The organism is Streptomyces sp. NPDC040718 (genome assembly GCF_055593565.1).
Genome location: NZ_JBVIXO010000002.1, coordinates 112,388 through 166,912, shown reverse-complemented (window position 1 = coordinate 166,912; position 54,525 = coordinate 112,388). Strand labels below are relative to the sequence as shown.

55 protein-coding genes and 1 tRNA gene (1 of these 56 running past the window's edge) are annotated in these 54,525 nt (G+C 72.4%); 29 read left to right on the top strand and 27 right to left on the bottom strand.

Going from position 1 to position 54,525, the window contains the following annotated elements; translation table 11 throughout:
• On the bottom strand, positions 1–595 hold the 5' portion of the coding sequence (locus ACZ597_RS06040; protein WP_471325567.1) for an alpha/beta hydrolase. The gene continues 335 nt to the left of window position 1, outside the view; only the first 595 of its 930 coding nucleotides appear in the window; it begins with the start codon at positions 593–595; its stop codon lies off the left edge, out of view.
• A 218-nt stretch (positions 596–813) separates the two neighbouring features.
• On the opposite strand from ACZ597_RS06040, the gene ACZ597_RS06035 reads away from it, so the two are divergent.
• Positions 814–1,293 carry an HIT family protein gene (locus ACZ597_RS06035; protein WP_471325564.1) on the top strand — a complete coding sequence of 160 codons (480 nt, stop codon included), beginning with the start codon at positions 814–816 and terminating at the stop codon, positions 1,291–1,293.
• A 28-nt stretch (positions 1,294–1,321) separates the two neighbouring features.
• Here the strand turns inward: ACZ597_RS06035 and ACZ597_RS06030 are convergent, their stop codons facing one another.
• The 4 genes from ACZ597_RS06030 to ACZ597_RS06015 form a co-directional block, all read right to left on the bottom strand.
• On the bottom strand, positions 1,322–1,969 hold the full coding sequence (locus ACZ597_RS06030; protein ID WP_471325561.1) for a LysE family translocator: 648 nt from the start codon (positions 1,967–1,969) through the stop codon (positions 1,322–1,324).
• Positions 1,970–2,063: 94 nt separating this feature from the next.
• Positions 2,064–3,686 carry a serine/threonine-protein kinase gene (locus ACZ597_RS06025; RefSeq protein ID WP_471325558.1) on the bottom strand — a complete coding sequence of 541 codons (1,623 nt, stop codon included), beginning with the start codon at positions 3,684–3,686 and terminating at the stop codon, positions 2,064–2,066.
• 139 nt (positions 3,687–3,825) lie between these two features.
• Complete coding sequence (locus ACZ597_RS06020) at positions 3,826–4,302, bottom strand: MarR family winged helix-turn-helix transcriptional regulator (protein WP_471325556.1); 477 nt, start codon at positions 4,300–4,302, stop codon at positions 3,826–3,828.
• Positions 4,295–4,924: a DJ-1/PfpI family protein gene (locus tag ACZ597_RS06015; protein ID WP_471325554.1), complete on the bottom strand. Its 630-nt coding sequence runs from the start codon at positions 4,922–4,924 to the stop codon at positions 4,295–4,297. The genes ACZ597_RS06020 and ACZ597_RS06015 overlap by 8 nt, the downstream gene beginning before the upstream one ends.
• Positions 4,925–5,088: 164 nt before the next feature.
• On the opposite strand from ACZ597_RS06015, the gene ACZ597_RS06010 reads away from it, so the two are divergent.
• The 3 genes from ACZ597_RS06010 to ACZ597_RS06000 all read left to right on the top strand — a co-directional run bounded on the left by ACZ597_RS06010 (position 5,089) and on the right by ACZ597_RS06000 (position 7,972).
• Entirely contained in the window at positions 5,089–6,441 is a 1,353-nt protein-coding gene (locus tag ACZ597_RS06010) for an aminotransferase class III-fold pyridoxal phosphate-dependent enzyme (protein ID WP_471325551.1), read from the top strand.
• Positions 6,442–6,549: 108 nt separating this feature from the next.
• On the top strand, positions 6,550–7,221 hold the full coding sequence (locus ACZ597_RS06005; protein WP_471325548.1) for a GntR family transcriptional regulator: 672 nt from the start codon (positions 6,550–6,552) through the stop codon (positions 7,219–7,221).
• Positions 7,222–7,321: 100 nt separating this feature from the next.
• Positions 7,322–7,972, top strand: coding sequence for a hypothetical protein (locus ACZ597_RS06000; RefSeq protein ID WP_405979981.1), 651 nt, complete (start codon positions 7,322–7,324; stop codon positions 7,970–7,972).
• Between the two features lie 69 nt (positions 7,973–8,041).
• Here the strand turns inward: ACZ597_RS06000 and ACZ597_RS05995 are convergent, their stop codons facing one another.
• Positions 8,042–8,767, bottom strand: coding sequence for an SLATT domain-containing protein (locus ACZ597_RS05995; protein ID WP_471325545.1), 726 nt, complete (start codon positions 8,765–8,767; stop codon positions 8,042–8,044).
• Between the two features lie 274 nt (positions 8,768–9,041).
• Between ACZ597_RS05995 and ACZ597_RS05990 the strand changes: the two genes are divergently transcribed.
• The 7 genes from ACZ597_RS05990 to ACZ597_RS05960 all read left to right on the top strand — a co-directional run bounded on the left by ACZ597_RS05990 (position 9,042) and on the right by ACZ597_RS05960 (position 15,411).
• Positions 9,042–9,386, top strand: coding sequence for a YbaB/EbfC family nucleoid-associated protein (locus ACZ597_RS05990; protein ID WP_388933403.1), 345 nt, complete (start codon positions 9,042–9,044; stop codon positions 9,384–9,386).
• 66 nt (positions 9,387–9,452) lie between these two features.
• Entirely contained in the window at positions 9,453–10,052 is a 600-nt protein-coding gene (gene recR / locus ACZ597_RS05985; RefSeq protein ID WP_401250629.1) for a recombination mediator RecR, read from the top strand.
• Entirely contained in the window at positions 10,045–10,692 is a 648-nt protein-coding gene (locus ACZ597_RS05980) for a DUF5063 domain-containing protein (RefSeq protein WP_471325542.1), read from the top strand. Before recR ends, ACZ597_RS05980 begins: the two co-directional genes overlap by 8 nt.
• 175 nt (positions 10,693–10,867) lie before the next feature.
• Positions 10,868–12,148 (top strand): aspartate kinase, encoded by a 1,281-nt coding sequence (locus tag ACZ597_RS05975; RefSeq protein WP_007264986.1) that lies wholly within the window; start codon positions 10,868–10,870, stop codon positions 12,146–12,148.
• Complete coding sequence (locus ACZ597_RS05970) at positions 12,145–13,221, top strand: aspartate-semialdehyde dehydrogenase (RefSeq protein ID WP_471325540.1); 1,077 nt, start codon at positions 12,145–12,147, stop codon at positions 13,219–13,221. Before ACZ597_RS05975 ends, ACZ597_RS05970 begins: the two co-directional genes overlap by 4 nt.
• Positions 13,222–13,696: 475 nt before the next feature.
• Entirely contained in the window at positions 13,697–14,248 is a 552-nt protein-coding gene (locus tag ACZ597_RS05965; RefSeq protein ID WP_471326760.1) for a SigE family RNA polymerase sigma factor, read from the top strand.
• Complete coding sequence (locus tag ACZ597_RS05960) at positions 14,245–15,411, top strand: hypothetical protein (RefSeq protein ID WP_471325537.1); 1,167 nt, start codon at positions 14,245–14,247, stop codon at positions 15,409–15,411. Before ACZ597_RS05965 ends, ACZ597_RS05960 begins: the two co-directional genes overlap by 4 nt.
• Here the strand turns inward: ACZ597_RS05960 and ACZ597_RS05955 are convergent.
• Both ACZ597_RS05955 and ACZ597_RS05950 read right to left on the bottom strand, forming a co-directional pair.
• Positions 15,389–16,222, bottom strand: coding sequence for an SURF1 family protein (locus ACZ597_RS05955; protein WP_471325534.1), 834 nt, complete (start codon positions 16,220–16,222; stop codon positions 15,389–15,391). The genes ACZ597_RS05960 and ACZ597_RS05955 overlap by 23 nt on opposite strands.
• Positions 16,223–16,265: 43 nt before the next feature.
• On the bottom strand, positions 16,266–18,110 hold the full coding sequence (locus ACZ597_RS05950) for a S9 family peptidase (protein WP_471325531.1): 1,845 nt from the start codon (positions 18,108–18,110) through the stop codon (positions 16,266–16,268).
• 100 nt (positions 18,111–18,210) lie between these two features.
• Between ACZ597_RS05950 and ACZ597_RS05945 the strand changes: the two genes are divergently transcribed.
• From ACZ597_RS05945 to ACZ597_RS05935, 3 genes are all read left to right on the top strand, one after another.
• Positions 18,211–18,378: a hypothetical protein gene (locus tag ACZ597_RS05945; RefSeq protein ID WP_164720908.1), complete on the top strand. Its 168-nt coding sequence runs from the start codon at positions 18,211–18,213 to the stop codon at positions 18,376–18,378.
• A 72-nt stretch (positions 18,379–18,450) separates the two neighbouring features.
• Complete coding sequence (gene codA, locus ACZ597_RS05940; protein ID WP_471325528.1) at positions 18,451–19,752, top strand: cytosine deaminase; 1,302 nt, start codon at positions 18,451–18,453, stop codon at positions 19,750–19,752.
• A 21-nt stretch (positions 19,753–19,773) separates the two neighbouring features.
• Positions 19,774–20,367: an HD domain-containing protein gene (locus ACZ597_RS05935; protein WP_471325525.1), complete on the top strand. Its 594-nt coding sequence runs from the start codon at positions 19,774–19,776 to the stop codon at positions 20,365–20,367.
• A gap of 52 nt (positions 20,368–20,419) precedes the next feature.
• Here ACZ597_RS05935 and ACZ597_RS05930 read toward each other — a convergent pair whose 3' ends face one another.
• A complete protein-coding gene (locus tag ACZ597_RS05930) occupies positions 20,420–21,070 on the bottom strand; it encodes a TetR/AcrR family transcriptional regulator (RefSeq protein ID WP_471325522.1) in 651 nt (216 codons plus the stop codon).
• A gap of 101 nt (positions 21,071–21,171) precedes the next feature.
• Here ACZ597_RS05930 and ACZ597_RS05925 point away from each other — a divergent pair, with 101 nt between their 5' ends.
• Positions 21,172–21,984, top strand: a complete 813-nt coding sequence (locus ACZ597_RS05925) for an alpha/beta fold hydrolase (RefSeq protein ID WP_471325519.1) — start codon at positions 21,172–21,174, stop codon at positions 21,982–21,984.
• Here the strand turns inward: ACZ597_RS05925 and ACZ597_RS05920 are convergent.
• Complete coding sequence (locus ACZ597_RS05920; protein ID WP_471325516.1) at positions 21,976–23,289, bottom strand: chloride channel protein; 1,314 nt, start codon at positions 23,287–23,289, stop codon at positions 21,976–21,978. The two genes, ACZ597_RS05925 and ACZ597_RS05920, sit on opposite strands and share 9 nt — an antisense overlap.
• On the bottom strand, positions 23,286–23,810 hold the full coding sequence (locus ACZ597_RS05915) for a potassium channel family protein (RefSeq protein ID WP_471325513.1): 525 nt from the start codon (positions 23,808–23,810) through the stop codon (positions 23,286–23,288). The genes ACZ597_RS05920 and ACZ597_RS05915 overlap by 4 nt, the downstream gene beginning before the upstream one ends.
• Before the next feature lie 230 nt (positions 23,811–24,040).
• Here ACZ597_RS05915 and ACZ597_RS05910 point away from each other — a divergent pair, with 230 nt between their 5' ends.
• On the top strand, positions 24,041–24,505 hold the full coding sequence (locus ACZ597_RS05910; protein WP_471325509.1) for a hypothetical protein: 465 nt from the start codon (positions 24,041–24,043) through the stop codon (positions 24,503–24,505).
• Between the two features lie 7 nt (positions 24,506–24,512).
• Positions 24,513–24,743, top strand: a complete 231-nt coding sequence (locus ACZ597_RS05905) for a hypothetical protein (protein ID WP_471325506.1) — start codon at positions 24,513–24,515, stop codon at positions 24,741–24,743.
• A 93-nt stretch (positions 24,744–24,836) separates the two neighbouring features.
• Here the strand turns inward: ACZ597_RS05905 and ACZ597_RS05900 are convergent, their stop codons facing one another.
• The 3 genes from ACZ597_RS05900 to ACZ597_RS05890 form a co-directional block, all read right to left on the bottom strand.
• Positions 24,837–25,280 carry a luciferase domain-containing protein gene (locus ACZ597_RS05900; protein WP_471325503.1) on the bottom strand — a complete coding sequence of 148 codons (444 nt, stop codon included), beginning with the start codon at positions 25,278–25,280 and terminating at the stop codon, positions 24,837–24,839.
• Positions 25,281–25,474: 194 nt separating this feature from the next.
• Positions 25,475–25,548: transfer RNA gene (locus tag ACZ597_RS05895), tRNA-Pro, on the bottom strand.
• Positions 25,549–25,649: 101 nt separating this feature from the next.
• Positions 25,650–26,588: a metallophosphoesterase gene (locus ACZ597_RS05890; RefSeq protein WP_471325500.1), complete on the bottom strand. Its 939-nt coding sequence runs from the start codon at positions 26,586–26,588 to the stop codon at positions 25,650–25,652.
• Positions 26,589–26,656: 68 nt separating this feature from the next.
• Between ACZ597_RS05890 and ACZ597_RS05885 the strand changes: the two genes are divergently transcribed.
• The gene (locus ACZ597_RS05885; protein ID WP_125603877.1) at positions 26,657–27,118 is read left to right on the top strand and encodes a GatB/YqeY domain-containing protein; all 462 of its coding nucleotides are present in this window, start codon (positions 26,657–26,659) and stop codon (positions 27,116–27,118) included.
• An 80-nt stretch (positions 27,119–27,198) separates the two neighbouring features.
• Here ACZ597_RS05885 and ACZ597_RS05880 read toward each other — a convergent pair whose 3' ends face one another.
• Positions 27,199–29,565 (bottom strand): transglycosylase domain-containing protein, encoded by a 2,367-nt coding sequence (locus ACZ597_RS05880; RefSeq protein WP_471325497.1) that lies wholly within the window; start codon positions 29,563–29,565, stop codon positions 27,199–27,201.
• Between the two features lie 397 nt (positions 29,566–29,962).
• Here ACZ597_RS05880 and ACZ597_RS05875 point away from each other — a divergent pair, with 397 nt between their 5' ends.
• Complete coding sequence (locus ACZ597_RS05875; RefSeq protein ID WP_030228569.1) at positions 29,963–30,313, top strand: WhiB family transcriptional regulator; 351 nt, start codon at positions 29,963–29,965, stop codon at positions 30,311–30,313.
• Between the two features lie 38 nt (positions 30,314–30,351).
• Here the strand turns inward: ACZ597_RS05875 and ACZ597_RS05870 are convergent, their stop codons facing one another.
• Both ACZ597_RS05870 and bagA read right to left on the bottom strand, forming a co-directional pair.
• Entirely contained in the window at positions 30,352–31,713 is a 1,362-nt protein-coding gene (locus ACZ597_RS05870; protein WP_471326757.1) for an ArsA family ATPase, read from the bottom strand.
• 17 nt (positions 31,714–31,730) lie between these two features.
• Positions 31,731–32,717 carry an ATPase BagA gene (bagA, locus tag ACZ597_RS05865; RefSeq protein ID WP_471325494.1) on the bottom strand — a complete coding sequence of 329 codons (987 nt, stop codon included), beginning with the start codon at positions 32,715–32,717 and terminating at the stop codon, positions 31,731–31,733.
• Between the two features lie 46 nt (positions 32,718–32,763).
• On the opposite strand from bagA, the gene ACZ597_RS05860 reads away from it, so the two are divergent.
• From ACZ597_RS05860 to ACZ597_RS05840, 5 genes are all read left to right on the top strand, one after another.
• Positions 32,764–32,925 (top strand): DUF4177 domain-containing protein, encoded by a 162-nt coding sequence (locus ACZ597_RS05860; protein WP_007264966.1) that lies wholly within the window; start codon positions 32,764–32,766, stop codon positions 32,923–32,925.
• Entirely contained in the window at positions 32,922–33,392 is a 471-nt protein-coding gene (locus ACZ597_RS05855) for a RidA family protein (protein ID WP_471325491.1), read from the top strand. The genes ACZ597_RS05860 and ACZ597_RS05855 overlap by 4 nt, the downstream gene beginning before the upstream one ends.
• A gap of 756 nt (positions 33,393–34,148) precedes the next feature.
• Entirely contained in the window at positions 34,149–35,057 is a 909-nt protein-coding gene (locus ACZ597_RS05850; RefSeq protein ID WP_471325488.1) for an NUDIX hydrolase, read from the top strand.
• Complete coding sequence (locus tag ACZ597_RS05845) at positions 35,054–35,899, top strand: MBL fold metallo-hydrolase (RefSeq protein ID WP_471325485.1); 846 nt, start codon at positions 35,054–35,056, stop codon at positions 35,897–35,899. Before ACZ597_RS05850 ends, ACZ597_RS05845 begins: the two co-directional genes overlap by 4 nt.
• The gene (locus ACZ597_RS05840) at positions 35,896–36,201 is read left to right on the top strand and encodes a hypothetical protein (protein ID WP_471325482.1); all 306 of its coding nucleotides are present in this window, start codon (positions 35,896–35,898) and stop codon (positions 36,199–36,201) included. Before ACZ597_RS05845 ends, ACZ597_RS05840 begins: the two co-directional genes overlap by 4 nt.
• Here the strand turns inward: ACZ597_RS05840 and ACZ597_RS05835 are convergent.
• Together ACZ597_RS05835 and ACZ597_RS05830 are read right to left on the bottom strand one after the other, a co-directional pair.
• Complete coding sequence (locus tag ACZ597_RS05835; RefSeq protein WP_471325479.1) at positions 36,198–37,001, bottom strand: nucleotidyltransferase domain-containing protein; 804 nt, start codon at positions 36,999–37,001, stop codon at positions 36,198–36,200. The two genes, ACZ597_RS05840 and ACZ597_RS05835, sit on opposite strands and share 4 nt — an antisense overlap.
• Before the next feature lie 169 nt (positions 37,002–37,170).
• Positions 37,171–37,845: a Crp/Fnr family transcriptional regulator gene (locus ACZ597_RS05830; protein WP_007264960.1), complete on the bottom strand. Its 675-nt coding sequence runs from the start codon at positions 37,843–37,845 to the stop codon at positions 37,171–37,173.
• Positions 37,846–38,203: 358 nt separating this feature from the next.
• On the opposite strand from ACZ597_RS05830, the gene nth reads away from it, so the two are divergent.
• The 3 genes from nth to ACZ597_RS05815 all read left to right on the top strand — a co-directional run bounded on the left by nth (position 38,204) and on the right by ACZ597_RS05815 (position 41,046).
• On the top strand, positions 38,204–38,959 hold the full coding sequence (nth, locus tag ACZ597_RS05825) for an endonuclease III (RefSeq protein WP_471326754.1): 756 nt from the start codon (positions 38,204–38,206) through the stop codon (positions 38,957–38,959).
• Positions 38,960–39,113: 154 nt separating this feature from the next.
• Positions 39,114–39,830 carry an NUDIX hydrolase gene (locus ACZ597_RS05820; protein ID WP_471325476.1) on the top strand — a complete coding sequence of 239 codons (717 nt, stop codon included), beginning with the start codon at positions 39,114–39,116 and terminating at the stop codon, positions 39,828–39,830.
• A gap of 13 nt (positions 39,831–39,843) precedes the next feature.
• Complete coding sequence (locus ACZ597_RS05815; RefSeq protein WP_471326751.1) at positions 39,844–41,046, top strand: MarP family serine protease; 1,203 nt, start codon at positions 39,844–39,846, stop codon at positions 41,044–41,046.
• Between the two features lie 61 nt (positions 41,047–41,107).
• Here ACZ597_RS05815 and ACZ597_RS05810 read toward each other — a convergent pair whose 3' ends face one another.
• The 6 genes from ACZ597_RS05810 to ACZ597_RS05785 all read right to left on the bottom strand — a co-directional run bounded on the left by ACZ597_RS05810 (position 41,108) and on the right by ACZ597_RS05785 (position 49,503).
• Positions 41,108–41,281 carry a hypothetical protein gene (locus ACZ597_RS05810; protein WP_471325473.1) on the bottom strand — a complete coding sequence of 58 codons (174 nt, stop codon included), beginning with the start codon at positions 41,279–41,281 and terminating at the stop codon, positions 41,108–41,110.
• A gap of 241 nt (positions 41,282–41,522) precedes the next feature.
• The gene (locus ACZ597_RS05805) at positions 41,523–42,482 is read right to left on the bottom strand and encodes an alpha/beta fold hydrolase (protein ID WP_471325472.1); all 960 of its coding nucleotides are present in this window, start codon (positions 42,480–42,482) and stop codon (positions 41,523–41,525) included.
• Positions 42,479–42,937 (bottom strand): phage holin family protein, encoded by a 459-nt coding sequence (locus ACZ597_RS05800; protein ID WP_471325469.1) that lies wholly within the window; start codon positions 42,935–42,937, stop codon positions 42,479–42,481. The genes ACZ597_RS05805 and ACZ597_RS05800 overlap by 4 nt, the downstream gene beginning before the upstream one ends.
• A gap of 54 nt (positions 42,938–42,991) precedes the next feature.
• Positions 42,992–44,437 (bottom strand): Na+/H+ antiporter NhaA, encoded by a 1,446-nt coding sequence (gene nhaA / locus ACZ597_RS05795; protein WP_471325466.1) that lies wholly within the window; start codon positions 44,435–44,437, stop codon positions 42,992–42,994.
• A gap of 229 nt (positions 44,438–44,666) precedes the next feature.
• Positions 44,667–46,622, bottom strand: coding sequence for an acetate--CoA ligase (acs, locus tag ACZ597_RS05790; RefSeq protein WP_471325463.1), 1,956 nt, complete (start codon positions 46,620–46,622; stop codon positions 44,667–44,669).
• A 277-nt stretch (positions 46,623–46,899) separates the two neighbouring features.
• Complete coding sequence (locus ACZ597_RS05785; protein WP_471325460.1) at positions 46,900–49,503, bottom strand: SulP family inorganic anion transporter; 2,604 nt, start codon at positions 49,501–49,503, stop codon at positions 46,900–46,902.
• Between the two features lie 235 nt (positions 49,504–49,738).
• On the opposite strand from ACZ597_RS05785, the gene ACZ597_RS05780 reads away from it, so the two are divergent.
• On the top strand, positions 49,739–51,052 hold the full coding sequence (locus ACZ597_RS05780; protein WP_471325458.1) for a polysaccharide deacetylase family protein: 1,314 nt from the start codon (positions 49,739–49,741) through the stop codon (positions 51,050–51,052).
• Here ACZ597_RS05780 and ACZ597_RS05775 read toward each other — a convergent pair.
• Positions 51,009–52,022 carry an ATP-binding protein gene (locus ACZ597_RS05775; RefSeq protein ID WP_471325456.1) on the bottom strand — a complete coding sequence of 338 codons (1,014 nt, stop codon included), beginning with the start codon at positions 52,020–52,022 and terminating at the stop codon, positions 51,009–51,011. The genes ACZ597_RS05780 and ACZ597_RS05775 overlap by 44 nt on opposite strands.
• Positions 52,023–52,131: 109 nt before the next feature.
• Here ACZ597_RS05775 and ACZ597_RS05770 point away from each other — a divergent pair, with 109 nt between their 5' ends.
• Complete coding sequence (locus ACZ597_RS05770; RefSeq protein WP_471325454.1) at positions 52,132–52,968, top strand: Fic family protein; 837 nt, start codon at positions 52,132–52,134, stop codon at positions 52,966–52,968.
• Between the two features lie 494 nt (positions 52,969–53,462).
• Here ACZ597_RS05770 and ACZ597_RS05765 read toward each other — a convergent pair whose 3' ends face one another.
• Entirely contained in the window at positions 53,463–54,329 is an 867-nt protein-coding gene (locus ACZ597_RS05765; RefSeq protein ID WP_471325451.1) for an HAD-IB family hydrolase, read from the bottom strand.
• Between the last annotated feature and the right edge of the window lie 196 nt (positions 54,330–54,525).

Here is a 54,525-nt window from a genome sequence, read left to right as displayed (position 1 = left end):
AGTGGCAGAGCAGGGAGATCCGGGCGCCGGCCGGGGTGAGCTTGCGCAACCCGGAGAGGAACGGGCCGAGTTCGGCCGCGGCCCGGTCGGCGCGGTCGGCGGTCAGGACGGTGGTGCTGACCGTGCCGGGGGTGTCGTAGCCGAGCCAGGCGACCACCGCGGAGCGGGGATGTGCCGCCTGGAGCCGCTGCTGGAGGGAGAGCGCCCCCTCCCGGAAGCGCCGGTAGGTGTCGAGGTTCGTGTCCGATCCCGGCACCAGGACCGCGATCCGGTCCGCGCCGCCGAGATCGCCGAACACCTCTACGGCGCGGCCCTGGCCGCGCCCGTCGAAGGCGAGGAACCGGGCTCCGGGCCCCGCCATCGTCCGCAGCTTCGCGGCCCGGCCGGCGTGGCCCGAATCCTCGGCCGTCCTGGCCGCCCCGGCGATGTCGGAGAGGGCGGCGGCGTACCGGCTGTCCAGAGTGGCGGACTCGGAGACGGCCGCCGGGGCCGGAGCCGGGATCCGCGGGGACGCGGCGGCGGACACGGGGAGCACGACGGCCGCGGCGACGAGGCCGGCCAGCAGAGTGCGGCGGAGGCGGCTGCCAGTGCTCATGTCGGGTTCCTCTTCCTGTCCTTCGGTCCGTCGGGCAGGCGCCCGCTCTGGTAACGAAGTTAGGAATCGGCACCGCTGGTCGGCGTCACGCTGCGGAGCGGGCTTCCGAAGTAGCTCTCAGGTATGACCACCGCTACCTGAGAGCCAGCCGGCAGTGCGTCCACGCCCGGCCGGACATCGGCAAACCGGCCCCCGCCACGGCCCGTTAGGGTCCGGGGATGAACGAGATCGACTGGCGACACGACCGCATCGGCAGCGCGCACCGGGGGCAGAACCCCACCGTCCTGCGCCGCCTCGACTCCGGATTCGCGGCCATCGGGGACCGGCAGTTCCTGCCCGGGTACTCGGTGCTGCTGACCGACGACCCCGCCGTGACCCGGCTCTCCGACCTGCCCCCGGCGCGCCGGATCGCGTACCTCACCGACCTGGAGCGGCTCGCCGAGGCCGTCGAGCGGGCCTGCGCGCGGCTCGACCCGGCCTTCCGCCGCGTGAACATCGAGATCCTCGGCAACACCGACCCGTACCTGCACGCCCACATCTGGCCCCGCTACGACTGGGAGCCCGAGGACCTCGTCCGGATGCCGGTCTGGCTCTACGAGGACGAGGAGTGCTGGCGCGGCGAACGCCACGCGCTCGCGCCGCGCCACGACGGGATACGGGCCGCCCTCACCGAGGAGCTCGACCGCCTCCTCGCGTAGCCGGGCGGCCCCGCCCCCTACCCGGGGGCTACGTCGCGGACGTGGCCACCCGCACTCCGAAGCCGATCAGGACGATGCCCGTCACCCGGTCCATCGTCCGGCGGACGCGCGGCCACGTGAAGAAGCGCCGGGCGCGCGACAGGACGTACACGTACGTGCTCAGCCAGGCCAGCGTCAGCAGTACGTGGACCAGTACGAGGAGGGCCATCCCCGCCGCCGGGCGCAGGCCCGGCGGCGCGAGGCTGGGCAGCAGGCCGGTGTAGAACACGGCGATCTTGGGGTTGAGGGCGTTGGCGACCAGTCCGGTGCGCCAGCCGCTGCCGCTGCCGCTGCTGCGGCCGGGCGCGGGGCGGCCGTCCGGATCGCCGGCGGCCGTGTCCAGGGCGGTCCCGGTGCCCGGGCGGCACAGGGCCTGCGCGCCGAGGAAACAGAGGTACGCCGCCCCCGCGAGCTTGACCAGGAAGTACACCCCGGCCGAGGCGGCGAGCAGCGCCGCGAGCCCGGCCACCGTCAGCGCGCCCCACAGCAGCAGCCCGACGGCGATCCCGCCGACGGTGCGCAGCCCGTCGGCCCGTCCCCGTGAGACGGCCCGCCGGGTCACGATGGCCATGTCGGGGCCGGGTACGAGGGTCAGCAGGGCCAGGACGCCGGTCGCCGCGGCGAGTTGCGTGAGCACACGGCTCAGTCTGCCACCGGGGGTTCGACGTAAACGGCTCTCCAGCGGGGCGCGGGGTCCTGTCCAGGGCTTGTCCAGTACTGCCGGGCGCCGACTACTCCCTGTAGTACGTGAGAGGGGGAGCGGACCCCCCGCTCAGCTCGCGGAGCAGGCTGCCGTCCGGTAGCAGCCGCAGCCGGCTCCAACCGCCCGGGGTGCAGGTGGGAGGGGCTCCGGAGGTGACGGTGGAGGCGTCGAGTTCCACCGGGTCGGGGGCGCTGCGCAGGGAGGCCCGCCAGGAGCAGGAGTAGCCCGGGTGCTCGACGCGCAGGGTCATGACGGAGTCGCCGACGGCTCCGGGCGTGAGGGTCAGGCGCCAGTCCGCGGAACCGGAGGAGGCCCGCCAGGTGCCGGCGTAGGACTGGGGGAGCCGGCCCGTCCGGGTTCCGCCCCCGGGGCTCCCGGCGGCGGAACCCGAAGCGGAGCCGGATCCGGAACCCGGTGCGGAGGGGCCCGTGAGGGAGGGGCCGGGGGCCGTGACCGGGGGCCGGGCCGCGGAGTCACCGCTCATCACCGCGTACACCGTGCCGCCCGCCGCTGCCGCGACGACGAAGGCAACCGCGACGAGCAACGCCGTCGACACGGTGCCCGGGCGGGCCGGGGGGACCGCGGGCGGCGGCGCGTACGCGTGGACGGGCACCGGGGGGCCGGCGGCGGCCGCGAGGGTGGCGGGGACGGTGCGCGGTGCGGGCGGTGCGGCCGGTGCGGGCGGCATCCGGGAGGGCGGGGTCGCCGGCCCGGGGGTGCCCGCGGGGCCGGAGTCCTCGCGGTCGAGGAGTTGCGCGGCCCGCCGGCCCAGCTGGGCCACGAGCGGTGCCGGGAGCCAGGGTTCCAGGGCCCGGCCGTCGGCCACCGTGTCGCCCGCCCCCACCCGGGCCAGGACGGCCCCCGGGTCCGGCCGGGCGGCGGGATCCTTGTGCAGGCAGTCCGCGACGAGCCCGCGCAGTTCGGCCGGTACGCCGCCCAGGTCGGGTTCGGCTTCGACGATGCGCAGCAGCAGCCCGGCGGTCCCGCCGGGGTGTTCCGCGTCGCCGAACGGCAGCCGCCCGGTGGCCGCGTAGGCGAGGACGGCGCCGAGGCAGAAGACGTCGCAGGCCGGGGTGACCGGTCCGCCGCGTACCTGCTCGGGGGCCATGAAGCCGGGGGAGCCGACCAGTTGCCCGGTCCGGGTCAGCCCGCCGTCGGGCTCCTCCAGGGGGCGGGCGATGCCGAAGTCGATGACGCGGGGGCCGTCGATGGTGAGCAGCACGTTGGAGGGCTTCAGGTCGCGGTGGATCAGGCCGGCGCGGTGGATGTCCTGGAGGGCGTACGCGAGTCCGGCCGCGAGGATCCGTACCGTGCGGGCGGGCAGCGGGCCGAAGTCGTGGGCGACGACCTGGCGCAGGCTCGGCCCGGCGACGTAGCCGGTGGCGAACCAGGGGGTCGCCGCCTCGGTGTCGGCGTCGAGGACGGGAGCGGTCCAGGCGCCGCCGACGCGCCGGGCGGCGTCGACCTCCTGGCGGAACCTGGAGCGGAACTCCTCGCGGAGGGCCAGGCCGGGGTGGACGAGCTTGACCGCGACGGCCCGGCCGCGGTCGGAGCGGGCCAGGTAGACCTGGCCCATGCCGCCGGCCCCCAGGCGGGACAGGAGCCGGTACGGGCCGACGTGGTGCGGGTCGGTGGGGTGGAGCTGCTCCATCGCCGGGTGGTCCCTTCCCCCTGGGCTGGCCGGACGGGGCGAGCGTAGTGCGGTGCGCTCCGCGGGGGGAGGGGACGGGGAGACCCCTGGCCCTGGCCGGGCGGATTCCGTGGGGCGGTCCGGCCTCGGCGCCTCCGCCTCAGGTCGTACCTCCGGACTCCGATGTGATGGCCGCCAGCGCCGCCGAGAGACGGTCCAGGACCACGACCGTCTCGGCGAAGCCCGCTTCGCCCAGGGCCTCGGTCAGGCGGGTCGCGAGTTCCGCGTGGCCCGGGTCGATGCGGGTGATCGCGGCGCGGCCCGCATCCGTCGGGCGGAGCAGCTTCGCGCGGCGGTGCGCGGGGTTGGGGACGTACTCGGCGAGGCCCTGCGCGGCCAGCAGGTCCGCCACGCGTTGCACGCTCTGGCGGGTGATCCCCATGGTCCGGGCGATGCCCGCCACGGGCAGCGGCTCCGTCAGCACCGCGCCCAGTACCTGCCACCACGCGGCCGTCAGCCCGGCCGGGCGGGCCAGTTCCTCGGAGACGGCGAGGAACTGGCCGTTGAGGTGGAAGACGCCGAGCGCGGTACGGCTGAGCAGGTCCTGCCGCTCCCGCCCGGACAGCGGATCAGGCATCGCCCGCCTCCGCCGCCGCCATCAGGACCGGGAACGCGCTCGCGTCGGAGTCGTGGAAGAGCCGGTACCACGCGTCGAGGACGTCCGGCTCGTACACGCCGAGCCGGGCGAAGACCTCCCGGGCGAAGGCCACCGGTTCGGTCGGGCCCGCCGTGATCAGGTCGCCCGCCGTGACGGCGTCGGCCTCCACGTACTGCCCGGCGCCCGCGTACCCCGGCTGCTCCGCGAGGTAGAACGAGACCGCGCTGGTGTGCGGGCGGTCGTCCAGCAGGCCCTCCCGGGCCAGGCCCGCCGTGGCTCCGCAGATGGCCGCGACCGGCACCCCGGCGGCCAGGAACTCGCGGGCCTTGGCGGCGAAGGGGGCGAGCCCGTCGCCGGAGTCCCAGAGCGCGGCGCCGGTCAGGATCAGCAGCGAGGAGTCCTCGGGGCGCAGGTCGGCGAGGGACAGGTCGGGCAGGATCCGGACCCCGCCCATCGTGGTCACCGGGGTGTCGGCGGCGAAGCCGACCGTGCGGATCTCGTGGCCGCGCTGGGCGAGGTGTGCGGTGGTGTGTCCGGTCTCCCAGTCCGCCCACGTGTCGTAGACCGCGAGGTGGACGGGCTTGGCGGTGGTCCCGGTCATGGTGCTCGCCTCCAGTTGGCAGGACGAAAATTATGACAGAAGACTGTCATCTTGGGAGTTTGCTGTCAATGGTGGCGTCGGCAGACAGACTGCCGAGAGCGGCCCCCCACCCCCATACAGTCCGCCGATATCCCTTCCCACCTGCGCACTTCTAGCGTGACCGCATGACCCCTCATGTCACCGGCGCGACCGTCAAGGCCGCCGACCGCGCTCACGTCTTCCACTCGTGGTCCGCCCAGGCCCTGATCGACCCGCTGGCCGTCGCCGGCGCCGAGGGCTCGTACTTCTGGGACTACGACGGGAACCGCTTCCTCGATTTCTCCTCCCAGCTGGTCAACACCAACATCGGCCACCAGCACCCCAAGGTGGTCGCGGCCGTGCAGGAGCAGGCCGCCAGGCTCTGCACCCTCGCGCCCGGTTTCGCCGTCGACGTCCGCTCCGAGGCCGCACGCCTCATCGCCGAGCGGACCCCCGGCGACCTCGACAAGATCTTCTTCACCAACGGCGGCGCCGAGGCCGTGGAGAACGCCGTACGCATGGCCCGGCTGCACACCGGCCGCCAGAAGGTGCTCTCCACCTACCGCTCGTACCACGGGGCCACCGCCGCGGCGATCAACCTGACCGGCGACCCGCGCCGCTGGCCGTCGGACACCGCCTCCGCCGGCGTCGTGCACTTCTGGGGCCCGTTCCTGTACCGGTCCCCGTTCCACGCGGCCACCGAGGCCGAGGAGTGCGAGCGCGCCCTCGCCCACCTCGCCGACACCATCGCCTTCGAGGGGCCGCAGTCCATCGCCGCGATCATCCTGGAGTCGGTGCCCGGCACCGCCGGGATCATGACCCCGCCGCCCGGCTACCTGGCCGGAGTGCGCGAGCTGTGCGACCGCCACGGCATCGTCTTCATCCTCGACGAGGTCATGTCGGGCTTCGGGCGCACCGGCAAGTGGTTCGCCGCCGAGCACTGGGACGTCACCCCCGACCTGATCACCTTCGCCAAGGGCGTCAACAGCGGTTACGTGCCGCTCGGCGGCGTCGCCATCTCCGCCGCCATCGCCGAGACCTTCGCCACCCGTCCCTACCCGGGCGGACTGACGTACTCCGGCCACCCCCTGGCCTGCGCCGCCGCCGTCGCGACGATCAACGCGATGGAGGAGGAGGGCATCGTCGAGAACGCCGCCCGCATCGGGGCCGAGGTCATCGCCCCCGGGCTGGCCGACCTCGCCGAGCGGCACCCCTCCGTCGGGGAGGTCCGCGGTCTCGGCGTCTTCTGGGCGCTGGAGCTCGTACGCGACAAGGAGACGCGCGAGCCGCTCGTCCCGTACAACGCCGCCGGTGCCGCCAACGCCCCCATGGCCGAATTCGCGGCGGCCTGCAAGGCGTCCGGGCTGTGGCCGTTCGTCAACATGAACCGGACGCACGTCGTCCCCCCGTGCACGGTCACGGAGGCCGAGGCCAAGGAGGGTCTGGCCCTCCTCGACGAGGCGCTGACGGTGGCCGACCGGCACACGGCCGGCGCCTGACGGTCCGGATAGTGGGCGCTATGTCCGCATTCCAGCCGTAGACCGCTCGGTTTCAGCCGCGCTGCCTGGCCTAAGGTGTCCGAAGTTCTATGGAGGAGACGGACCCCTATGCCAGGCAGCCGGAGCGGAGGTGTCACCCGCAACACCCTTCGGCAGCAGATCGCGGACGCGCTGCGTGACGAGGTGCTCGCGGGGCGTCTCCCCCCGGGGACCGAGTTCACGGTCAAGCAGATCGCCGAGCAGTACGAGGTCTCCGCGACCCCGGTGCGCGAGGCGCTGGTCGACCTCTCGGCACAGGGGCTGCTGGAGTCGGTGCAGCACCGGGGCTTCCGGGTGCGGGTCTTCACCGTCGACGACTTCCGGGGAATGATCGAGGCCCGGACGCTGATACTCGACGGGATCTTCCGGCGCCTCGCCGAGTGCGGCACCCCGCCCGGCACGGCCGAACTGCTGGTGTCCGTGCGCCGCCGCGCGGAGGAGGCGCGGCGGGCCGCGCGCAGCGGTTCGCTCGAAGTGCTGATCGGCTACGACCTGCGTTTCTGGCGGGAGCTCAGCGAGCTGATCGGCAACACCTACATCTCCGACTTCCTGCACCGCATCCGCGTGCAGTGCTGGGTCTTCTCGGTGCCGCACCTCCAGGGCGCCCCGGAGCTGCGGGCCGCGCTGTGGGACGGGCACAACGAGCTGGTGGACGCGGTGACGCTGGCCGACGCCGACGAGGTGCGCCGCCTCGTGCGCGCGTACAACCAGCACGGGCTGGACTGGGCCGCGAGCCTCTGACGCCGCCGGTCCGCCCGCCCGGGTTCTGCGCACCCCTTCGCGGAGCGTGTCCGGAGCACTACTCTGGCCCGATCGGCGGCAACGACTGATCGGAGCCCGCGTGGCCTGTGACCTGTGGCTGGTCCCCCTTGTCGACGTGCTGTGCCACAGCCCCGACAACCCCTTCGCGGAAGAGATCGCCTCGTACGACAAGGCGCTGGGCGAGGCGGGTCTGCCGTCGGTGCCCGTGTTCGCGTACATGCCCGGCCTGAGCGGGGACGTGGCCCCGGTGGCCGGCTTCGACTACGACGCCCTGCACTTCCTGCGGCGGGCGTACCTGCTGCAGATCTGCGGGCTGCCGGTGACGCCGGTGGACGAGCTGGGCGGGGACTACGAGCAGCTGCTGGAGATGTTCGAGGCCACGGCGCAGCAGTCGCACCTGGTGTGGCACTACGACCACGCGGGAGCGTACGTCCCGGTGGACTTCGCGGCGCCCCTGGCGAACGAGGAGCTGCTGGCCGGCGGCGGCCCGCTGGGGTCGGCGCAGGGGCTGCTGCGGGAGCTGGCCTTCGTGGCCCCCGCCATCGGGATAGACCCGGCGAACCCGCCCGCCGCGCCGGCGCCGCCCGGGGGGCCGACGGCACTGGAGGAGCCCGCGGGGCCCATTCCGTACGACGAGAGCCCCTTCGCGCGGGAGCGCCACGTGTGGCTGGGCCTGCACGCGGCGGCGACGCGCAGCCTGGGCCAGGGCTCGATGATCATCTTCAGTTGACCGGCGCCGGATCCGTACGGGCCGGCCCGACCCGGCGCGCCGCCCCCGTGAGCGGCGCGTCCGGGGGGCTCAGCGCGGCTGCTCGGGCGGCCGCTGGCGCGGCATGTTCGGGCGGGTGCCCGGCGGCAGCGGGAAACGGGCCGGGGGGGTCCCCGGGTCCGGGCGGGCGGGCGCCCCGGCCAGGGACTGCATCAGCAGCGGCGCCGGCCCGGCCCGGAACTCCACCATCCAGTCGGCCGTCTCCGAGCGCACGAGTTCCGTGACGTCCTCCGAGAACCGGCGCAGCACCGTCAGGCACCGCTCGGCGGCCTCACTGGCCGTCCCCTCGGTGGGGCCGAGCACCTCGCGCACGTTCTCCGAGGCCCAGTCGAACTGGAGCGTCTGCAGCCGACGCTGCACCGCCTGTGCCGTCGCCACGTCCCGCATCCACCCGGACGTGAGCCCGAAGAACCGGTCGCAGGCCATGCAGGCCGCGGCCAGCAGCAGCGAGAGGTAGCCGTACGAGGCCGCCCCGGGCACCGAGCCCGTCAGCTCCAGCAGCGGCAACGCCGCGCCCGTGACGGCGCCCACGGCGGCGCCCGCCCGCAGCGCCCGCGCGCCCCGCCGCTTCCACGCCCGGTCGGACAGGTACCACTCGGCCGTGCGCAGCGCATCGGCCTCCACCCGCCGGTAGAGCTCGTCGAGCCGCTCGGCGGGCTCTCCCCAGTCCCCGAGAGGGAACGGCCGGCCGGTAAGGTCACCGTCCTCTGCGGGATCCCGGGGTGGCCCCTCGGGCTGCATCTCCGGCTGACTCACCCGGCACTCCCTCTGCCTGCGCTGACGTGTGGTGCGCGTGTGCGCAATGGTGCGCATGCCCTTCCTACCTTCGAATGACGCGCCATGGGCAACGAATCCCGGGTTTTCCGCCCACAAGGAGGGCTCCATCAGGTACGTGCACGCCCCGTCTCTCACCCGAAAGAGTTGGTCCTCCCGGCGTAGGGCGCGGCGCCCCGGGAGCACGTAGGCTCGGATTGACCGAGCCTTCCCCGAAGGCGATCCGCAGCCGTTTCGACGTACGGAGTGAGTACCTGTGATTCCCGGTGGTGGCCAGCCCAACATGCAGCAGCTGCTCCAGCAGGCCCAGAAGATGCAGCAGGACCTCGCGGCGGCCCAGGAAGAGCTGGCCGTGGCCGAGGTCGAGGGTCAGGCGGGCGGCGGCCTCGTGAGGGCGACGGTCACCGGTTCCGGTGAACTGCGCGCCCTCGTCATCGACCCGAAGGCCGTGGACCCGGAGGACACCGAGACCCTCGCCGACCTGGTGGTCGCGGCGGTCCAGGCGGCCAACGAGAACGCGCAGGCGCTCCAGCAGCAGAAGCTGGGACCGCTGACCCAGGCCCTGGGCGGAGGCAGCGGCATCCCCGGCCTTCCGTTCTAATCGCTCCCGCGGGCCCGCACCCGCACCCACACCCATACGCACGCAGAAACGAAAGAAGGCAGTCCGTTGTACGAAGGCGTGGTCCAGGACCTGATCGACGAACTGGGCAGGCTGCCCGGCGTCGGGCCCAAGAGCGCGCAGCGGATCGCCTTCCACATCCTGCAGGCCGAGCCCACCGACGTCCGGCGCCTCGCGCACGCGCTGCTGGAGGTCAAGGAGAAGGTCCGCTTCTGCGCGGTGTGCGGGAACGTGGCGCAGGAGGAGCTGTGCGGGATCTGCCGTGACCCGCGCCGCGACCCGGCGGTCATCTGCGTGGTCGAGGAGCCGAAGGACGTCGTCGCGATCGAGCGGACCCGCGAGTTCCGGGGCAAATACCACGTCCTCGGCGGGGCGATCAGCCCGATCGAGGGCGTCGGCCCCGACGACCTGCGCATCCGCGAGCTGCTGGCGCGACTGGCGGACGGGGCGGTCACCGAGCTGATCCTCGCGACCGACCCGAACCTGGAGGGCGAGGCCACCGCCACCTACCTCGCCCGCATGATCAAGCCCATGGGCCTGAAGGTCACCCGCCTGGCCAGCGGGCTCCCCGTCGGGGGAGACCTGGAGTACGCGGACGAGGTCACGCTCGGGCGGGCCTTTGAAGGAAGGCGACTTCTTGATGTCTGACGCAACGCTGCACGCCCTGGGACAGGATCCGGACGACTTCGCCGCCTCGATCGCGGACCAGATCGAGTCCTTCATCGTCGCGGTCACCGAGGTGGCCAAGGGCGAGGACCCGGACAGCGCCGTCCCCTTCCTCCTCCTGGAGGTGTCCCAGCTGCTGCTGGCGGGCGGCCGGCTGGGCGCGTACCAGGACGTCCTGCCCGAGGAGCGCTACGAGCCGGACCTGGGACCGGAGCCGGACGTGGACGACCTGCGCGAGCGGTTCGCGCTGATGCTGGAGCCGGTCGACGTCTACTCCGAGGTCTTCGACCCCTACGAGCCGCGCAAGGCCCCGGTCGCGCACCGGATCTCCGACGACCTGGCCGACGTGTTCGCCGACCTGCGGCACGGGCTCATCCACCTCCAGGCGGGCCGGGTCACCGAGGCCCTGTGGTGGTGGCAGTTCTCGTACTTCACCAACTGGGGCCCGACGGCCTCGGCCATGCTGCGCGCCCTCCAGTCGCTGATCGCCCACGTCCGCCTCGACCAGCCGCTCGCGGCCCTGGACGGCCTGGACACGGACGAGGACATGGCGGAGGACGACCTCGCGGAGCAGGCCGGCGCGGTCATGGCCGAGGAGCTCGGCCAGCTGGGCCGCAGGTAGCGCGTTCCCGGGTGTGGCGGTTGCGGCCGGTTCCTACTGGTTCCGGCCGATTCGCGGTGTGCGAGGGGCAACCGTTCCGCTGCTCTTTACATCTCATGATGTGGTACGAGGCGGTCGTATCCCGACCGCTCGTTAGACTGCACCAGCAATGAGACGGACCGAGCGAGGAGCGCACGTGGGCCTTGTCGTGCAGAAGTACGGAGGCTCCTCCGTAGCCGATGCCGAGGGCATCAAGCGCGTCGCCAAGCGGATCGTGGACGCCAAGAAGAACGGCCACCAGGTGGTCGTCGTGGTTTCCGCGATGGGCGACACGACGGACGAGCTGATCGATCTCGCCGAACAGGTATCTCCGATGCCTGCCGGGCGTGAGTTCGACATGCTGCTGACCGCCGGAGAGCGGATCTCCATGGCCCTGCTGGCCATGGCGATCAAAAACCTGGGCCACGAGGCCCAGTCGTTCACCGGTAGCCAGGCAGGCGTGATCACCGACTCGGTCCACAACAAAGCGCGCATCATCGATGTGACGCCGGGCCGTATCCGCACCGCGCTGGACGAGGGCAACATCGCCATCGTCGCCGGCTTCCAGGGCGTGTCCGCGGACTCCAAGGACATCACCACCCTCGGCCGGGGCGGCTCGGACACCACCGCCGTCGCGCTCGCCGCGGCGCTGGACGCCGAGGTCTGCGAGATCTACACCGATGTCGACGGCGTCTTCACCGCGGACCCCCGCGTCGTGAAGAAGGCCCGTAAGATCGACTGGATCTCCTCCGAGGACATGCTGGAGCTCGCGGCCTCCGGCTCCAAGGTGCTCCTGCACCGCTGCGTCGAGTACGCGCGCCGCTACAACATTCCGATCCACGTCCGTTCGTCCTTCTCCGGACTGCCGGGTACCTGGGTCAGCAACGAGAAGCCCGAGTCGCAAGGGGACGAGCAGGTGGAGCACGCCATCATCTCCGGAGTCGCCCATGACGTCTCCGAAGCCAAGATCACCGTCGTAGGCGTTCCGGACAAGCCGGGCGAGGCCGCGGCGATCTTCCGCGCCATCGCGGACGCCGAGATCAACATCGACATGATCGTCCAGAACGTGTCGGCGGCCTCCACGGGCCTGACGGACATCTCCTTCACCCTCCCCAAGACCGAGGGCCACAAGGCCATCGACGCCCTGGAGAAGGCGAAGGCGCAGATCGGCTTCGACTCCCTGCGCTACGACGACCAGATCGGCAAGATCTCCCTGGTCGGCGCGGGCATGAAGACCAACCCGGGCGTCACCGCCTCCTTCTTCCAGGCGCTGTCCGACGCGGGCGTCAACATCGAGCTGATCTCCACCTCGGAGATCCGCATCTCGGTCGTGACCCGCCAGGACGACGTCAACGCGGCCGTCATCGCCGTCCACACGGCCTTCGGCCTCGACTCCGACAGCGACGAGGCCGTCGTCTACGGAGGCACCGGACGATGAGTCCGCACCGGTCGGCCCCGGCCCCGGCGCTCGCCGTGGTCGGGGCGACCGGGGCGGTCGGATCGATCCTGCTCCAGATCCTGTCCCAGCGGGCGGACGTCTGGGGCGACATCCGCCTGATCGCCTCCCCGCGCTCGGCCGGCCGCGTGCTGACCGTCCGCGGCGAGGAGACCGAGGTGCTCGCCCTCACCGAGGACGCCTTCGAGGGCCTCGGCGGGGGCGACGTCGTGCTCTTCCTGACCCCGGCCGAGGTGTCGGCGCGCTGGGCCCCCGTGGCCACCGCGCGCGGTGCCGTCGTGGTGGACCAGTCCGCCGCCTTCCGGGAGGACCCCGAGGTGCCCCTGGTGGTGCCCGAGGTGAACGCCCGCGCCGTACGCGACCGCCCGCGCGGGATCGTCGCGGGCCCGGACTGCGTGACCGCGGCGATGATCGCCGCCGTGGGCGCGCTGCACGCCGAATACGGGCTGGCCGAGCTGGCCGTCTCCTCGTACCAGGCAGCGAGCCGCTCGGGCCGGGCCGGCGCGGAGGCGCTGCGCAGGCAGCTGACCCAGGTCGCCGGGAGCCCCCTCGGGGAGCTGCCCGGGGACGTGCGCCGCGCCGTGGGCGAGGACACCGGGCCCTTCGCGGCGCCGCTCGCGCTGAACGTGGTGCCCTGGTCCGGTGAGCTGCGCGCGGACGGCTGGTCCTCGCACGAGCTGGCCGTCCGGGCGGAGACCCGGCGGCTCCTGGGCCTGGAGGCGCTGCCGGTCGCCGTGACCTGCGTACAGGTTCCGGTGGTGACCGGGCATTCCCTGACGGTGCGGGCACGCTTCGAGCGGGAGGTGGCCGCGGCGCACGCCCGGGAGGTCCTGGAGGCGGCGCCCGGGGTGGTCCTCGTCGACGATCCCGCTGCGGGGGAGTTCCCGACCCCGGCCGACGCGGCCGGTACCGATCCGGCCTGGGTCGGGCGGCTGAGGGGTTCGCTCGACGATCCGAGGGCCCTGGAGTTCTTCGTATGTGCGGACAATCTACGCAAAGGTGCCGCACTGAATGCCGCCCAGATCTCGGAACTGATCGCGGGTGAATTCGCGTAATTCGCTTTGTAGGATCGGCATCGATCCCTTGATCAAGGTGATGGCCCGACTGCCGCCTGGATGAATGGGGCAATCGGGAAGAGCGGGTACGCATGAAGGCAATGGGTAAATTGCTGAATACTTTGCCTCGCGCGTACAACCCTGACGGGGGGACGCGTGTCCAACGGGCGTGGCAGAGGCACTGTTGGACGTGGTCGTTCTACCGGCGCGCAGCGGGATCGTTCCCTCGCGCCGGCGCCCAGGCGCGCCCGGCGGCGGCTTCCCTGTGATCGTGCCCGTCCCGCCGGCCGGCGTTCCGCACATCACGGCCCCGACCCGGGTCGGCCGCGTGCCCTCGCCCCGCGATGGCGCTGACACCGACACGAGCCCGCAGCCGGCGGAGAACCTCCCGCCCGAGGCCCTGATACCCGGGGCACTGGCCCCGCAGGCCCCGGCACCGCAGGCACTGGTGCCGCAGGCCCCGGCACCGCAGACACTGGTGCCCGAGGGCCCGGCGCCGGCGGGGGCAGACGCCGAGCGTCCGGTCGTGGCCGGTACCACCGTCGACCACCTCACCGAGACCTACCAGGCCCACTACCGCTCCCTGCTGGGCCTGGCCGCGCTCCTCCTCGACGACACGGCCTCCTGTGAGGACGTGGTCCAGGAGGCCTTCATCCGCGTCCACTCGGCCCGCAACCGGGTGCGGGACCGGGACAAGACCCTGGCCTACCTCCGCCAGACCGTCGTGAACCTCTCGCGCTCGGCGCTGCGCCGCCGCATCCTCGGCCTGAAGCTGCTGTCGAAGCCGATGCCGGACATGGCCAGCGCGGAGGAGGGGGCGTACGACCAGCTGGAGCGCGACGACCTGATCAGGGCGATGCGCGGACTCCAGCGCCGTCAGCGCGAGGTGCTCGTACTGCGCTACTTCGCCGACATGACGGAGGTCCAGGTCGCCGAGACGCTCGGGATATCGCTCGGCTCGGTCAAGGCGTACGGATCGCGGGGCATTGCCGCGCTGAGGGTGGCGATGGAGGCTGCGCAGTCATGAGGGACGACCACGAGAACCTGTCCGGCCCCGCCGGGGCGGCGGCCACGGCCGACGAGCAGGCGCTGCGCGGCCTGCTGGCCGGAGCCGTGCGGGGGCTGGAGCCCTCCGAGGGGGCCCTGGAGCGGCTGCGGCACGCGGTGCCCGTGCGCCGGGCCCGCAAGCGGCAGGCGCTCCTGGCGACGGCCGCGGTGGCACTGCTGGCGGGTACCGCGATCCCGGCCGCACTGCACCTGAACTCCGACGAGGGCGCGGTGGCCGGGCACTCGGCCATGGCCGGGCACGGGGCGTCGCAGGGCGCCAGGGCGGGCGACAGCTCCGACCCGCGGCAGAACGGCTCCGACGCGGTGGCCGGGCCCCGGCCGGTCGGGTCCCCGGGCAAGGGCCAGGACGCGGGCGGCGGCACGCAGCCGTCCCCGCAGGCGAGCGGCTCGCCGTCGGGCGGTACGACCGCGGGCCCCTCCAGCACCGGAGCGGGCGCCCCCACCGGCGGCGCCGGCCACGGACCGCTGCCCCCGGTGGGCGCGGCGCCCGGAGCACCGGGGTGCACGTCCGACCAGCTGGGGGTGTCGGGCAGTGCCCGCGCCCCCGAGACCGACGGCAAGGTCTACGGCAGCTTCAAGGTCACCAACCTCTCGGCCCGGGGGTGCACGGTCTCCGGCCCGGACACCGTGACTGCCGCCTCGGTGGCGCCCCTCGGCCCGCCGCCCGTCCAGGCGGCCGCGCCGCCGGTCACGGTGACGGGCCACACGGCGGGGGATCCGGCGAGCGAGCTGCTGCCCGACCCGTCCGCCGAGGCGCCGGTCGTGCTGCTCCAGCCCAACACCGCCTACGAGGTGCGGTTCGCCTGGGTGCCCTCCGACCGGTCCTGCCCGGCCTCGACGCCGGGTCCTTCCCCCAAGCCGCAGCAGGAGGGCGGGGCGGCGCAGCCCCCGGCCGGTCAGCAGAGCGGCGCGGCGGGAGGTACGTCCGGCGGTACGGAACCGGCGGGCGCCGACGGGGCCCCGGCCAAGGACCCGCAGACCGGCTCCAGGAGTCCGGAGGCGGCCGGGGTGGAGGTCTCCCACACCCCGGGCGCGGGTGCTCCCGTCACCCAGACCACCATCCCGGCGGCCTGCGGCGGCACGGTCTACCGCACCGGCCTCATTCCGCCGGGCGCGCCGTAGCCGGCTCCGGTTCCCCGGCGGCCTCGGCGGCGGCTTCCGCGGGCGCGGCGGGGGCCTCGGCGGGCAGCAGTCCCGCCTCGGCGTCGCGCAGGGTCTCCACCTCGCGCCGGTAGAGCCGGAACCACATGAAGAGCACGAAGGCGACGAAGACGAACCACTCGCCGGTGTAGCCGAGGTTCTGGAAGGCCTTCAGGTCCAGCCCGGTGTTGTTCGGCGCCTTCGCCGGCACCGGGGTCATCCCGTCCGCCGGCGTCTGCACCGTCAGCCAGGCGTCGTACAGCGGCTCGTGCACCAGGTTGACCAGCGTGGCCGCCCCGATCACCCCGAGCTGGCCCTCCGGCAGCCCGCCCTGCGCGTGGACGCCCTTGGTACCAGAGTTCTCCGAGGACTGCAGGGCCCCCGTCACCTCGACCCGCCCGGTCGGCGGGGCCGGTGCCTTCGCCGGGTCGGCCGCCCCCGCCAGCCAGCCCCGGACCACCGGGACGGTCTTCCCGGAGTCGGTCCGCAGCAGGGTCAGGACGTAGAAGCCCGGCTTCCCGCCGAGGTCCCGTTCGGGAACGAGCAGCTGGCGCCCGTACTCGCCGGCCGTGGAAGCCAGCCGTCCGGAGGTCTTCGTGTCCACCGGGAGCAGCGAGTCCAGCGGCTCGGCGGCCAGGTCGGCGGGGCGCTCGGCCCGCGCCTCCTTGTGGCTGCCGACGCGGTCCTCGAACCGGCCGAGCTGCCAGGTCCCCATGAACAGGCAGAAGGGGATGGCGAGCGCGACGAAGACGTTGATCCCCCACCAGCGCGGGGTCAGGAGAAACCGGTGCACCCCACCAACGGTACGGGGGGTGCACCGGGAGCCCGGTGCCGGGTCAGCGCGGCAGGCCCTGCGGCAGGTGCTTCAGCGCGAATTCGAGGTCCATCCGGACCTGCTTGATGCGCTCCTCCACCACCAGCGAACCGTGCCCCGCGTCGTAGCGGTACACCTCGTGGACCGCGCCGCGGGCCGCGAGCCGGTCGACGTAGTTGTCGATCTGCCGGATCGGGCAGCGCGGGTCGTTCACGCCCGCCGCGATGTGCACGGGCGCCTTCACCGCGTCCACGTAGGTCAGCGGCGAGGAGACCTCGAAGCGTTCCGGGACCTCCTCCGGGGTGCCGCCGAAGAGGGTGCGGTCCAGGGACTTCAGCGCCTCCATCTCGTCGTGGTACGCCGTCACGTAGTCCGCCACCGGTACGGCGGCCAGCCCGACCGCCCAGTCGTCGGGCCGCATGCCGATGCCGAGCAGCGTCAGGTAGCCGCCCCAGGACCCGCCCGACAGCACCAGCCGCGCCGGGTCGGCGAGGCCGGAGGCCACGGCCCACTCCCGGACCGCCGTGATGTCCTCCAGCTCGATCAGGCCGACCCGGTGCTTGAGGGCGTCGGTCCACTCGCGGCCGTAGCCCGTCGAGCCCCGGTAGTTGACCCGGACCACCGCGAAACCGTGGTCCAGCCAGGCCGCCGGGGTGGCCGCGAAGGCGTCGGAGTCGTGCCAGGTGGGCCCGCCGTGGATCTCGAAGACCGTCGGGAAGGGCCCGTCGCCGTGGCCCACGGGCCGCTGCGCGAGCGCGTGGATCCGCCCGCCGGGCCCCTCGACCCAGACGTCCTCCACCGGCACCGAGCCCGGCGGCCGCATGCCCGGCGGGTCCAGGACGATCCCGCCGGCGGTGGACCGTACGGCGGCCGGCTCGGCGGCCGAGGACCACTGGTACTCCACCGTCCCGTCCGGGCGGGCCGTCGCGCCCGACACCGTCCCCGGCGGAGTGTCCACCCGTACGAGCTCCCGCGCGGCCAGGTCGTAGCGCCACAGCTCGCTGCGGGCCTCGAAGCTGTGCGCGATCAGCAGTGCGGTCCCGTCCGGGTACCACTCGGCGCTCACGTCGCCCGGCAGGTCGACGGCCAGGTCCTCCTCGGATCCCGTGGCCACGTCCCACACCATCGGCTCCCAGTGGCCGCGCCGCTGGTGACCGACGAGCAGCCGGGTGTCCCCGGCGACGGGTGCGAAGCCGAGCACCTCCAGGCCCAGTTCCTCGGTGCCGCCCCGGGAGTCGTCCAGCTCGGCGACGGTGGAGCCGTCGAGGGTGACCACGCGCAGGGCCGAGTGCATGGCGTCGCCGTGCTCGGTGTGCTCGATCGCGAGGAGGGTCCCGTCGTGGGACAGGTCGCCGACTCCGGCCGACTCGCGGTGCCGGTAGACGACCTCCGGGGCGGCGCCGGGCCGTACGACGTGGATCGTCGAGCCGTCCTCGTCGGTGGACCGGCCCACCACCGCCGTGCCGTCGCGGCCGATGGCGAGCCCGGCGGGGTAGGAGGGCTCCAGCCCGGGCGTGGCGGGCTCGTCCGGGCCGCCCGCGAAGGGCTGGCGGACCCAGGTGCCGAACTCGTCGCCGTCGGTGTCGGAGAACCACCAGATCCACTCCCCGTCCGGGGAGAGGGCGCCGTCGGTGGTGCCGTTGGGGCGGTCGGTGGCCTGCCGCTGCGTGCCGGTGGCCCGGTCCCAGGCGTAGAGCTCGTAGGTCCCCGTGGCGTTCGAGACGAAGAGCGAGCGGTCCGGGGCGTCCTCGGCCCAGTCCGGCAGGCCCACGCGGGGCGCCCGGAAGCGCTTCTCCCAGTCGGGCATCTCGGAAGCGGGGGCGGTGCCGGGGGTCAGGTCGCTGTCGCTGCTGGTCATGCCCTCCATTCTTACGGGTTCGGCCCCGGCGGGCGGCCGGGATGCCGACTGCGCCGAATGGGCGCATGGTGGTGTGCGTACGCCGAACGCTTGCGAGAGGGTGTTGATCATGGCCAAGAAGGCTCGTACCGGCCACCACAGCCACCAGGATTCCGAACGCGCGATGGCGAAGAACACGGCGGCCGAGGCACGGGCCAAGGCCGCGGGCAGAGAGGCCCAGTCGCTCTCCGCGAAGACGCGAGGCATGCAGCAGAAGGCACAGGCCAAGCGCGGCTGAGCCTCGGCACCGGTCACCGGCCCGACGTTTTGTTTCACGTGAAACGTCGGGCCGCGTGCGTACGCTGACCGCATGCGGATGATCGTCCGGGGTGCCCGGCTGCTGCACGAAGACGGCCTGTCCGACGTCGAGGTCGCCGAGGACGGCCGGATCGCGCGGGTGATCCCGTACGACGACCAGAAGGAGCCGCCGGCGACCGGCGTGCTCATCGAGGCCCACGGAGGGCTGCTCACCGCCCCCTTCGCCGAGCCGCACATCCACCTGGACACCGCCCTCACCGCGGGTCAGCCCCGTCCGAACTCCTCCGGCACCCTCTGGGAGGGCATCGCCTGCTGGAGCGAGCGCAAGCGGACCCTGACCCGCGAGGACGTGATCGCGCGGGCCACCGAGGTGCTGCGCTGGCAGGCGGCCAACGGCGTGCTGCACGTCCGTACGCACTGCGACGTCACCGACCCGTCCCTCACCGCGCTGGACGCGCTGTTGGAGGTCCGCGACCGGGTGCGGGACATCATGACCCTGCAGATCGTCGCCTTCCCGCAGGAGGGCATCGCCTCCTTCCCCGACGGCGAGGCGCTGCTGCGCGAGGCCGTGGCGCGCGGAGCGGACGTCGTCGGCGCGATCCCGCACTTCGAGGACACCCGTGAGGACGGCGTCGCCTCGCTGCGGACCGCGTTCGAGGTGGCCGAGGAGCACGGGCTCCGCGTCGACGCCCACTGCGACGAGATCGACGACGAGCAGTCCCGCTTCGTGGAGGTGCTGGCCACGCTCGCCCTGCGCTCGGGCCTGCGCGAACGCGCCACCGCCTCCCACACCACCGCCATGGGCTCCTACAACGGCGCCTACAGCTTCAAACTCCAGCGGCTGCTGGCTCGTTCGGGCATCAACCTGGTCGCCAACCCCTTCGCGAACCTCAACCTCCAGGGCCGCTTCGACGCCTACCCCAAGCGGCGCGGCCTCACCCAGGTCAAGGAGATGCTGGCCGCCGGGGTCAACGTGGCCTTCGGCCACGACGACGTGATGGACCCCTGGAACGCGCTCGGCACCGCCAACCCGCTCCAGACCGCCCTCGTCGGCCTGTACGCCGCCCAGCTCACCGGCGCCGACGAGATCCCGCTCGCATTCTCGATGGTGACCGAGCGCGCGGCGCGCGTCCTCGGCCTGTCCTCCTCCGAGTACGGGATCACGGAGGGCGCCCCCGCCTCCTTCGTCCTCCTCCCGGCGCCGAGCCCCGCGGAGGCGGTCCGCCGCCAGGTCCGGCCGCGGTACGTCGTCTCGCGCGGCAGCGTCCTCGCCGAAACCCCGCCCGCACCGGCCCGGTTGTGGTGGCCGGGGGAGGAGGGGCCGTCGGAGGTGGACTTCACCGCGCCGCTCTAGACAGGGCCTAAGGTGCGGTGCATGACGTGGACCCTTCACAACCTTGACTCGGACACGGCCCGTTCGGCCTTCGGGATCGCCTCCGAGTACGCCGACGCAGCCCTCCTCAACCACTCCGTCCGCTCCTACGCCTTCGGCGCCGAGTACGCGCGCGTGCACGGGCTCTCGTATGACGCGGAGCTTCTCTACGTCAGCGCGCTGCTCCACGACCTGGGCCTGACCGCGCCGTTCGACAGCCACACCCTGCCCTTCGAGGAGGCCGGCGGCCACGCGGCCCGGCTCTTCACGGCCGGCCTGGGCTGGCCCCCCGCCCGCCGGGCCCGCGCGGAGGAGGTCATCGTGCTGCACATGCGGGACGACGTCACCGCCGCCGAGGACGTCGAGAGCCACCTCCTCCAGGTGGGCACCAGCGCCGACGTGTCCGGCCTGCGCGTGCCCGACTTCGACCCCGCTTTCCTGGCCGGTCTGCTGGAGCACTACCCCCGCCTGGGCTTCGGCCCGTCCTTCCTGGCACTGGTCGAGGACCAGGCGGCCCGCAAGCCCGCCTGCGCGGCGGCGGCCTACGTCGCGGGCGGCGCGGCGAAGCGCATCGCCGCGAACCCCCTGGACGCGTGACGCGTCGCCGGGCCGGGTGGAACCCCTCGGCCCGGCCCGGCGTCGCCGGAGGTCAGAGCCCCCGCTCGATCATGGCGATCACGTCCTGGCCCGCGTCGTGGGCTTGCTCCGGGGTGATGCCCCGCAGGGGCCCGTCGATGATCAGGGAGGCCAGGCCGTGCACCGCCGACCAGGCGAGGAACTCCGCGCCCGGGCGGCGGGCCTCCGGCAGGACTCCGGTCTCCACGAGCGCGTCCAGCGAGGCGCCGAGCAGCTCGAACGGCGTCAGCCCGCCCGCCCCGGCGGCCGTGGCGTCGGCCGCGTACGTCATGTCCGCCGGGACGTGGAAGGCGGTCCGGAACCAGCCCGGCTCGGTCACGGCGAAGCGGATGTAGCCCGTCCCCACGGCCCGGAAACGGGTCCGGGCGCCTTCGGCGGGGTCCTGGGCGGCGGGCAGGCCGTCGATCTCCGCCTCCATCGCCAGGGCCACCCGGGCCATCGCAGCCTGCGAGACCCCGTGCACCAGTGCCCCCCGGTCGGCGAAGTGCCGGTAGGCGGCGTTGGGCGAGACCCCGGCGCGCCGGGTGACCTCGCGCAGCGAGACGGCGTCCGGTCCGCCCTCGCGCGCCAGTTCCAGGGCTGCTTCGAGCAGCGCGCTGCGCAGGTTCCCGTGGCGGTACGTACTGCGCTTGGGCGGCGGTGGGGGTTCGGCTTCCGAAGACATGGGGTCTCGATCCCTCGCTGTATGTGGACGGCGTGAACTTGCAGGTATAGCCTACGAGGGAGATGTGGACGCCGTCCACATCACTTGAGGGGGAGCAGACCGTGCAGAAGACCGTTTCCCGCGACGGGACCGCCATCGCCTACGACCGCACCGGCGAGGGCCCCGCCCTCGTCCTCGTCGGAGGTGCCTACCAGGTCCGCGAGGACCCGAGGTGGACCGTGCTCGCCGGACTGCTCGGTGAACGCTTCACCGTGGTGACGTACGACCGCCGCGGCCGCGGCGACAGCGGCGACACCTCCCCCTACGCGGTGGAGCGCGAGATCGAGGACCTGGCCGCCGTCATCGCCGAACTCGACGGCCCCGTCCGGGTGATGGGCATGTCATCCGGCGCCGTCCTGGCCCTGGAAGCCGCCGCCCACGGCGTCCCGATGAAGGAACTGGCCCTGTACGAGCCCCCGTTCGTCATCGACGACAGCCGCCCCCCGGTCCCCGCCGACTACGTGTCCCGGCTGGACACCGCCATCGCCGAGGGCCGGCGCGACGACGCCGTCACCCTCATGTTCGCCACCGCCGTCCTCGTCCCGGCCGAGTTCGTCGGCCGGATGCGCGCGAGCGGCCTCTGGAGCCACTTCGCCGCGCTGGCCCACACCCTCCCGTACGACGCCCGGGTCATGGGCGACACCATGTCCGGCCGGCCCCTGCCCGCCGACCGCTGGGCGGCCGTACGGATTCCCGTGCTGGCCATCGGCGGCGGCGCGAGCGACCCCTGGCTCCAGTCCGGCGCCCGCACCCTCGCCGGCCTGCTGCCGACGGGCCTCCACCGCACCCTGGACGGCCAGACCCACGACGTGGACCCGGCCGTGCTGGCGCCCGCACTGGCGGAGTTCTTCGGCGCGGACCGGCCGTCAGCCTGACAGCTGCCGCCGGGGCCCGGGCAGCAGCTCGGTGGTGATCAGGGCCGCGACGGCGGACAGGATCACCACCGGCGTCATACCCGGGCTGCCGACCAGCAGGATCGCCATCACCGCGCTGCTGACCGGCAGCCGCAGCACGCTCGCCCCCGCCGCGGCCAGCCCGGCCGCCACCGCGGGCACCACCCCCAGCCCGGGCAGCGGCGCCGCCAGCACCCCGGCCGCCGCCCCGATGAACAGTGCGGGGAAGATCGGGCCGCCGCGCATGCTGCCGAGGCAGAGCGCGTACCCGACGGTCTTGCACAGCAGTACGGCCACCAGCGCACCGATGCCCCAGGCCCGCGGGTCACTGGCCAGCGCGGCCATCGTGGCCTGCCCGGACGAGGCCACGTCCATCGGGGAACGGTCCGTGACCAGCGCGTACGCGGCCGCGCAGACGCCGGCGCCGAGCGCGCACAGCGCCGTACGGGCGACCGGCCCCTTCGCCACGAACGCCGCCACCACCTGGCCCGTGCCCACCGCCTGGCGCAGCACGGCCGCCACCACCACGGCCAGCAGCAGCGCCCAGCCCACGTCGGCCGCGTCCAGCCGGGGCACGGGCCCGGGCAGTTTGACCGTCAGCCCTCCGGTCTGGAGGCCGGTCCAGCGCCCGAACCCGGTGAACACCAGGGCCCCCACCCCGCTGGACAGCAGGGCGGGCAGCATGACGGCGACCAGCTGCGGCCCGCCCACCCCCACCACCTCGATCAGCAGCACGGCCGCGATCAGCGGGCTCCCGAAGATGGCGGCGATGGCCGCGGCCGCCCCGGCCACCCCCAGCAGCGCCGTGGCCTGCGGGGTCGCCGGCCCGCGCGCGAGGTCCCTCAGCAGCAGGGCGAAGCCGCCGCCCAGGGCGATCAGCGGCGCCTCCGGGCCCAGCACCGCACCGAACGGCAGGCTCGCCGCCGCCGCGAGCACCACGCCCGGCAGCACCTTGGGGGAGGACCCGCCCATGGCCAGCCCGGCGGCGGGGACGTGCCCGCCGGCCCCGGGCATCCGGGCCACCACCAGCCCCACGAGCACACCGCCGACCAGCAGCAGCGGAAGCGGCCACCACCACGGCGCCGCGTCCCACCCCAGCGCGTGCGGCAGGCTCTCCCACAGCAGCCGCTGCAACTCGTGCAGCCCCGCGAGGAACCAGAAGCAGACCAGGGACACCGGAATCCCGACCAGGGCGCAGAGCAGCAGGGTCCTGCGGTACGGAGCCGTCTTCAGCAGCCCCCGCAGCACCGCCGGCTCGGCGGGCTGGGCCGATTGCGTCGCCGTCATGGATCGCTCCTTTCGGGTCGTCGGGACAGCCCGGTCTCTACGGCTCCGAAGAGCACTTTGGCGACGAGCCCCACCACGATCAGATCGGCCACCATCTGCACGGTGGCCAGCGCCCGCCCGGTCCCGTCGGCGGGCGCGATGTCGCCGAAGCCCACGGTCGCGAACACCGTCACCGCGAAGTACAGGGCGTCGGTCCGGCTCAGCGGCTCGGAGAAGGACTCCGGCCGGTCACGCGAGAGCAGGAAGTACGTCGCCGAGAACAGCACCAGGAACAGCGGCACGGCGGTGCCCATGGCCTCCAGCGCCCGCAGCCTCGGATGGGCCGAACGGGCGATGGCCCTGACCTGCCAGACGATCAGGCACCCGAAGAGCAGCAACCCCCCGGCCAGCGCCGCGACGGCCGCGGCCCCGAAGCCGTAGTCGAGCGGAGCCGCGTAGTACAGCCAGGTCAGCAGCACCCCCGACCCGACCGCCCGCAGCAGGTGCCCCAGCAGCACCACGCGCCCGGAGCCGCCGCCCATGACCGCTCCTCACCGCCGCCTGGCCCTCCCCGCATTCCAACACCCCCACCCCCGCCCCGCACCCCACACACCGCCACCCGGGCCATGCCCTCCCCCTCCCGAACGGAGTAGTCGGCCCACCACCCGATTTGATCACTCTTCGTAGTGGATGTCTCCGCAACGGAGAGCCCTGGAGGCGCCAGGAGGAGTTCCGTTCTCTGCAAGCACACCCCCACCGAAGGGCACCAACCATGGCCCGTCATCCCGCAGTCCGCGTCACGACCGCCATCGCCGCAGCTGCCGCGCTCGCCCTCTTAACCCCGGCACAGGCGCACGCCGGCGCCATCGGCTCCACGCCGGTGGCCACCTTCGACTACCCCGTCGGCGGCGTCACCATGAAGGTCCCGACCGGCTGCATGTTCACACACATCCTCCGGGGCGACGGCAAGAAGATCACCTACCAGAACGCCGGCGTCGACTGCGGCTTCGTCGGAGCCCTCAACGCGGGCTTCTGCAACTGGCGCATCGACTTCACGTACGCCGACACCAACAGCAAGGTCTACAAGACATCGCGCGGCAAGACCCATGCCGAATGCGAGATCCACCCGATGCGCGACAACGCACCGCAGACACTGCCCCGCTACGGCAAGGCGTGTGCCCACCTCAACATCAACGGTGTGCGCCGCGTCAGCCAGTGCCACCACATCACGAAGTGAGCCGCACATGACCACCCAGCCCGCCCCCGAAGACCCCGCCCGGGAGAGCAGGCGCCGCCGCGCCGGGGTCGTCGCCTTCACCGTCGGGACGGTCGCGTCTCTCGCAGCCTTCGCGTTCCTCCCCGGGCTCCCGCATGTGATCGACTGGGGTGCGATCCTCACGTCCCTCGCCGTCGGCGCGCTGGCGCGGTGGGCGTGCCTCGCCTGGGGTGCCAGGGGGCGGTTGCCCTCGGGGTGACCGGGGCGGACGTGCGGCAGGGGCCTGATCCGAATTCCCGGATCAGGCCCCTGGCCCGGTCCTACGCGCAGGCCGGTGAGAGGCCGGCGGGCGCTACTTCGCGCCGATCGCGTACCAGTACGACTCCTGGACGAGCCGCCAGACGATCTCCAGCTCACCCCTGTTGCGGGGGCCGTAGACGAGCGTCACGTTCTGGACCGGGTGGTGCACACCCCATCCGGCTTCGATCACCTCGGCTTCGATCTCCTTCGGGAGCGTGATGTGGAGCGAGCCGTCGTGGTGGGGGTGGATGTGGGCGAACTCCCGGCCCCCCTGGAAGGCTTCGGCCGGGCCCGTGCCGATGCCCTCGGGCAGGAAGAGCGAGCGGGCGTGCGAGACCGAGACGAGCGTGGGGGCCATGTAGACGTAGGGCAGCGCACGCATCCGCTCCCACAGCTCCTCCTGCATCATGATCGGGGAGATCTGGGAGCCCTGGCCGTGCGGGGCCGGACCGAAGACACGCGGGGCCGCGCCGGGGCGCGGAGGCAGGGAAAGCATGATGGTGTTCCTTTCCGGCCGGCGGTGAACCGGCCGCGGCGTGAGCGCTCGAAAGAGCTGCGGCCTCCACGCTTCACGCACCTGCTTTTGCCTTGGTGGCGAGCCGGTCGAGGACCCTCACGGCCGACCCGCAGAAATGCAGGAAGGGCCTGATCCGATTTCTCGGATCAGGCCCTTGACCTGGTCTTGCTCTGTCGGGGTGGCGGGATTTGAACCCACGACCTCTTCGTCCCGAACGAAGCGCGCTGCCAAGCTGCGCTACACCCCGATCGTCGCCCTGAAGTGTTGCTGTCCTGGCGACATCGATTACTTTAGCGGACCCTCGGCCTGAGACGAAATCCGGTTTTCACGAGGGGGCCGTGCGGGGGGTCAGGCCTTCGGGGCCAGGGTCAGGAGCGTGGCCTCCGGGGGGCAGGCGAAGCGGACCGGGGTGAAGCGGTTGGTGCCGCAGCCGGCCGAGACGTGGAGGTAGGAGCGCCGGCCCTGGGTCTCGTACGTGGACAGGCCCTTCACCCGCTTCGTGTCGAGGTCGCAGTTGGTGACCAGCGCCCCGTAGAAGGGGATGCACAGCTGTCCGCCGTGGGTGTGCCCGGCGAGGATCAGCGGGTAGCGGTCGGCCGTGAAGGATTCCAGTACCCGCAGGTACGGGGCGTGCACGACGGCCAGCGAGAAGTCCGCGTCCGCTTCCGGGCCGCCCGCGACGCGCTCGTAGCGGTCCCGCTTGATGTGCGGGTCGTCCAGCCCGGTGAAGGCCAGCTCCAGCCCGTTGACCTTCAGCCGGGCCCGGGTGTTCGTGAGGTTCAGCCAGCCCGCCGCGTCGAAGGCGTCCCGCATGTCCTCCCACGGGTTGTGGACGGCGCCGACGACCGGCTTGTTGCCGTTCAGCCCGTGCCGGCCCTGCACCTTCTCGATCAGGTAGCGCCCGGGGTTGCGCAGCCGCGGCCCGTAGTAGTCGTTGGACCCGAAGACGTACACCCCGGGGAAGTCCATCAGCGGACCCAGCGCGTCGAGCAGCTCGGGTACGCCGTCCGTGTCGGAGAGGTTGTCACCGGTGTTCACGACGAAGTCGGGGCGCAGTCCGGCCAGGGACTGCAGCCAGGCGCGCTTCTTGCGCTGGCCGCCGACCATGTGGATGTCCGAGACCTGCAGTACGCGCAGCGGGCGCATCCCGGCGGGCAGTACCGGAACGGTGATCCGGCGCAGTCGGAAGGAGCGGGCTTCGAAACCTGCGGCATAGGCCACACCGGCGGCCCCCACCGCCGCGATCGAGGCGGTCACCTTCAGGGGGACTCCGTAACGCGCGTGCATGCCCCCATCGTCGCAGACGGGGAAAACCGGTGGGCGCCGCAGGCCCCGCACCTGGCAGACTCAGGGGCATGACCACGCTCAAGGCCAAGCTCCAGGAAGACCTCACCACCGCCATCAAGGCGCGCGACGAACTCGGTTCGTCCACCCTGCGCCTGACCCTCTCCGCCATCACCAAGGAGGAGGTCGCGGGCAAGGAGGCGCGCGTGCTCTCCGACGAGGAAGTCCTCAAGGTGATCGCCAAGGAGGCGAAGAAGCGCCGCGAGGCCGCGGAGGCCTTCGCCCAGGGCGGCCGCGACGAGCAGGCCGCGCGGGAGACCGCGGAGGGCGAGTTCCTGGACGCCTACCTGCCCAAGCAGCTCAGCGACGACGAGCTGACCGCGATCGTGGCGCAGGCCGTCGAGGAGGCCAAGGCCGCGGGTGCCGAGGGGCCGCGGGCCATGGGCGCCGTCATGAAGATCGTGAACCCGAAGGTGGCGGGTCTGGCGGAGGGCGGCCGGGTCGCCGCGGCCGTCAAGAAGCAGCTTTCGTAAGCACGGGGACGAGGAAGAAGGGGAGGGCCCCGGCCGGCGATCCGGCCGGGGCCCTCCCCTTCTTCCTCCTTCTTCTGTCCCTACGGGGTCGCGCCGCCGCCGGCACCGCCCGCCGGGCCCGGGACCACAGGGACCTCCGGCACCGGGTTGACCGGCACCTCGGGGACCGGGTTGACCGCGCCGCCTCCGGTGGCGGCCCCGCCGCCCCCGGCCGCGGCCCCGCCTCCGGGCTTGTTGTCACCGCCGGGCTTGCCGGGCTTGTTCGGCTTGCGCGGGGTGGTGGGCGGCGGGGTCGTGTTGCCCCGGCCGCCGTTGCCGCCGCCGGTGGTGCCGCCGTTGCCGGTGCCGGCGCCGCCGCCCCCGACCGAGGGCTCCGGGACGCTGGCCCCGACGAAGTTGGGGGCCTCGCGGCCGGCGAGCGCGCCCGAGACGGCGTCCTTCCAGATCGGGCCGGGCAGGCCACCGCCGAAGACCTTCGGGTAGTACTGCCCGCCGATGGTGATGTCCTCCATCGAGATCTTCTTCGAGCCGCCGGAGCCGACCCACACCGCGCCGGACATGTTCGGGGTGTAGCCCACGAACCAGGCGTTGTAGCGGTTGTCGGTGGTACCGGTCTTGCCCGCGTTGTCGCGGTCGGTCAGGCCGGCCCGCTCACCCGTACCGGAGTCGACGACTCCGCGCAGCAGGTGGTTGATGGTGTCGGCCGTGTCCTGGGCCATCGCCCGGTCGCACTTGGACTTCGGCACGGCGAGCGCCTTGCCGTGCGAGTCGGTGATCGACTCCAGGGCGATGGGGGTGCAGTAGACGCCCCGGTTGGCGAAGGCGGCGTACGCGTTGGCCATCGTCAGCGGGGACATCTCGGCGGAGCCGAGCGCGATGGACGGCTCCTCGGGCAGCTTGACGCCGCTGGCCGGGACCACGCCGAGCTTCTGCGTCATCTCGGTCACCGGGCAGATGCCGATGTCCGAGATCATCTGCACGAAGTAGGTGTTGATGGACTTCTCCATCGCCGTCTTCAGCGCGTACGGGCCGACCTCGTCCCGCGTCTCGTTCTCGGCGGTCTGCATCTTGCCGTTGCCGAGCGGCAGGTTCTGCCAGGCCGGGCCCGAGCAGCGCGACACCGGGCTCGGGTACTCCATCTTGTTCGGGGCCGAGTAGACCTTCGTCGGCTCCACGCCCTGCTCTATGGCGGCGGCCGCGATGAACGGCTTGAACGTGGAGCCCACCTGGAAGCCGAAGTTGGAGCCGCCCATCCGCTTGTCGACGGAGTAGTTGATCTGCGTCTCGTTCTTCCCGAAGCCGTACGGCTTCGACTGGCCCATCGCCAGGACCTTCCCGGTGCCCGGCTGGACCATGGTCACGGCCGTGGCGATCGAGTCGTCCTCGTTGACGTGGTCCTTGATCGAGGCGTTGGCGGCCTCCTGCGACTGCGGGTCCAGGGTCGTACGGACGGTCAGGCCGCCCTTGTTCCAGACCTTGGCCCGCTCCTCGCGGGTCTTGCCGAAGACCGGGTCGGAGAGGAAGGTGGCGCGCACGTAGTCGCAGAAGAAGCCCGCGCCCTTGACCGCGGTGATGCAGCCGTTCTTGGGCCGGGTCACCTTCAGCGTGACCGGCTTCGCCTTCGCCTCGTCCGCCTCGGCCTGCGAGATGTCCTTGACGTCGGCCATGCGCTGGAGGACGACGTTGCGCCGCTTCATCGCCTCCTGGCTGTCGTTCACCGGGTCGTACCGGCTCGGCGACTGCACGAGGCCGGCGAGCAGTGCCGACTCCTCCAGCGTCAGGTCCTTGGCGGGCTTGCTGAAGTAGCGCTGGGAGGCGGACTCGATGCCGTACGCCCCCTGCCCGAAGTAGGTGATGTTGAGGTAGTTCTCCAGGATCTTCTTCTTCCCGAGCTCCTCCTCGACCTGGATCGAGTACTTCAGCTCGCGGATCTTGCGGCCGAGGCTCTTCTCCTGGGCCTCGCGCACCTTCGTCTCGTCGTCGCCGGCCTCCTCGACGAAGACGTTCTTCACGTACTGCTGCGTGAGCGTGGAGGCGCCCTGCGCCGCGCCGCCCTCCTGCGCGTTGCGGTTCACCGCGCGGAGGATGCCCTTGAGGTCGACCGCGCCGTGCTCGTAGAAACGCGAGTCCTCGATGGCGACGATCGCCTTCTGCATGTACGGCGACATGGCCGTGAGCGGCACGACCTGCCGGTCCCGTGAATAGACGGTGGCGATCAAGCCACCCTCGGCATCCAGGATCGTGGTGCGCTGGCTCAGCGGAGGCGTCTTCAGATTGGCCGGGATCTCATCGAAACCCTCGACCGTGCCCTTGGCGGCGAGGCCCAGAGCGCCGGCGCCCGGGATCGCGATGCCGGCAAGTACGACTCCGGAGAGAACCGACACCCCGAGGAACTTGGCGGCCTGCTGCGGCCCCGTCAGCCCTGCGCCCGAGCGCTTCTTTCCCATAGGGGGCAGCCTACGTTCTCATTCGCCGGACACGTGCGAATGCCTTGGCCTAAGCTGTCCCCAACTGTCACAGCAGTGCGGTGCGACATCAACCCCCCGGCTTGATTTTCACCCTTCCCGAATGGGGTGGACTCATGTCCGAATCCCGCCCTTCGCTCTGACGGCCCCTCACCGGCGCTTCCCCGATTTCACCCGAATCGCCGGAATGGTCGGGCATGTCGTCCGATCACTCCGTCGGGTGATCTGCCGCTTACCCATAGTCCGTTCGGACCATTCAAGATTGGGCCCGTCGGGGGTGTTGCACCGTGCCCGCCTTCCGTAACGTCCTCAACTGGCAGCGGTGAATATGCCGCTACCGCCGTGGGGGAGCCTCGATTCGGGAGAGGACGGCACCGGGATGGGCTGGGTTACCGACTGGAGTGCGCAGGCAGCCTGCCGCACTACCGATCCGGATGAACTGTTCGTTCAAGGAGCGGCACAGAACAGGGCCAAGGCGGTGTGCACCGGGTGTCCGGTGCGGACCGAGTGCCTGGCCGACGCACTCGACAATCGCGTCGAGTTCGGAGTGTGGGGCGGCATGACCGAGCGGGAACGACGCGCATTGCTGCGCCGGCGTCCCACCGTCACCTCGTGGCGACGGCTGCTCGAGACCGCCCGCACGGAGTACGAGCGCAGTACGGGCATCCTCACCGTGGATGTCGACGCGGAGATCGACGTGTCGTACGAGACCTACGCGGCAGCCGGGTAACCACCCGGGCGCCGCGCCGGCACCACTCGTACGTACGCCTACGCTCCTCCGGCCGGAACCCCGGCCGCGAGTCGCTCTCCGATGGCCCGCAGCCCGGCGAGGTCGTGCACATCGCCGGGCAGGGCGGCCACTTCGGCCACCGCCACCTCCGGGTGAAGAGAGGTGAAGCGATCGCGTGTGCGCTGCTCACGCGCGATCACCTGCATCCGCTCGGCATGCAGGCGCAGCAGTCCTGCGGTGATCTGGTCCACGTCGTCCGCGCGGGTCGCGTCGTACGCGTCGTCCACATCGGCCCTGCCGTCCGCGTCAGCGGCCGTCCCGTCCTCGCCGCCCACACCGGGGGAGCCGTCGTCGGCGGCGTCACGAAGTCCAGCTTTCCCGGACTCCTGATCGACAATGCCGCCTTCTTCAAGATTCTCTGCGGCGGCCAGCGCCCGCTCCGCCGAGAGCTGTCCCGCGTCACTGCCGTGCACCCGGTTCAGCACCAGACCGGCCAGCGGCATCTTCTCCGCGGCCAGCCGCTCCACGAAGTACGCCGCCTCGCGCAGCGCGTCCGGCTCGGGGGCCGCGACCACGAGGAACGCCGTACCGGGAGCCTGGAGCAGCCGGAACGTCGCGTCCGCGCGCGTCCGGAACCCTCCGAACATCGTGTCCATCGCCGCCACGAACGTCTGCACGTCCTTCAGCAGCGAGGCACCCATCAGCTTGCTCAGCGTGCCGGTCATCATCGACATGCCGACATTGAGGAACTTCATGCCGGCCCGGCCGCCGACCTTCGCCGGAGCCATCAGCACCCGGATGAACTTCCCGTCCAGGAACGACCCCAGCCGCTTCGGCGCGTCCAGGAAGTCCAGCGCGGACCGGCTCGGCGGGGTGTCCACCACGATCAGGTCCCAGTCGTCCCTGGCCCGCAGCTGGCCCAGCTTCTCCATCGCCATGTACTCCTGCGTGCCCGCGAAGCCGGCCGACAGGGACTGGTAGAAGGGGTTCGCCAGGATCGCCCGAGCCCGCTCGGCGTCCGCGTGCGACTCGACGATCTCGTCGAACGTCCGCTTCATGTCCAGCATCATGGCGTGCAGTTCGCCGTCGCCGTCGCCGTCGCCGTCGCCGTCGCCGTCGCCGTCGCCGGCGCCGTCCGCCGACCCCGTGCCACCCACTATGCCCGGGACCCGGCGCGGTGTGTTGTCCAGCGAGTCGATCCCCATCGACTGGGCCAGCCTGCGCGCCGGGTCGATGGTCAGCACCACCACCCGCCGCCCGCGCTCGGCCGCCCGTACGCCCAGCGCGGCCGCGGTGGTGGTCTTGCCGACCCCGCCCGCGCCGCAGCACACGATGATCCGGGTCCCCGGATCGTCCAGCAGCGCGTCGACCGCCAGCCGCTGCGGCGTGTCCAGCCCCATGCTCTCCCCGCCCCCGCTCATTCGGCGCCCACCTGCTTGCGCAGTTCCGCCGCCAGCTCGTACAGCCCGGCCAGCTCCATCCCCGAGCCGAGCAAGGGGAGTTCGTACGTCGGCACGTCGAGCCCCGCGAGCACCGCGCGCTGCTCCCGCTCCAGCTCCACCCGGCTCGCGTGCTCGGCGGCCTGCGTCAGGAGCGGCTCCACCAGCCGCTCGGCCAGCCCGCCCCGCCGCGCCCCGCCCAGCCCGGCCCGGGACAGGGCCTTGGCGATCTCGCTGCGGCGGCCGTCCGCGGCCGCGCGCAGGGTGTCCTCGTCGAGGTGGTGGGGGCGCACCATGTTGACGATCACCCGGCCGACGGGCAGGCCCGCCTCCACCAGCTCGTCGATCCCGTCCGAGGTCTCCTGGACGGGCATCTCCTCCAGCAGGGTCACCAGGTGCACGGCGGTGTCCGGGGACTTGAGCACCTTCATGACGGCCTGCGCCTGGTTGTGGATCGGCCCGAACCGGGCCAGCCCCGCCACCTCGTCGTTGACGTTCAGGAAGCGGGTGATCCGCCCGGTCGGCGGAGCGTCCATGATCACGTGGTCGTAGACGAACCGCCCGGCCTTGTCCTTGCGCCGCACCGCCTCGCACGCCTTGCCGGTCAGCAGGACGTCCCGCAGACCGGGCGCGATCGTCGTCGCGAAGTCGATCGCGCCGAGCTTCTTCAGGGCGCGGCCGGCCGAGCCGAGCTTGTAGAACATCTGGAGGTAGTCCAACAGCGCCCGTTCGGCGTCGATGGCGAGCGCGTACACCTCACCCCCGCCCGTGCCGGGCGCCACGGCGATCTTCCGCTCCTCGTAGGGGAGCGCTTCCGTGCCGAAAAGCTGTGCGATGCCCTGCCTGCCCTCGACCTCCACGAGAAGAGTCCGCCTGCCCTCGCGCGCGAGGGCCAGCGCGAGTGCCGCGGCGACCGTGGTCTTGCCGGTGCCGCCCTTGCCGCTGACCACCTGGAGCCTGCTCACAGCGTCCGAGCCTAACCACTCCCGCTCAGGCGTTACGCTCGCCCCCATGACCAAGAAGTTCGAATACGCGACGGTCCCCCTGCTGGTCCACGCCACCAAGCAGATCCTGGACACCTGGGGCGAGGACGGCTGGGAGCTCGTCCAGGTCGTGCCCGGCCCGAACAACCCCGAGCAGCTCGTGGCCTACCTCAAGCGGGAGAAGGCATGAGCGGCGCCGTCGAGGCCCGGATCGCCGAGCTCGGCCTGACCCTGCCCGAGGTCGTCCCGCCGCTGGCCACGTACCAGCCGGCGGTCCGGTCGGGCGCGTACGTGTACACCGCGGGCCAGCTGCCGATGGTGCAGGGCAAGCTCCCCGTCACCGGCAAGGTCGGCGCCGAGGTCTCCGCGGAGCAGGCGAAGGAACTCGCGGCGACGTGCGCGCTGAACGCGCTGGCCGCCGTCAAGTCGGTGGTCGGTGACCTGGACCGGATCGCCCGTGTGGTGAAGGTCGTCGGCTTCGTCGCCTCGGCCCCCGACTTCACGGCGCAGCCGGGCGTGCTGAACGGTGCGAGCGAGCTGCTGGGCGAGGTGCTCGGCGACAAGGGCGTGCACGCGCGCTCCGCGGTCGGTGTGGCGGTCCTGCCGCTGGACGCGCCGGTCGAGATCGAGATCCAGGTCGAGCTGGTTCCTGCTTAACGCGCCGCACCGCTTCTCGACGCGCCGCTCGCGCGGTTCGGCCGCAGGCGGCCTCCCCGGCTTCGCGTCGCTGCGACGGCCTCGTCCGTCGGTTGCGGGGCGGGGCCGGTTCGCGTGTCCGGGGCCGGTGGGTCGCCTGCGGCTGGTGTGCCGCTGCGCGGGGCCGGCCCCTCCCCGCCCTTCAACCGTTCTCGCCTCAAGCGCCGGCGCGGCTGGAAAGACTCCCGGGGCACCGCCCCGGCCCCGGGCACGGGCGCCCCGCGCCCGTCGCCGACGCGCCCGGGGGTGGGCCACACGGGCGCTGCGCGCCCGGGGCCTGCCGGCGGGGCCTGCGGCCCGGTTCCGGCGGTGCGGGTCACTGCACGGCGCTACCGCGCCCGCGCCTCAGACGCCGGCGGGGCTGGAAGTCGCGCAGCGCACTCCGGCCGCCGAGCGGCATCTGCGGGCCGGCTCAGCCACATCCCAGCCCCGCCGGCGCTCGCAGCCAAACCCGGCCCCGCCGGCGTTCGAGGCGCGGGTCCGGGCGCAGCCCGGGGAAGGGGCGAAGGGCGGGTGGGGGACAGCTCCCGCAGCGGCGAGCCGCCGCACGGCCCAGACGCGGCCGGGGGCAGCTGCCTCCCGTAACCGCCAGGCCCGGCCAGGGCAGCGGCAGGGGCCCCAGGATCCGCCCGGCCAGGGCAGCGGCAGGGGCCCCTGGATCCGCCCGGCCAGGGCAGGGGCCTCGAACATCGGGCCGGATGCCCGTAGCATCCCGCCATGCCGAATGGTCAGCACGGTCAGCCCTCGCCCAGCCAGCCGCCCGCCGGAGGGCAGTGGTACCCCCCGGAGTGGCCCGACCGCATCCGCGCGCTCGCGGACGGGGTCCTCACCCCGGTGGAACCCAGACGCGCCGCCACCGTGATGCTGCTGCGCGACACCCCCGCCGGCCCCGCCGTGCACATGCTGCGCCGCCGTTCCTCCATGGCCTTCGCCGGCGGCGCGTACGCCTACCCCGGCGGCGGCGTCGACCCCCGTGACGAGGACCACAGGATCGGCTGGGCCGGGCCCGGCCTGGACCTCTGGGCGGAGCGCCTCGGCACCGACGCCGGCACCGCCCAGGCGATCGTCTGCGGGGCCGTGCGCGAGACCTTCGAGGAGGCCGGGGTGCTGCTCGCGGGGGAGACCCCGGACACGGTCGTCGGCGACACCACGGGCGACGACTGGGAGGCCGACCGCGAGGCCCTGGTGGCGCGCGAGCTGTCCTTCGCCGAGTTCCTCGACCGGCGCCGCCTGCTGCTGCGCTCCGACCTGCTCGGGGCGTGGGCCCGCTGGATCACCCCGGAGTTCGAGCCGCGCCGGTACGACACCTGGTTCTTCGTCGCCGCCCTCCCGGAGGGGCAGCGCACCCGCAACGCCTCCACCGAGGCCGACCGGACCGTCTGGATCCGCCCCGCGGACGCCGCCGACGGGTACGACAAGGGCGAGCTGCTGATGATGCCGCCGACCATCTCGACCCTGCGCTCCCTGGAGCCGTACGGGAGCGCCGCCGACGCGCTCGCGGCGGCCGGCGGGCAGGACCTGGCCCCCGTTCTGGCCCGGGCCGCGCTGGAGGACGGGGTACTCGTGCTCAGCTGGCCGGGCCACGACGAGTTCACGAAGCGAGTGCGTCCGGGAGGCCCCGCATGACCGATGCCGCAGCCCTGCCCGGCCAGCCCCGGGGGACCGTGTCCTCCGGGCGGGCCACGGCCCGTGCGGTCAACGTCCTGGCCCCGAACGCCTCGGCGATGACCCTGGACGGCACCAACACCTGGCTGGTCTCCGAGCCCGATTCCGAGCTGGCCGTCGTCATCGACCCGGGCCCCCTGGACGAAGGGCACCTGAAGGCCGTCATCGCCGCCGCCGAGCAGGCCGGCAAGCGGGTCGCGCTGACGCTCCTCACCCACGGCCACCCCGACCACGCCGAGGGCGCCGGCCGCTTCGCCGAGCTCACCGGTACGAAGGTCCGCGCCCTCGACCCCGCGCTGCGCCTCGGCGACGAGGGCCTGTCGGCCGGGAGCGTCATCCGCACGGGCGGCCTGGAGCTGCGGGTGGTGGCCACCCCCGGGCACACTGCGGACTCGCTCTGCTTCCACCTGCCGGCCGACAGGGCCGTGCTGACCGGCGACACGATCCTCGGCCGCGGCACGACCGTCGTCGCGCATCCCGACGGCCGGCTCGGTGACTACCTGGACTCCCTGCGCCGGCTGCGCTCCCTGACCGTCGACGACGGCGTGCACACGGTGCTCCCGGGCCACGGGCCGGTACTGGACGACGCGCAGGGGGCCGTCGAGTTCTACCTCGCCCACCGCGCCCACCGCCTCGCCCAGGTCGAGACGGCCGTGGAGAACGGCCTCACCACCGCCGAGGCCGTCGTGGCCCAGGTCTACGCGGACGTGGACCGCTCCCTGTGGCCGGCCGCCACTTGGTCGGTGCAGGCACAGCTGGAGTACCTTCGTGATCACGGACTGATCCCGGGGGGACCTGAATGAACACGCTCTTCCTGACGCTCGCGCTGCTCGCGACGGCGGGGTGGATCACCTCGACCCTGAACCTCAAGGTCCGGGCCCTGGAGGACAAGGCCGACCGGCTGGAGCGCCGGCTGGGCCGGGTGCTGGACCACTTCGGCATCGAGGAGCCCGAGCCGGCCGGGATGGACGAGGTGCGCGCGCTGGTGCGCGACGGCCGCACCATCTCGGCGATCAAGGTCTACCGGAAGATCACGGGCGCGGGCCTGGCGGAGGCCAAGCGGGCCGTGGAGGCCCTGGAAGAGCCCGCCGCCCCCAGGAGCTAGTCCCGGGGCGCCTTCGTCCCGTGCCGGGCCGTGTACTCGTCCGCCAGCCACGGCCCGAGGTCGTCGAGGTACGCCCGTGCCACGGCCGGGTCGTCGACCGGGTCCAGTGCCACGACGGCTGCCCGGCGCACCTGCGCGGCCCGCTCCGGGTAGTACGCGCCGAAGACCTCGGCGGATTCGGCGAGGTCGCTGGTCCAGCCGCCCCACCGGGGCATGACCAGGGTGAACGCGGTCCGCACCAGGTGCCGTGAGAAGAAACGGTTCATCCTGCGGAACTCGGCGGACTCCGAGGCGGCCTCGAACCGGGCCCGCCAGCGCGGGAGCAGGGCGGCCAGGTCCCCGTTCGCCTCCCGGGCGAGCAGGCTGTCGGGCCGGTACCGGGGCAGGTGCTCGGCCAGGTCGTCGCCGAGCAGCGGTGTGCACAGGCAGGCGAGGAACCAGCCCAGGTCGTAACGTTCCTGCTCGCTCAGCAGCCGCTCCTTGCCGTACAGCAGGATGCCGACCCCGTCGATCTGCGGGAAGTCCTGGTCGAGCCCCCGCCCGAGCACCTCGGCGGTGTCCCGGTCTTCGTCGCCCGGCTCCCGGTGCAGGGCGATCAGCAGGTCGAGGTCGCTGCGCCCCGGCCGGGCCGTCCCGCGCGGCACGGAGCCGTAGAGGTAGGCGCTGTGCAGCCGGCGCCCGTACGCCTCGGCGACGCGGGCCCGCGCGGCCGCGACCGGGCCCGCGAACCCGGGCTGTACCCGCCCGAGGGACCCCTCCCGCTCGAAGTACCCGTACGCGTCCAGCCCTCTGTGCTCCATGGGCCTACTGTGCCCGTTCCGGGCGCTGACCGGCGGGTATTGACTGCCGGTGCCGAGCCGAGCCGTGCCGGTGCCGCGCTGTACCGGTGCCGGGGCCTGCCGCCGCAACGCGCGGAGGGGCCCCGTCCGCACCCGGACGGGGCCCCTCCGCGAAAGCTGCCTCGGCTGGTCAGCGCGAGCGCTTGGCGAGCCGCTCCACGTCCAGCAGGATCACGGCACGCGCCTCCAGGCGCAGCCAGCCGCGGCCCGCGAAGTCGGCCAGGGCCTTGTTCACGGTCTCGCGGGAGGCGCCGACGAGCTGCGCCAGCTCCTCCTGGGTGAGGTCGTGGACGACGTGGATGCCCTCCTCCGACTGCACGCCGAAGCGGCGCGACAGGTCGAGGAGTGCCCGGGCGACACGGCCGGGAACGTCGGAGAAGACCAGGTCGGACATCTGGTCGTTGGTCTTGCGCAGGCGCCGGGCGACGGCGCGCAGCAGCGCGGTCGCGACCTCGGGCCGGGCGTTCAGCCACGGCTGGAGGTCACCGTGGCCGAGCCCGAGGAGCTTGACCTCGGTCAGGGCGGTGGCGGTGGCGGTGCGGGGGCCCGGGTCGAACAGCGACAGCTCGCCGATCAGCTCGCCGGGGCCGAGGACGGCCAGCATGTTCTCGCGGCCGTCGGGGGAGGTGCGGTGGAGCTTCACCTTGCCCTCGGTCACGACGTAGAGCCGGTCGCCGGGGTCGCCCTCGTGGAACAGGGCGTCGCCGCGTGCGAGGGTCACCTCGGCCATGGAGGCGCGGAGCTCCGCGGCCTGCTCGTCATCGAGCGCCGCGAAGAGCGGGGCGCGCCGCAGAACGTCGTCCACGAGTGTCTCTCCTATGTCGACCAGCCAGTGGGGACCGCTCCCCATTTTGCCGGACGGCTCAAACAGTGCGATCAATCACAAGGATGCCGGACGGATGGGCGTGCTGTGCGGCGAGAGGCCGATCGGGGTGGTGTTACCTGAGGTCCGGGCGGGTGTCGGCGGCCGGCCTTAGGCTGGCCGGGTGTCCAATAAGCCGGTGAGAGCACAGGCCAAGGGGTCCGCGGGAGTGACGGCGACCCAGAATTCAGCCGTGGGCGAACAAGCCCCTGTGGAGGCGTCCGAAAAGGTGCGAGCTGTCCCCTTGGGCAAAGGTTCGGCCAAGAAACCGGTGGCGGCGAAGCCGGAATCGCGCCTCGCGATGGTCCGCCGGGCCCGCCGCATCAACCGCGAGCTCGCCGAGGTGTACCCGTACGCCCATCCGGAGCTGGATTTCCGCAATCCCTTCGAGCTCCTCGTCGCGACCGTCCTCTCCGCGCAGACGACCGACCTGCGCGTGAACCAGACGACCCCGGCCCTCTTCGCCGCCTATCCGACCCCCGAGGACATGGCCGCGGCCGTGCCCGAGGAGCTGGAGGAGATCATCCGGCCGACCGGGTTCTTCCGGGCGAAGGCGAAGTCCCTGCTCGGCCTCTCGCAGGCGCTGCGGGACGACTTCGGCGGGGAGGTCCCGGGCCGGATCGAGGACCTCGTCACCCTCCCCGGGGTCGGCCGCAAGACGGCCAACGTGGTGCTCGGCAATGCCTTCGGGGTCCCCGGGATCACCGTCGACACCCACTTCGGCCGGCTGGTGCGCCGCTTCAAGTGGACCGAGCAGGAGGACCCGGAGAAGGTCGAGGCGGAGATCTGCGCGATCTTCCCCAAGAGCGAGTGGACGATGCTGTCCCACCGCGTCGTCTTCCACGGCCGCCGGATCTGCCACGCCCGCAAGCCCGCCTGCGGCGCCTGCCCCATCGCCCCGCTCTGCCCGGCGTACGGGGAGGGCGAGACGGACCCGGAGAAGGCGAAGAAGCTGCTGAAGTACGAGAAGGGCGGCCAGCCGGGCCAGCGCCTGGCCCCGCCCCCGGAGTACCCGGGCCTCCCCGCGCTGCCGCTGGGAGCCCGTACGGAACCCTGAGCGGGGGCGCTGGAGGACGGCGGCGGGCGGCCGCAGGGGCGCCGGGGGCGCGCGGCGCCAGGCCCCCGCGCCCCCGGTGGAACGAATCTGGAACCGGACCGCGTTCAGCGGTGTGGGAGACGGTGTTGACAGAGCAACGCGGACAGGGGTGCCCATGACGCGCGGTACGCAGGACGAGACCACGGCAGCCGCCCGCGAGGGGGACGGCCCGGCCCTCACGACGGCAGGCCTGCCCGCATGGCTCGACCCCGTCGTGGAGGCCTCCCGGAGCGTCCGGCCGCGCCAGCTGAGCCGCTTCCTGCCCCCGGAGGACGGCCGGGGCCGCCAGTCCGCCGTGCTGATCCTCTTCGGCGAGGGCCCGCGCGGCCCGGAGCTGCTGCTCCAGGAGCGCGCCGGCAGCCTCCGCTCGCACGCCGGGCAGCCCTCCTTCCCCGGCGGCGCCCTCGACCCGGAGGACGGCGACCCGCACACCACCGGCCCGCTGCGCGCCGCCCTGCGCGAGGCGGAGGAGGAGACCGGGCTCGACCCGGCCGGCGTCCAGCTCTTCGGGGTGCTGCCGCGCCTCTACATCCCGGTCAGCGAGTTCGTGGTGACCCCGGTGCTCGGCTGGTGGCGCGAGCCCTCGCCGGTCGGCGCGGTGGACCCGGCGGAGACGGCCCGGGTGTTCACGGTGCCCGTGGCGGATCTCACGGACCCCGCCCACCGGGTCACCGTGGTCCACCCGCGCGGGCACGAAGGACCCGGATTCACGGTGGAATCGGCCCTGGTCTGGGGCTTCACCGCCGGCGTGATCGACCGGATCCTGCACTTCTCGGGCTGGGAGCGACCGTGGGACCGCTCACGTCACGTCCCGCTCGACTGGCACGCATGAGACGGTGACCCTCGTGAACGTGCTGGACATCCTGTTGCTGGTCGCCGCCGTGTGGTTCGCGATCGTCGGCTACCGCCAGGGGTTCGTCGTCGGCATCCTGTCGGTGATCGGCTTCCTGGGCGGTGGCCTCATCGCCGTGTCCCTGCTGCCCCTGATCTGGGACCGGGTGACCGACAACGGCACCCAGGTGTCCACCACCGTGGTGGTGATCGCCGTCGTGGTCATCATCATCTGCGCCTCGATCGGCCAGGCGCTGACCACCCACCTGGGCAACCGGCTCAGACGCCACATCACCTGGTCCCCGGCGCGCGCGCTCGACGCGACCGGCGGCGCCCTGGTCAACGTCGTCGCCATGCTGCTCGTGGCCTGGCTGATCGGCTCGGCGCTCGCCGGGACCTCGCTGCCCACCCTGGGCAAGGAGGTCCGCAACTCCAAGGTGCTCCTCGGCGTGTCGCGCGTGCTGCCCGCCCAGGCGAACACCTGGTTCTCGGACTTCAGCTCCACCCTCGCCCGCAACGGCTTCCCGCAGGTCTTCAGCCCGTTCTCGAACGAGCCGATCACCGAGGTGAAGGCCCCCGACCCGGCCCTCGCCCGCAGCGGGGTCGCCCAGCAGGCCAAGCTCTCGATCGTGAAGGTCGTCGGCACCGCGCCCAGCTGCAGCAAGGTCCTGGAGGGCACCGGATTCGTCTTCGCTCCGGGCAAGGTGATGACCAACGCCCACGTCGTCGGCGGGGTCGTGGAGCCCACCGTGCAGATCGGCGGCGAGGGCAAGCTCTACGACGGCAAGGTCGTGCTCTACGACTGGGAGCGCGACATCGCCGTCCTGGACGTGCCCAAGCTGAAGGCCCCGGTGCTGGAGTTCACCGACAAGGACGCGACGAGCAGCAGCGACGCGATCGTGGCCGGCTTCCCGGAGAACGGCGCCTATGACGTCCGCGCGGCCCGTGTCCGCGGCCGGATCAACGCCAACGGCCCGGACATCTACCACCGGGGCACCGTCCGCCGCGACGTGTACTCGCTGTACGCGACCGTCCGCCAGGGCAACTCCGGCGGCCCGCTGCTGACGCCCGAAGGCAGGGTGTACGGGGTCGTCTTCGCGAAGTCGCTCGACGACCCGAACACCGGCTATGCCCTGACGGCGGACGAGATCCGCGAGGACATCCGCGTCGGGAAGACCGCCGAGCGCCGGGTGGACACCCAGGGCTGCGCCCTCTGACCCGTACGCGGGTGCGTACCGGCCGCCGGGGCGCCGCTCCCGGGCGCGTCACCGGCTGCTCCTACATGCGTGGATGGCGCAGCCGCGCCGAGACCCAGCGGGCGCGGCGGCGGAGGATGCGCGGAATCCCGAGCCGGGGGTCGTGGCCGTCCCGGCCGGTCCTGTCGTGCGTGCCCGGCACCCTGGTCGAGCGGCGTTCGCGTGCGGTGTCACCGTGGTCGTGCGTCCAGCCCATACAACGAGCTGTGCCCGGGGTCCAAGGTCCGTAACCCCGTCCGGGGCGGCCAATTGGCCTATGCGCCGGGCAATTGAATGACCGTAAGACCGTCGCACGAGGGGGCGGGGTCCGTCGGGCATTTCGCGGACGGTCCGTCAGGGGCTCCACCGACGGTCCGTCAGCGGCCCGGCCGCGGTGGTCCGTCGACCGTGCCCGGCCGGCGGTGGTCCGTCGACCCTGCCCGGCCGGCGGTGGTCCGTCAGCGGTCGGGCTCGGGGTCCTTGAGCCAGTTCAGCAGTTCGGTGGTGAAACCGTCCGGGTCCTCCTCGTGCGGGAAGTGCCCCAGACCCTCGAAGAGCCGCCAGCGGTACGGGGCTTCGACGTACTCCCCGGAGCCGGCCGCGCTGCGGGTGCGCATCACCGGGTCCAGCGAGCCGTGCAGGTGCAGCGTGGGCACCCGCACGGGCCGCTTCATCCGCCGGTAGAACTGGAGTCCGTCCGGGCGGGCCATCGACCGCATCATCCAGCGGTAGGGCTCGATCGAGCAGTGCGCGGTGGACGGGATGCACATCGCCCGCCGGTACACGTCGAGATCGGCGTCCTCCGGGAGCAGCGGCCCGGACCAGTCCCGGATCAGCTCCGCGACGAGGGCCCCGCCGTCGGCGACGAGCTGCCGCTCGGGGATGAAGGGCCGCTGGAACCCCCAGATGTGGGAACTCGCGCGGGTCTGGCCGAAGTCGGCCATCATCGCCGAGCGCCAACGGCGCGGGTGCGGCATGGAGGAGACCACGAGCCGGCGCACCAGCTTGGGCCGCATCACGGCCGCCGTCCAGGCGAGGTAGCCGCCCAGGTCGTGTCCGACGAGGGCGGCGTCCGGCTCGCCGAGGGACCGTACGACCCCGGTGATGTCGAGCGCCAGGTTCGCCGGGTCGTAGCCGCGCGGGGTGCGGTCGCTGCCGCCGACCCCGCGCAGGTCCATGGCCACGGCGCGGTACCCGGCGTCCGCGAGGGCGGTCAGCTGGTGCCGCCAGGTCCACCAGAACTGCGGGAACCCGTGCAGCAGCAGTACCAGCGGCCCGTCGCCGACCTCCGCGACGTGGAAGCGGGCGCCGTTGGCGGCGACGTCCCGGTGCGTCACCGCCCGCCCGCCGGGCAGGTCGAGCCGTACCGCCGTGGCGGCGGTGGGCGGAGTGCCGGAGTCGGCCGAGGACGCTGTCATGAGGACGAGCGTGCCACACCCACAGCCTGGTCACTGTACGGCCGCGGGTGCGGCTTGACGGTTCCCACCAGCGCGGCGGTCTGCTTGACGGAGTCCATGGTCTTCACCGGCGGCTTGATCTTCTTGAACTTCGCCACCGCCAGGAGCCCGATCAAGCCCGCGAGCAGCCAGAACGCGCCACCGACGATGAGGAAGGACCAGGCCAGCCCGAGGCCGAGATTGTGGATGCCGTACGCCGCGGCGAAACTCAGTACGGGGAGGGAGAAGAGCACGAGCACGCCTGCGGCGATCGCGGCGCCGCTGCCGATGCCCGCGCGCTTGACGTCCTGCTTGATCTCGACCTTGGCGAGGGCGATCTCGTCGTGCACCAGGGCGGACATCTCGGCGGTGGCCGCGGCGACCAGCTGGCCGAGTGTGCGCTCGGCTCCCGGAGCCCCTTGGTCCACTGCGCTCATCTCTGTCTCCCTCTGTCGTCGTCTGCCGGCGGCTGTCCTCCGTCGTCCCTCAGATCATGCCGGACGGTCGGCGCGGGCGCTGGACCCGCCCGCCGCTTCGCCCCCGGCCGGATCCGTACTCAGGTCCCGCGCGAGGGCCACTGCCTCTGCCCTGCGGCGGTGTTCGGCCGCCTTCTCCTCGTGGATCCTCGCCATCCGCAGGTGGTAGTCCGGGTTGTCCTGCTCGTAGATGTCCGGGATCCCGTCGTGGTCCTCGTCGCGCTCCTCGGCCTCGGTCAGGGCCCGGTACTTGCGGTTGCGCAGCTTGAGCATGACGCTCGCGACGACCGCCGCGATGAGGGAGCCGACCAGTACGGCGGCCTTGACCTCGTCGGTGAGGACCTCGTCGCCGGCGAAGGCGAGTTCGCCGATGAGCAGGGAGACGGTGAAGCCGATGCCGGCGAGCGAGGCCACGGCGAGTACGTCGGGCCAGGCGAGGTCCTCGTTCAGCTCGGCCCGGGTGAAGCGGGCGGCCAGCCAGGTGCCGCCGAAGATGCCGACGGTCTTTCCGACGACGAGGCCGAGCACCACGCCGAGGGTCTCGGGGCGGGTGAAGACCTGTGCGATGGATTCGTCCGAAAGGGAGACCCCGGCGGAGAAGAGGGCGAAGAGCGGCACCGCCAGTCCGGCGGACAGGGGACGCACCAGGTGCTCGATGCGCTCGCCCGGGGAATGCTGCTCGCCCTCCCTGCGGGTGCAGCGGAGCATCAGGCCCATGGCCACGCCGGCGATGGTGGCGTGGACGCCGCTGTTGTACATCAGGCCCCAGATGACCAGGGCGAGCGGGACGTAGACGTACCAGCCGCGGACGCCGGCGCGCAGCAGGAACCAGAAGAGGACCAGGCCCGCGACGGCGCCGCCGAGCGCCGCGAAGTTCAGGTCGCTGGTGAAGAAGACCGCGATGATCAGGATGGCGAACAGGTCGTCGACCACGGCCAGGGTCAGCAGGAAGGCGCGCAGCGCGGAGGGCAGCGAGGTGCCGATGACCGCGAGGACGGCGAGGGCGAAGGCGATGTCGGTGGCGGTCGGGACGGCCCAGCCGGAGGTGGAGCCGTTCCCGAGGGTGTTGACCAGCAGGTAGACGAGTGCGGGTACCGCCATGCCGCATATCGCGGCGATCACCGGGAGGGCGGCCGCCTTGGGGTCGCGCAGGTCGCCCGCGACGAGTTCGCGCTTGAGCTCGATGCCGGCGACGAAGAAGAAGATCGCGAGGAGGCCGTCGGCCGCCCAGTGCTGGAGGGAGAGGTCCAGGCCGAGGGAGGCGGGGCCCAGGTGGAAGGAGCGGACGCTGTCGAAGCTCGCCGAGACGGCGGGGACGTTCGCCCACAGGAGGGCGGCGATCGCGGCCACCAGCAGCAGGACGCCGCCGACGGTCTCCGTGCGCAGGGCGTTCGCGACGAAGCGGCGCTCGGGCAGCGAGAGGCGGCCGAGCAGCTTGTGGCGGGGGGTGGGCGGTGCCACGGAGGAACCTCCGGTCGGTCGACGGCATGACACATGCAGTTGCCGACCAGACTTCCCGGCGCACCCTGAGACATTTGGGCGTCACATCTTGACGCTTTTCATATTTTACAGGGTCCGTTTTTTGCAGGGCCCGTTCGGCCATATCGGGTGATCTTCACCTTAAACGGGCGGGGGGCGTCCGGCGCGCTGTGCGCCGGACGCCCCCAGGGGCGCGGGGGGCCCGCTGCCGTCAGTCCTCGTCGGAGGAGCTGGGCAGCTTCGTCTGGATCAGGTCCATCACCGAGGAGTCGGCCAGCGTGGTGACGTCGCCGACGGCGCGGTTCTCCGCCACGTCGCGCAGCAGACGTCGCATGATCTTGCCCGAACGGGTCTTGGGGAGCTCCGCCACCGGCAGGATCCGCTTGGGCTTCGCGATCGGGCCGAGCGTGGCGCCCACGTGGTTGCGCAGCTCGGCGACCAGGCCCTCGGTCTCGGAGGCGGTGCCGCGCAGGATCACGAAGGCCACGATCGCCTGGCCCGTGGTCTCGTCGGCCGCGCCGACCACGGCCGCCTCGGCGACCGAGGGGTGCGAGACGAGTGCCGACTCGACCTCGGTCGTGGAGATGTTGTGGCCGGAGACGAGCATGACGTCGTCGACCCGGCCGAGCAGCCAGATGTCGCCGTCGTCGTCCTTCTTGGCGCCGTCGCCCGCGAAGTACTTGCCCTCGAAGCGCGACCAGTAGGTGTCGATGAACCGCTGGTCGTCACCCCAGATGGTGCGCAGCATCGACGGCCACGGCTCGGTGAGGACCAGGTAGCCGCCACCGCCGTTCGGGACCTCGTTGGCCTCGTCGTCCACGACGGTGGCCGAGATGCCGGGCAGCGCGCGCTGCGCCGAACCGGGCTTGGTCGCGGTGACGCCCGGCAGCGGGGAGATCATCATGGCGCCGGTCTCGGTCTGCCACCAGGTGTCCACGATCGGACAGCGGTCGCCGCCGATGTGCTTGCGGTACCAGATCCAGGCCTCGGGGTTGATCGGTTCGCCGACCGAGCCCAGCACGCGCAGGCTCGACAGGTCGAACTTCGCGGGGATGTCGTCGCCCCACTTCATGAACGTACGGATCGCCGTGGGCGCGGTGTAGAGGATGGTGACGCCGTACTTCTGCACGACCTCCCAGAACCGGCCCTGGTGCGGGGTGTCCGGCGTGCCCTCGTACATCACCTGGGTGGCGCCGTTGGCGAGCGGCCCGTAGACGATGTACGAGTGCCCGGTCACCCAGCCGATGTCGGCGGTGCACCAGTAGACGTCGGTCTCCGGCTTGAGGTCGAAGACGGCGTGGTGGGTGTACGAGGCCTGCGTGAGGTAGCCGCCCGACGTGTGCAGGATGCCCTTCGGCTTACCCGTGGTGCCCGAGGTGTAGAGGATGAACAGCGGGTGCTCGGCGTCGAAGGCCTGCGGGGTGTGCTCCGTGGCCTGGCGGCCGACCAGGTCGTGCCACCAGACGTCCCGGCCCTCGGTGAAGGCGGTGTCCTGGCCGGTGCGGCGCACGACGAGGACGTGCTCGACCTGCGGGCACTTGGTGACGGCCTCGTCGATGGCCGGCTTGAGGGCGCTGGGCTTGCCGCGGCGGTAGCCGCCGTCGGCGGTGATCACCAGCTTGGCGTCGGCGTCCTGGATGCGGGAGGCGACGGCGTCGGCGGAGAAGCCGCCGAAGACCACCGAGTGCGCGGCGCCGACACGGGCGCACGCGAGCATCGCGACGACCGCCTCGGGGATCATCGGCAGGTAGACGGCGACCCGGTCGCCCGCCCGGACACCGAGCTCGGTGAGGGCGTTGGCGGCCTGGGAGACCTCGTCCTTGAGCTGGGCGTAGGTGATCGAGCGGCTGTCGCCGGGCTCGCCCTCGAAGTGGATGGCCACGCGGTCGCCGTTGCCGGCCTCCACGTGCCGGTCCACGCAGTTGTACGCGACGTTCAGCTTGCCGTCGGCGAACCACTTGGCGAAGGGCGGGTTGCTCCAGTCGAGGGTCTCAGTGGGCTCGGTGTCCCAGCTCAGCCGGCGCGCCTGCTCGGCCCAGAAGCCCAGCCGGTCCGCGTCGGCCTGTGCGTACGCCGCCTCGTTCACGTTGGCGGCGGCGGCCAGATCGGCAGGCGGTGCGAACCGCCGCTCCTCCTTGAGCAGGTTGGCCAGGCTTTCAGTGCTCACGACATCTCCCTTTCCCAGAGTTTCCGTTGTCCCCGGGCATAGCTGTGTCTCCCGGCATAGCTCATCAGTCGGATGCCCAGGTGACAAGGGGTAGCCGAGAATTGGTTTAGACCTATATCACGACCGGGAGGGTCGCGGCGCACGTCGGCGAGCGGGTCCACGAGCAGAACCAGGGCAGAGCCACGGCGTACGAATGGCCCCTCCCCGCTGCAGGGTGCGGGAAGGGGCCAACAGCTTGCACGGATACGGGAGGCTATCGGTTCGAGCGGGTCACCGATCAAACGCTCTGGCCGACGCTGTCGAAAACCCGACAGTCGAAGAAGTCCTCTCCCTCGGACAGCAGATAGGCCTGCGCCTCGCCCACGTGGAAGTACATCCCGTGCAGCTCCAGCGTGCCCTCGGCGAGTCGGCGGGCCACCGATTCGTGGGCCCGGAGGTGCTCCAGCTGCTGCACCACGTTGGTCAGGCAGAGCTGTTCCACGGCGTCCGCCGGGAGCCGCCCGGAGATCCGGGCCCAGGCGTGGTGTCGGCTGCCCATCCGCTCCAGGCTGGGGCGGCCGTGCCGCAGCCAGCGCATCAGCGGGGTCATCGGGGCCTCCGCGTGCGAGTTCAGCAGGGCCTGCATGGCCCCGCAGCCCGAGTGCCCGCACACCGTGATGCTGGCGACCTTGAGCACGTCCACGGCGTACTCGATCGCCGCGGCGACCGAGTCGTCGGTGGCCTCGGCGCCGGGCAGTGGGACGAGGTTGCCCACGTTGCGGACGGTGAAGAGGTCGCCCGGGCCGCTCGCCGTGATCATGCTGGTGACCAGACGGGAGTCCGCGCAGGTCAGGAAGAGCTGCGAGGGCCGCTGACCCTCGCGGGCCAGCCGGGCCAGCTCGTCCCGGACGTGCGGTGCGGTGTCCCGCTGGAAGGCGCTGATCCCGCTCGCCAGTTGGCCGGCTCCGCGCCGCCGGGGGGCCGTCTCGGAGGCCGGGACTCCGGAAGCGCTGGGGACCGTACGCGCGACCGCGCCGCCGGGACCCGCCGCCAGGCCGGGGCTGTGCACCGCGCGGTGGTCGCAGTGGTTCTGCCAGGGCGTCCAGGGCCGGCAGCAGTGGTGCGCCCCGCGCCCGGAGTCGGTCCGGTGGCCGCCGCCCGCACCGGACTTGGAGCCGGTCCGGCCGTGATCGGCGTGGGAGGAGGCGGGGCCCGGGGCCGGGCCGGTCACGGGGCCGGAGTCCAGGTCCTGAGGCGTCCCGGGCGCCCCGTCGGCGCGAGCGTCCGCACCCGCGTAGGCGCCGACGTCCCTGGCCGATTCCACACCGGCGTCCGCTTCCTCGCCCGGACCCGTGCCCGCGAGGGCCCGCCCGCCGCGACCGGTGAGTTCCAGCGATCCGCCGTGCGCCAGATGCGAGTTCTGCCAGTCCTGGAGCGCCTCGTAGGCGGCGTGGTCCATGAACGAGCCGTCCAGCTCGACCACCACGTGCCCGCCGTGCGGGACCTGGCTCAGCACCCGGCTCAGCTGGGGGACCGCCAGGAAGGTCAACTGGCCGCGGGCGCAGACCTGGTGGACGCCGTCCAGCTCGGCCAGCGTGATCCGGGTCCGGGCCAGCCGGCGCAGGGACAGCGCCACGGCGACCGCGATTCCGACGGCCACGCCCTCCAGCACCCCGCCCAGCACGACGGCGGCGATGGTCGTCGCGTAGACCAGCACCTCGCGGTGCCGGGTGACCGTACGCAGGTGCGTGATGCTGACCATCTGCACGCCGACGGCCATCACCAGGGCGGCCAGCGCCGCGAGCGGGATGAGGTCGAGGACGGGGACGAGCAGCCCCGCCGCCAGCACCACCCACAGCCCGTGGAACATGGCTGATTTTCGGCTGACGGCACCCGACTTCACATTGGCCACGCTGCGCACGGCCACGCCCGTGACGGGCAGTCCGCCCAGCATTCCGGAGACGATGTTCGCCGCGCCCTGGCCGCGGAGTTCGCGGTCGAGGTCGGCGCGGGGCGGGCGGTTGTCCGTACCGCGCTCGGAGGCGATCAGCTTGTCGGTGGCGACCGAGGAGAGCAGGGACTCCACGCTGCCGACCAGTGTGATGGTCAGGACGGCGGCGATCAGGCCGAGCACCGGCCCCTCGGGCAGCTCGGGCAGTGCGTGACTGCGCCAGGACGGCAGGTCCACCCGGGGGAGGGTGAGCCCGGCCAGTGCCGCGAACGCGGTGGCGGTGGCGACGGCCGCGAGCGCGGCCGGCACCTTGCGCAGCGCGCGGCCCACCTGCCCGGGCAGCCTGCTCCAGCCCAGCAGTACGCACAGCGTCAGCGCGCTCACCCCGAGCGCCGCCGGATGGGGGTCGGCCAACTGGGCGGGCAGTCCGAGGACATTGGCCACGGCGGAGCTCTGCGGGCTGCCGCCGAGCACGATGTGCAGCTGCGCCAGCGCGATGGTCACGCCGATGCCGGCGAGCATCCCGTGCACGATCGCCGGGCTCACCATGAGCGCCGACCGGGCGGTGCGCAGGAGTGCGAGCCCGAGCTGGCAGACGCCGGCGAGCACGGTGATGGCGCAGGTGGTGCGCCAGCCGTAGTGCTGGATCAACTCGGCGGTCACCACGGTGAGTCCGGCGGCCGGACCGCTGACCTGGAGAGGGGCTCCGCCGAACCGGCCGGCCACGATCCCGCCCACGGCCGCGGCCACCAGCCCCGCCTGGAGCGGGGCGCCTGTGGCGAGCGCGATGCCGAGGGAGAGCGGCAGGGCGATCAGGAAGACGGCGGCGGACGCGGACAGGTCCGCGGGGAGGTCCTTGAGCGGACTTCGCTTCTGCGGGCCGGTCGTGGCCGTCGGGGCCGGGTTTGCGGCCGGGGTTGTGGCTGGGTTTGCGGCTGGGGTGGCTGTCATGGGTTCCCGTCTCCTCTGAGGAGGGATGAAGCGGCGGGAGTCTCAACACTCGGTAAATGAATGGTAATGGAGAGTAAAGAACCTTGGGTGGTAATGGGAGCAAATGGCCTAGAAAATAGCACTCAAGAGTGAATAAGTATTTTGTCTGGCTTGTCACACCTTCCTAAAAGCGGACCGCATGGGACGTTCCATCGCGAAAGGTCCCGCGATGGAATTGCGAGGGAGAGGTGTGCGGATGATCGCCGCCACGAAGAAGATCGCCGGCGGCCTGGTCGCCACGGCCCTGGTCCTGTGTGCCGCCGGGTGCAGCGGTTCCGGGCCGGACAAGCCCGGGGCCCACGGGGGCCAGGGTGCGAGGAAGGGCCCCGCCGCCCCGGACGCTCCCGGCAGCCTCAACCGCCTCATCGGCGACGGCTCGACGGCCTACACCGGCTCGCAGCCGAACGTACAGGCGCCGCAGAAGCTGAAACCCGGTGAGAAGCCCCCGCAGTTCGTGGTGTTCTCGTGGGACGGCGCGGGCGAGGACAGCCAGAAGCTCTTCTCGCACTTCCGCGAGGTGGGCAAGCAGTACAACGCCCGGATGACGTACTTCCTCAGCGGTGTGTACCTGCTTCCGGAGGAGAAGCGTTCCCTCTACACCGCGCCGCAGCACTCCTCGGGCCTGTCCGACATCGGCTTCGGCGACCTCCAGGGCATCAAGGACACCGCCACCCAGGTCCGCGCGGCCTGGCTGGAGGGCAACGAGATCGGCACCCACTTCAACGGCCACTTCTGCGGCCCCGACGGAGGCGTCGGCACCTGGTCGGTGGCGGAGTGGAAGAGCGAGATCAACCAGGCCAAGTCGTTCGTCAAGAACTGGAAGACGAACGCGGGCCTGAAGAACATGGCCCCGCTCCCCTTCGACTACGACAAGGAGCTGATCGGGGCCCGCACCCCCTGCCTCGAAGGCCAGAAGAACTTCATGCTGGCGGCCAAGGACATGGGCTTCCGCTACGACTCCAGCGGCATCAGCAAGCAGATCTGGCCCAAGAAGACGGACGGGCTCTGGGACCTGCCGCTCCAGCTGGTGCCCATGCCCGGACGCGCCTTCGACACGCTGAGCATGGACTACAACTACATGGTCAACCAGTCCGGTACGACCACGCAGGGCGACCCCTCCCAGCACCAGTACTGGGGCGACCAGATGCGCGACGGCCTGCGGCAGGCCTTCGACCGGGCCTACCAGGGCAACCGCGCACCGCTGATCATCGGCAACCACTTCGAGTCGTGGAACGGCGGCACCTACATGCGGGCCGTCGAGGAGTCCATCAAGGGCATGTGCACCAAGCCGGAGGTGCGGTGCGTGCCCTTCCGCGAGCTGGCCGACTGGCTGGACGCCCAGAACCCGAAGACGCTGGAGTGGATGCGCACCCTCGACGTCGGCGAGGCGCCGAAGGAGGGCTGGACGAAGTTCCTCACCGCGGGGCCGCCGGCCGTCCCGGCCGCCCCGTCGGGTGCGGACAAGGTCAAGCCGGCTGAGGAGCCGGCAGCGGCGCAGGACGAGGGCTGACCAGGGCCTCGTGGAGGACGAAGGCGGGGTCGACCTGGTCCGCCAGGTCGACCCCGGTCTTGGCGTTCCCCCAGCTCTCGGCGTTGCGCAGGTGGAAGTGCACCATCTGCTCGGTGTACCTGCCCCAGTCGCGGGCCGCGTAGGAGTCCTCCGCCGCGTCCTGGAGGGCCTGGAGCGCGAGCCGGTTGCTCGCCTCCAGCAGTTCGAACGCGGCCGGGCGGCCCCGCTCCATCGCCCGCACCCAGTCGGAGTGCCCGAAGGTGACGAGCAGGTCCTCGCCCACCTCGTCCTGGAGGAACTCGATGTCCTCCGGGCCCTGCACCTTGTTGCCGACCACCTTGAGCACCACCCCGAAGTCCCGGGCGTACTCCTTGTACTGGCGGTAGACGGAGACGCCCTTGCGGGTCGGCTCGGCGACGAGGAAGGTCACGTCGAAGCGGGTGAACATGCCGGACGCGAAGGAGTCGGACCCGGCCGTCATGTCGACGACGACGTACTCGTCCGCGCCGTCGACCAGGTGGTTGAGGCAGAGCTCGACCGCGCCGACCTTCGAGTGGTAGCAGGCCACGCCCAGATCGGATTCGGTGAAGGGGCCCGTCGCCATCAGCCGTACGGAATCCCCGTCGTCGAGCGGCAGCGTGCGCGCGCAGGCCTCGTAGACCGGGTTGTCCTCGGTGATGCGCAGCAGGCGCGAGCCGGCGCCGGGCGGCGTGGTCTTGATCATGCTGTCGGCCGAGGCGATGCGCGGATTGGAGCCGCGCAGGTACTCCTTGATCAGGGGCAGGTGCGCGCCCAGGGCGGGCAGCCCGGCGGCCTCTTCGTCGGTGAGCCCGAGGGCCGCCCCGAGGTGCTGGTTGATGTCGGCGTCCACCGCGACGACGGGAGCCTCATTGGCTGCGAGGTGGCGGATGAAGAGGGAGGACAGCGTCGTCTTGCCACTGCCGCCCTTTCCCACGAAAGCGATCTTCATGTTCACCAAGCGTAGCGGGTCGGTCGCGCGGTGTGGTCAAGGTGAGTGAAGAAGACCACTCCAAGGAGGGGTCGGTGCTATGGGCGCGAAGTGCGTAGGCTCCCTACTTATGAGTAGCGCTTCTGACCCGCTGGCGGCCCTCGGATCCCTGCCGGGGGTCGCGGAGTCCGTGGATTCCGTACGCAAGGCCGTGGACCGCGTCTACGGGCACCGGGTGATGCGCCGGCGCAGTGGCGAGATCACCTCCGAGGCCGCCCTGCGCGGCGCCCGGGGCAGCGCCGCGCTGTCCGGTGCCGACTGGGCGCTGGAGGAGGTGCGCCGCCGTACCGACTTCGGGGCGGAGGACGAGGCGCGCACCGTGGGCGCCGCGCTGCGCCTGACGGCGGAGGCCGGGCAGCTGCTGAGCATCTGGCGCCAGTCCCCGATGCGGGTGCTGGCGCGCCTGCACCTGGTGGCGTGCGGGGCGACGGGACCGGCGGCCGACGGGGCCGGTGACGTGGTCGGCCGGCCGCGGCTGGCGGGCGAGCCGGTGGACGAGCCCCTGGTGGACCTGCCCCTCCCGGGCGCCGAGGAGGTCGCGGGCCGGCTGGACGGCCTGTCCCGGCTGGTCATCGCGGGCGGATCCGCTCCGGCGCTGGTCACGGCCGCGGTGGTGCACGGGGAGCTGCTGGCCCTGCGGCCCTTCGCCTCGTACAACGGGCTGGTGGCGCGTACGGCCGAGCGGATCGTGCTGATCAACAGCGGGCTGGACCCGAAGGCGATCTGCCCGGCGGAGGTCGGCCACGCCGAGCAGGGGCCGGAGGCCTATCTGAAGGCGTTCGAGGGGTACGTCTCCGGGACCGCGGAGGGGATGGCGGAGTGGATCGGGCACTGCGGCCGCTCGGTCGAGCTCGGCGTGCGCGAATCGACCGCGGTCTGCGAGGCGCTCCAGCGCGGCGCGGCCTGAGCGGCGCGGCCTGGGCGGTGCGGCCTGGGCCTTTCCGGTCGGGTCGGGCGCACCGGCCCGGCCCGGGCACAGGGTTGCGGCGACACCGTACTGCTCTGGTGTCGCCGCTGGCATTCACGCCCAGTTACCAAGCGTCCTCGATGGTTGCCCATCAGGCCGGGAACTTTGCCCGTGGCCTGGTGCGGCTGGCCCGTAATCGACGGGTCGACGTCGCGTGGGTGCTCGGCGTTCCTGCTTCGGTCCGTGGGCCTTACTGCGTTTTAAAGATGATCCTCTCGGATGTTCTTTGGTCTCGCGGGCCGTGACTCCTTTGTACTCCGCTTCGGTGCCGAGCGAAACCCCTGGCCGGATTCCTTTACTTTCCGGGGCGACCCAGGGCGAACCGGACATCCCGTATCGCCCCAGGTCGGGATGTGTCGACGAGGCATCGAAGGGGGGCGGGGCGCTGCCCGCGGGGATGCGGGCGGGGCGGGCGGAGGCCCGCCCCGGGAGCGTCAGGCGGAGGCGGAGGCGCCCGCGCGCCGGCGGCTGGCGTACCAGACGAGCCCGGCGGTGGCCGCTGCCGCGCTGACCGCCGCGACCGCGACGAGGGCGGGCCGCGCCGGCATCGACAGCCCGGGCAGGCGCTGCTTCAGCCGCACCGGCCGGTTGAACACCAGGACCGGCCACTCCCGCGCGGCTGCCTCGCGCCGCAGTGCGCGGTCGGGGTTTACGGCGTGCGGGTGCCCCACGGCCTCCAGCATCGGTACGTCGGTGATCGAGTCGCTGTACGCGTAGCACCGCGCGAGGTCGTACCCCTCGGACTCGGCGAGCTCGCGCACGGCCTCCGCCTTCGTGGGGCCGTAGGCGTAGTACTCGATCTCCCCGGTGAAGCAGCCGTCCTCGCCGACCACCATGCGGGTGGCCACGATCCGGTCCGCGCCGAGCATCTCCCCGATCGGCTCGACGACTTCGGCGCCGGAGCTCGACACGATCACCACGTCACGGCCGGCCGTGTGGTGGGCCTCGATGAGGGAAGCGGCCTCGTCGTAGATGATCGGGTCGATCAGGTCGTGCAGCGCTTCGGCGACGATCTCCCGGACCTGCTGGACGTTCCACCCCTTGCAGAGCGCGGAGAGGTACTCCCGCATCCGCTCCATCTGGTCGTGGTCGGCGCCGCCGGCCAGGAAGATGAACTGGGTGTAGGCGGTCCGCAGCACGGCGCGGCGGTTGATCAGGCCGCCCCGGTAGAAGGACTTGCTGAACGTCAGGGCGCTCGACTTCGCAATGACCGTCTTGTCCAGGTCGAAGAAGGCGGCGGTCCGAGGCAGCGAGTGCGGCAAGGGCTGATTTTCCACGACCCGAGCATATGCGCCCACCATTCGGCGTAAGGTGTGGCGCGTGGGTTTGCCTGAGAAGGCTCTCGGGTACACCATGGAAGTCACGGATCGTTCGCGACCGTGCTAACCCGGTCTGGCTCCTCCCCCCCCGAGTCGGACCGTGGGGACGACCCCCGCTCTCCCCCCCGGCGGGGGTCGTCGCATGTCCGGACGCGGTTCGCGTCCCCTTCACCCGGTC

What these genes read in the sequence shown, in the direction of transcription:
- ACZ597_RS06035 (WP_471325564.1), top strand. Translation starts at nt 814, where the DNA reads ATGAACGAGATCGACTGGCGACACGACCGCATCGGCAGCGCGCACCGG.
- ACZ597_RS06025 (WP_471325558.1), bottom strand. Translation starts at nt 3,686, where the DNA reads ATGGAGCAGCTCCACCCCACCGACCCGCACCACGTCGGCCCGTACCGG.
- ACZ597_RS06020 (WP_471325556.1), bottom strand. Translation starts at nt 4,302, where the DNA reads ATGCCTGATCCGCTGTCCGGGCGGGAGCGGCAGGACCTGCTCAGCCGT.
- ACZ597_RS06015 (WP_471325554.1), bottom strand. Translation starts at nt 4,924, where the DNA reads ATGACCGGGACCACCGCCAAGCCCGTCCACCTCGCGGTCTACGACACG.
- ACZ597_RS06010 (WP_471325551.1), top strand. Translation starts at nt 5,089, where the DNA reads ATGACCCCTCATGTCACCGGCGCGACCGTCAAGGCCGCCGACCGCGCT.
- ACZ597_RS06005 (WP_471325548.1), top strand. Translation starts at nt 6,550, where the DNA reads ATGCCAGGCAGCCGGAGCGGAGGTGTCACCCGCAACACCCTTCGGCAG.
- ACZ597_RS05980 (WP_471325542.1), top strand. Translation starts at nt 10,045, where the DNA reads ATGTCTGACGCAACGCTGCACGCCCTGGGACAGGATCCGGACGACTTC.
- ACZ597_RS05970 (WP_471325540.1), top strand. Translation starts at nt 12,145, where the DNA reads ATGAGTCCGCACCGGTCGGCCCCGGCCCCGGCGCTCGCCGTGGTCGGG.
- ACZ597_RS05960 (WP_471325537.1), top strand. Translation starts at nt 14,245, where the DNA reads ATGAGGGACGACCACGAGAACCTGTCCGGCCCCGCCGGGGCGGCGGCC.
- ACZ597_RS05950 (WP_471325531.1), bottom strand. Translation starts at nt 18,110, where the DNA reads ATGGAGGGCATGACCAGCAGCGACAGCGACCTGACCCCCGGCACCGCC.
- ACZ597_RS05945 (WP_164720908.1), top strand. Translation starts at nt 18,211, where the DNA reads ATGGCCAAGAAGGCTCGTACCGGCCACCACAGCCACCAGGATTCCGAA.
- codA (WP_471325528.1), top strand. Translation starts at nt 18,451, where the DNA reads ATGCGGATGATCGTCCGGGGTGCCCGGCTGCTGCACGAAGACGGCCTG.
- ACZ597_RS05935 (WP_471325525.1), top strand. Translation starts at nt 19,774, where the DNA reads ATGACGTGGACCCTTCACAACCTTGACTCGGACACGGCCCGTTCGGCC.
- ACZ597_RS05930 (WP_471325522.1), bottom strand. Translation starts at nt 21,070, where the DNA reads ATGTCTTCGGAAGCCGAACCCCCACCGCCGCCCAAGCGCAGTACGTAC.
- ACZ597_RS05920 (WP_471325516.1), bottom strand. Translation starts at nt 23,289, where the DNA reads ATGACGGCGACGCAATCGGCCCAGCCCGCCGAGCCGGCGGTGCTGCGG.
- ACZ597_RS05915 (WP_471325513.1), bottom strand. Translation starts at nt 23,810, where the DNA reads ATGGGCGGCGGCTCCGGGCGCGTGGTGCTGCTGGGGCACCTGCTGCGG.
- ACZ597_RS05910 (WP_471325509.1), top strand. Translation starts at nt 24,041, where the DNA reads ATGGCCCGTCATCCCGCAGTCCGCGTCACGACCGCCATCGCCGCAGCT.
- ACZ597_RS05905 (WP_471325506.1), top strand. Translation starts at nt 24,513, where the DNA reads ATGACCACCCAGCCCGCCCCCGAAGACCCCGCCCGGGAGAGCAGGCGC.
- ACZ597_RS05900 (WP_471325503.1), bottom strand. Translation starts at nt 25,280, where the DNA reads ATGCTTTCCCTGCCTCCGCGCCCCGGCGCGGCCCCGCGTGTCTTCGGT.
- ACZ597_RS05890 (WP_471325500.1), bottom strand. Translation starts at nt 26,588, where the DNA reads ATGCACGCGCGTTACGGAGTCCCCCTGAAGGTGACCGCCTCGATCGCG.
- ACZ597_RS05885 (WP_125603877.1), top strand. Translation starts at nt 26,657, where the DNA reads ATGACCACGCTCAAGGCCAAGCTCCAGGAAGACCTCACCACCGCCATC.
- ACZ597_RS05880 (WP_471325497.1), bottom strand. Translation starts at nt 29,565, where the DNA reads ATGGGAAAGAAGCGCTCGGGCGCAGGGCTGACGGGGCCGCAGCAGGCC.
- ACZ597_RS05875 (WP_030228569.1), top strand. Translation starts at nt 29,963, where the DNA reads ATGGGCTGGGTTACCGACTGGAGTGCGCAGGCAGCCTGCCGCACTACC.
- ACZ597_RS05870 (WP_471326757.1), bottom strand. Translation starts at nt 31,713, where the DNA reads ATGGGGCTGGACACGCCGCAGCGGCTGGCGGTCGACGCGCTGCTGGAC.
- ACZ597_RS05860 (WP_007264966.1), top strand. Translation starts at nt 32,764, where the DNA reads ATGACCAAGAAGTTCGAATACGCGACGGTCCCCCTGCTGGTCCACGCC.
- ACZ597_RS05855 (WP_471325491.1), top strand. Translation starts at nt 32,922, where the DNA reads ATGAGCGGCGCCGTCGAGGCCCGGATCGCCGAGCTCGGCCTGACCCTG.
- ACZ597_RS05850 (WP_471325488.1), top strand. Translation starts at nt 34,149, where the DNA reads ATGCCGAATGGTCAGCACGGTCAGCCCTCGCCCAGCCAGCCGCCCGCC.
- ACZ597_RS05845 (WP_471325485.1), top strand. Translation starts at nt 35,054, where the DNA reads ATGACCGATGCCGCAGCCCTGCCCGGCCAGCCCCGGGGGACCGTGTCC.
- ACZ597_RS05840 (WP_471325482.1), top strand. Translation starts at nt 35,896, where the DNA reads ATGAACACGCTCTTCCTGACGCTCGCGCTGCTCGCGACGGCGGGGTGG.
- ACZ597_RS05835 (WP_471325479.1), bottom strand. Translation starts at nt 37,001, where the DNA reads ATGGAGCACAGAGGGCTGGACGCGTACGGGTACTTCGAGCGGGAGGGG.
- nth (WP_471326754.1), top strand. Translation starts at nt 38,204, where the DNA reads ATGGTCCGCCGGGCCCGCCGCATCAACCGCGAGCTCGCCGAGGTGTAC.
- ACZ597_RS05820 (WP_471325476.1), top strand. Translation starts at nt 39,114, where the DNA reads ATGACGCGCGGTACGCAGGACGAGACCACGGCAGCCGCCCGCGAGGGG.
- ACZ597_RS05810 (WP_471325473.1), bottom strand. Translation starts at nt 41,281, where the DNA reads ATGGGCTGGACGCACGACCACGGTGACACCGCACGCGAACGCCGCTCG.
- ACZ597_RS05805 (WP_471325472.1), bottom strand. Translation starts at nt 42,482, where the DNA reads ATGACAGCGTCCTCGGCCGACTCCGGCACTCCGCCCACCGCCGCCACG.
- ACZ597_RS05800 (WP_471325469.1), bottom strand. Translation starts at nt 42,937, where the DNA reads ATGAGCGCAGTGGACCAAGGGGCTCCGGGAGCCGAGCGCACACTCGGC.
- ACZ597_RS05785 (WP_471325460.1), bottom strand. Translation starts at nt 49,503, where the DNA reads ATGACAGCCACCCCAGCCGCAAACCCAGCCACAACCCCGGCCGCAAAC.
- ACZ597_RS05780 (WP_471325458.1), top strand. Translation starts at nt 49,739, where the DNA reads ATGATCGCCGCCACGAAGAAGATCGCCGGCGGCCTGGTCGCCACGGCC.
- ACZ597_RS05775 (WP_471325456.1), bottom strand. Translation starts at nt 52,022, where the DNA reads ATGAAGATCGCTTTCGTGGGAAAGGGCGGCAGTGGCAAGACGACGCTG.
- ACZ597_RS05770 (WP_471325454.1), top strand. Translation starts at nt 52,132, where the DNA reads ATGAGTAGCGCTTCTGACCCGCTGGCGGCCCTCGGATCCCTGCCGGGG.
- ACZ597_RS05765 (WP_471325451.1), bottom strand. Translation starts at nt 54,329, where the DNA reads ATGGTGGGCGCATATGCTCGGGTCGTGGAAAATCAGCCCTTGCCGCAC.